Consider the following 57,671-nt stretch of genomic DNA (forward strand, 5'->3'; position numbering starts at 1 on the left):
ATGATTATTAATAAAGTTCCAAATGCAAGTCCAATATTGGACAAACTTCCAAAATCAGGACTCCCCTGCCCACCTGCAACATTGTTCATGGCTACAGGTATGAGTGTAATTCCAATAATCGTAACAACGCAGCCTGTCACAACTGGCGGGAAAAATTTCACCAATTTGCCAAATGATTTAGCTACGACAATAACAAACAAACCAGAAACAATTATGGCTCCGTAAATGGCTGAAATTCCATGCTGGGTTCCTATCGAAATAATAGGAGCTACTGCCGTAAATGTACATCCAAGCACAACCGGCAGACCGATTCCAAAAAATCGATTGCTCATCACTTGAAGCAAGGTTGCAATCCCGCACATAAAGATATCAATGGAAACCAAATAAGTTAATTGTTCCACCGTCAGTCCAATGGCCCCTCCAATAATTAATGGAACAACAACTGCGCCAGCATACATGGCCAATACATGTTGAATACCTAAAGAAGCTACCTTTAATGGATGCTGGTTCATTTCATTACCTCCGCTGTTTTATCCGAAACAAATGTAACTTTTCCTTCTTCTAAGGAAGCAACTCTAGCTAATGATACGACTTCAAATCCTTTATCACGCAGAAGCTGTCCGCCTTCTTGGAATGCTTTTTCAATCACAATTCCAATCCCCGCAATATTCGCTTTTGCCTGCTGTACGATATCAATTAACCCTATTGCCGCCTGCCCGTTGGCAAGGAAATCATCAATAATCAAAACTTGATCATTTTCTGTCAAATATTTATTTGAAACAGAAATTTCATTTGTTTCATTTTTTGTAAATGAATGAACTTTTGCTGTTAATAAATCATTAATAAGTGTCATTGATTTTCTTTTTCTTGCAAATATTACCGGCACATTCATCTGTAGTCCTGCCATGACTGCTGGAGCAATGCCAGATGATTCAATGGTTACAATCTTCGTTATTCCTTTATCTGCAAAACGCTGTGAAAATTCCTTTCCAATCTCCAGCATGAGCACCGGGTCAATTTGATGATTCAAAAAAGAATCTACTTTTAGGACCGTGTTAGATAATACAATCCCTTCCTGCTTAATTTTTTCCTTTAATAACTCCATTGTTCTGTATTCCTCCTCTATGATGAATGGCCTAATCATCTACAAGCACCGAAAAGTCAAAAAAACACAAAAAAGCCTGAAAATCATTGCGTCACATCTAATAAAAATGAGTGAGGCAATGTCTTCAAGCATCCTAAGCAATATTAAATAAGCCTAGCACTTTATGATGACCATTGCTCACCCATAGTCAGACTATTTACGGTAGTCCGGTAGAAACTTACAGGCCATATTCCTGTGATTATATGAGTGAATAATATGAAACTAGTAACCATTATAACATCAATTTGTCATATTTCAATATAAATGGCGAATTATTTAATGCTTTTCAATAATAACGTTCGTGTTTAATGACATGAGTAAAAAGAACTCATTAAAGAGTTCTTTTCTCGCGCAATACGCCTAAAGCTATTCTAATTGATAAACCTGACTATACTTTTCTGAAAGGTATTGAATTAAATCGTTTGCATTCAAACCTTCACCAGTGACATCATGTAAAATTTCAAGCGGTTCTTTCATCTTCCCAAATTGATGGATATTAGCAGTAAGCCAATTTTTAATAGGCAGTAGATTTCCCTCTTCTAATAATTGATCAAACTGCGGTAATTCCTTCAGCATTGCTTGTTTAAATTGGGCAGCATACATATAACCTAAAGCATAAGAAGGGAAGTAACCAAAGCTCCCGCCTGCCCAATGAACATCCTGGAGCACCCCTTCTCTATCATTTTTAGGGCTTATTCCTAAATATTCTTCGTATTTTTTATTCCAAATTTGCGGAAGATCTTTCACTTCTATTTCTTCACTAAATAATCCTTTTTCAATTTCATAACGAATCATAATATGCAGCGGATATGTCAGCTCATCCGATTCAATACGGATAAGTGACGGCTTTGACTCATTAATTGCCCGGTAAAAAGTTTGAACATCAACATCATTAAATTGCCCATTGCTATATTGTTGCAGGGATGGATAATTCTTTTTCCAAAATGAAAGATGGCGACCAACAAAATTTTCATAAAATAATGATTGTGATTCATGTATTCCCATAGATGTTCCTGTACAAAGAGGTGTCCCCATTAAATCTGATGAGATGCTTTGTTCATAAAGAGCGTGGCCTCCCTCATGAATCGTGCCAAAAACAGCCATTCGAAAATCAGATTCATCGTACCTAGTTGTAATTCTAACATCCCCTTTATTTAGACCTGTGGCAAAGGGATGCACGGTTTCATCAAGTCTTCCAGCATCAAAGTTATAGCCCATTTGTGATAATATATCGATACTAAAGAGACGCTGATTCTCTTTTGGAAATGGTTGAAATAAAAATTCCGTTTTAGGTTTGTGTTTAGAATTGGCAATCTTTTGAACAAGCGGAACAATCTTCTCTCTTAACTCAGAAAATACACGATCTAATACCTCCACTGTCATACCCGGTTCATATAAATCAAGGAGAGTATTGTATGGGTGATTTTTATATCCCCAATAACGAATAAATCGTTTATTTGTTTCAACGATTTTCTCAAGATAGGGTCGAAACAATTGAAAATCCGCTTTTTCCCTTGCTTCTTCCCAGATTGATTCCGCCTGAGATAATAGAATGACATATTTTTTATACTCACTAGCCGGAATTTTGCGCTTATGTTCATATTCTTTTTTGCATTCTTTTATTAATTTTTTTGTTTTTTCCGAAATGACTGCTTGCGCTGCTTCAGTAGATAAGTTTGTTATGTATGAGGCCATTTCTTCTGATACTGATAGCTGATAGACATCCGATGACAAAATACCAACTACTTCTGAACGCTGCTGTACCCCTTGTCTCGGAGCTCCTGTGCGTAAATCCCAATAAATGAGACCAAGTGCTTCATTATAGGCATTGATTTTTTTTACATATTCGATAAACTTCTTTTCTTCTTCTAAAAACGTTTGATTCATAAATAGCCCTCCCTTTCATCCTCACATTGTATCATATTCCAATTAATAGACAGTTAATCCTATTGAACAAAAAATGACAACAGCTTAAGTCTGTTGTCATAGATAGTATTAACGATTCCATTCCCTTTGTTCAGTTGATATTTTTACCGGTAAAATAGAAAGTACAGCTTCAATCACCTGTCTATCCTCTTCTTTATTTATCAGGATGTGAACAATCCCTTTATCTTCATGCGTTCGAATCAATCGCCCGATTCCCTGACGCAAACGAAGCAGCATATAGGGTAAATCCACTTCAAAAAACGGATTTGAAACAGCATTGCGTTTTGCAGTGAACACAGGATCGTTTGGAGGAAACGGTAAAGAAAAGATAATGACATTTTCCAATGACTGTCCAGGTATGTCAAGTCCTTCCCATAAATGCAGCGAGCAAAGCACGGAATCCACTTCATTTTGAAATTGTGAAACAAGCGTGCTAATCTCCGCATCTCCCTCATAATAAATCGGAAAGGACAGCTCCTTCTCCTGACAAAACAATTTAAATGCAGTTAATTCTGTTGGTGTGGAAAATAATACAAGTGCTCGTCCATCTGTTCGCCTTATCTGTTCAAGTGTATAGAGACATTTTTCTGACAATGCACCGTGAGCAAACGCCGGCATTTTGATCATCATATTTTCTTCATAATCAAATGGTGATGCTACCTGACAAGAAAGATAGTGTTCAATTCCTAAGGAATGAGCAATATAATCAAATGACTTATTTTCGGAAAGAGTAGCGGAAGAGAAAATATATGGCTTTCTAATAGAAAATACTTCTTCCTTCATAATCTCTTGTACAAGCCGAGGCATGATGACTAATGTTCTTTCTCCTTCATAGTCTTCAAGCCAGGTAATGCCAGTCAGCTCTTTTAAAAATAATGATAAAGAATAGGATATTTGTTCAAGATATTCCTCAACAATCTTTAATTCGTACTCATTAATTGTATACATTTCACTTTCGAAAACAAGCTCCTCTTCAAGAGTGTTTATAAGTGAATGCAATTGTTTTCCATTTGCAATGACAGCAGCATTTTTTTCAATAGTAAGCTTATCAGACCCTTCATTAAAATAAGCAGACTGTTTCAACTCATAAAAGAATTGCTCATTTTGTATAAGCAGGTCCTCAATGGTGTAAAGTGTGTTTTCCCTTACATCATTTGCCATCAGCTTTGTTAAAAGTATTTCAAGAATCCGTTCGCTAAACCGGTATGTTAATGCCTTTTGACTAGCAAACTCCAATAAATGTCCTTCGTCAAACACAACACATGAATGTTCAGGCAAGAGCGGTAATTGTCCTTCCCGTTTTCGTGATTCCTTTGTCCAAATATGCTCCATGTAAAAATCATGTGAGCATATAATTAAATCCTTCGAATGTCGGTACCAATCCCGATGTAAAGTTTGCCCGCATCGATGTCTGTTTTCACAAGTAAAGCAGTCTTCAAGTGAATCCCAGCCAATTTTCGCCCACTGTTCATCTGTTAATTCAGGATAATCCTTTCGATCACCATATTTTTCAAAGGTTTGTAAGGATTGGCTTCCATGTATAAATTCAGGAAGACGATCATGGATGATATGAAAAGCTTCTTCATCGCTGCTAGTGATAAGTTTGTCGAGTTTATTCAGACATAGGTATTGATCTCTCGATTTAGCTAGTCTTACGTCTATATGTAAAGATAAGGCCTTTTCAATTTTGGCAATATCTCCTTCTTTTTTCACAAGCTGCTCTATTAATGTTTCATCTGCGCATGCAATAATAGCGGGCTGATTTGTGTACCTTGCATAGCAGATGGCATATAAAAGATAGACAATGGTTTTTCCTGTTCCAACTCCTGCTTCGGCAAACATAACTGTTTTTTCTTTAAACGCCTTTTCGAGTTGAAATGCCATATAAATTTGTTCATCTCTTAATTCAAAACCTGCTTCGGGAAGCCTATCATAAAAAACATCCCCAATCCATTCGCCTAATTTCTCAAAAAATGATTCCGTTTTTGATAGTTCAAAAGGTATCCGATTCTGCAACGTCATTCCTCCAAATTATAATAGCGAAAGCGCCTTTCGATGAAAGACGCTTTTTCACAACTGTCTTATTATAACAAACAGTTAACATGAAATACATTTTTTTCTGGTTATGTTAACGAATAATGTTGTTAAGTCAGATTTTTGACTCATCCGTGAGAAATGTCCATTTCTCACGCCTTTCAGCTATGCTGAAAGGTTGCTATATGGTTAGGAAGTGACAGGAGAAAATGAATTTTCTCCTGTCACTTCCTAACCATATAGCTTTAGATGAGTCAAAAATCAACAATGTTAGTAAACAAAACTTTTTCTTAAAACAAACTGCCTTTACATTTTATTACTTTGCTTATCGTAATCATGTCCATTACGGAGATTTTTACCGCCGCTATATAGGCCGGAAGCTGACAATCCTACCATAAGACCAACAATAATGCCTTCTTTTAACGTATCTAAATAGAAGATACCGAAGAACAAACCAATTGCTACAGCTACTATTGGTGAAAATTGCACAGGTAAACCTGCTTTTTTTATGATTTCAACCATTCCAATGATAAGCGGGATAACAACTAAATGTAAAAATTCATACATATGATTCCCTCCATTCTACCATTTCTAGTAATACTCATAGTACATATTACTCGGCTTGGACAAGAATGGAACGGCATCTATACAATCTTTTCATCTATTATTTAGTATGCAGCCGCTTTATATTTCTCAATTTTCACGCGGAGGTCTTTTGCCCCAGTATTGATAATAATCCGTTCGGATAAATCCGTTAAAGAGCTTCCGTTTTTTTGTTGTCTTTTTACCGAAATAAGTTTCAAATTCTTCTTCAGATGTCAGCATATAAATGGACCAAGTATCTAAATTAGAAAAAGCCTGACCCATTTCTCTATACATTTGATGTACTGCCGCTTTCTCTCCTAATCGTTCTCCATATGGTGGATTTCCTACCAAAACTCCATACTCTTTTTGCGTCGTGAAATCCTGTACGCGCATTTGTTTATAAGTGATAAGATCCCCAAGACCAGCTTCAAAGGCATTTTCTTTAGCAATATTGACAAGACGGTGATCAATATCAGATCCGGTAATATCTAATGGCTGATTATACTTAGCAAGGTCCTCCACCTCAACTCTAGCATCATCCCAAACCTTTTGATCAATCCAATTCCAGCTTTCCGAAACAAATTCACGATTAAAGCCTGGAGCAATATTCTGTCCGATTAACGCTGCTTCAATCGGAATCGTGCCAGAGCCGCAAAACGGGTCGACAAACGGACGGTCTGGTGTCCAATTTGTTAGGAGTACTAAGGCCGCAGCCAAAGTTTCCTTTAATGGGGCTTCCCCTTGCCCAACTCTATAGCCTCTTTTATGGAGACCACTTCCACTTGTATCAATTGTTAATAAAGCTATATCCTTATGTAAAGCAACTTCAATTTTAAACAGCGGACCATTTTCTTCGAACCATCCGTTTTTTTTATAATGATGCTTCATTCGTTCAACAATTGCTTTTTTTACAATAGCCTGGCAATCAGAGACACTAAAAAGCTTTGATTTAACCGATTTACCTGAGACAGGGAATTCTGCATTTTCCGGAAGAAACTTCTCCCAAGGTAAAGCCTTTGTTTTCTCAAATAACTCATCAAAGCTTGTAGCCTTAAACTCCCCAATCTTTAGCTTCACCCGGTCTGCTGTTCGTAACCAAAGATTGCTTTTCGCAATGGCTCTTTCATCACCTTGAAACGTAATCCGGCTGTTTTCAACTTGACATTCATATCCTAATTCCCGTACTTCCTTTGCAACAATGGCTTCAAGACCCATTGCAGAAGTAGCTATCAATTCATAATTCGCCATGTTTTCACCCTTACCAATCGCTTAATTGTATAACAGTATCTATGTATTCTTATTTTCCGCTATATTTATTTAGTGTAGCCCAAAAACACTGTTCAAAAAACGAATTTGAGCATCTTCTATTATTAAGAAAAGCTCTCCTTCTCGGGAGAGCTTGTGAATATTGTATCAGACATTAATAACGTTCTATAAGCCATGTTTTGTTCCTTTGTACTGCAAGCGACCCTAAGTCTTGTACTCAGGTGGTAATCATCTATCTACAGATGATACATCATCCGTCCTTCTCTTCGTTCATTTCCTCTGAGAAAGTGCCCCTACCATAATTTGGGTTTCTCGCTCGCGGGGTTTACCTCGTTCCACCCTTTTCATTTCTGAAAAGGCTACGTCACTGTGGCACCTTCAAGGTATTCATACCATATCTAGTTAGACTTAGGTATTTTCCCTGCCGTCAGCCTGCAAGCAAGCTGCCCTGGCTTATGAATTCGCCAGGCACGAACACTACAGACATCTCAGTCTGTGCGAGCATGGACTTTCCTCTGCACGATTAAACCGTACAGCGATTACCCGAACGCTATTAATGATCACAAAATACATTATAATAAAACTTCATATTAATAACAATAGCAATAATAGTTATTCGTACAATTTACTTCCAAAAACATGCTTTTCCAGATTCGATAACCGTTTCAAAATATCAAAGTTAGTTGTACCGGCAGTTTGCGTTGTCGGCCGCTTCGCAGCATCTTCTACTTGTTTTCTCAAACGCATATTTTCCTGCTGCAATTCTTCGATTTCCTGATGAAAGGTTTCATAATCCTTTATGATAAGATCAAGAAACTTATCTACATCTTCTGGTTTATAACCTCTCATGGCTGTTTTAAATTCTTTCTCCAATATATCCTTTGCCGTCAATTTCACTTTATCAGCAAGCATCATTCTCACCTCAACCATAGCCCATGTAATGTATATTTTTTCAAAAATATGTGTATTTGTCAATTTTTCTTTAATAACAGGCTATTTCATAGCTAGTTATTGACCTAACAGCCTTTTAATTAAAAGCCATCTTGATCCCATTGTTCTTCTTCTGCCAAGAGTTGCAGATCTAAAAATTGTATGATGCGAATCTCATATTCATGACTTTCCTGATAGCGTTTTGCCATATTGTAGATAAATTGAGGGCTGCCTATTTTTTCAAGATCATAAAAAAGCAGCATTATATCACTTTTTTCAATATGAAATTGGTTTTTCATACGAAATTGCCATGGTTTTTCATATGGCCGATGGGAAACTGAATCGACAAAATCGGCTTCCATTAGAATCGATTCATACCATTCTTTATTAGACTCACTCCAGGATGCCTCTTGCTCAAGAAAAGGTGTAATGATAGCCAGCTTTAAATCAGGATATTCTGTTTCCCTCAGTTCATACACCACTTCTGCTGCCCAAAGTTCTGTTCCAAGCTGTCCTGAAATTAACACCCATTCAAGTCCTTCCTCAAGCATACCCTTTAAGCAATTGTGAATCGCCTTTTTTATGTATGGAACGGCTGGATGATTATTCTTAAAAATACCGAGTTCGAAGGGTTTATACCCTGAAACTGCTGCAACCTTTACCAATTCCCTCCCACCTATTCTCCTTAAAATATAGCTAACTAATTTCATGTCATTTTCTCTTACTGTTTCATGACAATACAGCTTAGATGAGTCAAAAATCAACCATGTTAATAAACAAATCTTAAAGAAAAAACAAGGGCTGCTAGCGGCCCTTGTTTTCATTACTATCTAAAAAATCCAGGTCTTGGTCTAAAACCAGGAGGCCGATAGCCAGGAAATCCTGTTGGGCCAAAGCCAGTTGTCGGTGCAGGCGGCGGACCCGGTACAGGACCGATGTCTGTTTTTGTCACCTCATTCACAAAAGATTGAGTATGAGGAAAATGATGCTGATATTGATAGTTTGTATGGTGAACATTCGTTGTATGTGAAGGATGAACAACTGGAACGATGATATTTTCATTACTATGATTTACACAACATTTTGTCGGACAAACAATTGCTGGTAAAACTTTTGTCGGTCTGCAATACATATTATTTTCTCCTTTCATCATGAGTTTATCTTACATTAATAACCTATGATAATCGGAGATATCTTGTACTAATGAATACACCTAAATTTGTGTACTCATTGTTTATTAAATCATTTTCCCAATTTTACCCATCCTAAAATATTGCATAAAAGTTATCTTTAAAGCTTGTAAAAATAATGGCAGTTAAACCAATAACAACAAAAAAGAGATACAAAATAGCTTTATACATTGTTTCCCGCCTCACTCATTTATATCTTATAAATCCAACAATTTATTATTTTACTCTCTAGCGGGACGACAAACAACTGTAAATTAACCTATATGGCAGAAAAAAATAATCATGACACCTTTTAGACAAAACAATTTGCTTTCATTGTCGTTTTCTCTTCAATCGATTCAATCTTTTCAGTAGTTCTTCATATAACCGATCATTTTGATTGCTGTAAATCTCTAATGCCTTTTCTGTAAAATATATAGCTCTATCCACATTTTTGCAGCGATGCTCGAATATTTTGGCTAATTCAATACAAGCATCCATTTGAATACTTGTATTACCCTGATCTGCGACATCTTCCCAGATACGGACAGCCTCCTGCCAATTTTGTTTCTTTTTGGCTTGAAAGGCAAGGGCGTGCTTCGCCTTTACCGCTTCTGCCTCATTTCCTTCTGACAGCTTTGAAAATACTTTTTCTGCGGCATCTGTTTCTCCAAGATAGGAATACCATCGGCCCACTTCAAAGCTTTCCTTTTTTGTCTGCATTTGATCAATACCTAAAAGCTGAAAGGATAGGTGAGTATATAGTGTTATTAATGATAAAATATCCTTTTCATTATGTTGAAGAATGCCAATCAAACCTTCTGGATGTTGTCTTTCGACAAAGTCAAAATAAATCATTGGCGCTAAAAAACCAGGTACGTCATCAACTCTTTCAAATGCTAATACTTCTTTTTCAACAATTGAAAGTTTAACACTCTCCAGCCGATGTTTCCATATTCTTCTAGAGGCATGATATAGATCAAAATGTCCAAATGGCGGCAGCTTCGGGACATGCTCCCTTATCAGCGTATGTCTTGTTTTAACCTGCGGCCAATCAAAGGCCTTTCCATTGTAGGTAACCATTTTTGCATAATCTATATTCTCTAAAAAACTTAAATACAGCGGTACTTCAGAACCAGGCTGGGGTAAAATATGCTGCTTCAAGACAATTTCCTTACCGTTAAAGCTTGCATGTCCAAGTAGAAAAATAGTATTTCCCGCCCCGCCGCCGAGTCCTGTTGTTTCCGTATCGAAAAAAAATAATTCATCAGGTTGATGACCTTTAGCAGACAACGGATGCGTGAGACTGCGGTCGTTCCATGCATCTACCGCAAGCAAATAATCAGCAAAACGGTATTTACCATGCTGTGTCTCAAGCGGATACGTTACTTCTCTGATTAAACAATAATCAGAATCTGTATAATAAGGATATACCCCGGCCTGCTTCCAAATATCAAGAAACGGAATGTCCTCCCTTTTTGTAATCAATGAAGAAGGAGGTGTTTCTATTCTTTGCGTATTTGTCTTCGTTGTCATATGCGATTTTAAGCGATTCAATTTATTTTTAATAGACATGATTTATTCACCTAGGATAAAGTTGAATTTTGAAATAAAGCTAACAGCTTTATAGTATCATGTTTTGCCGACTCTGTTTGTGCATCCATTCCAATACAAGAAGGACAACCTTGGTCACAAGGACAGCTCTCCACCATTTTTTTTGCTTCAAATATAATGGTTTCAATCCCTTGATAGATTTTATCACTTAACCCAATTCCGCCCGGATAACGGTCATAGAAAAAAATGGTCGGTTTCTCGTTATGAGCTGCCTTCACTTGGGGTACAACATGGATATCCTGGGAATCACACATAACAAAAAGCGGCGCAATATGTTTTAGAGAATGAGCCATGCCAATTAAACCTTGATCAAGCCTTTCCTCACTGAGGCCGCTCATATCTTTATTTAAGGATATCCAGGCAGAACTCGTATGCAGTTCTGCCTCTGGAAGTGAAATCGGACCAGAACCAATATTTTCATGTGTCTCAAATTTAATCTTTTTAAAAATCGTTGCCATTGCCAGAACACTTACATCACCATAGCCGACTTCCAAATAATCGTTTTGTCTAAGCTTATCCATTTCAAGCACCTTTAGTTCAACCGCCAGATTTGCATCTGTATAGTAATCCACCGCCACTTCGCGGACAAATGCCTTTTTTTCCTCCCAATCAAGTGTTTCAACCTGGTATTGAACTCCTTGATGCAGGTAAATCGCTTCTTCATGAAGAAGCGTCATAGCTGAAAAACGATCCATTTCACCGATGACCCGTGCATTAGCAGTTTCGGAAATGTCAATAATCACAACATTTTCCTGTGAAGCAGATCGCAGGGAAATATTATGGGCAGGGAAAGAATCATTCATCCAATACCATTTCTCACCATTTTTAAATAAAATTCGTTCCTCCCCTAAATATTCAAGTATTTCATCCGTTTGAACCTGCCCAAAGTCTTCCCCTTCCTTAAATGGAAGCTCATACGCCGCACATTTCATATGATCAACTAAAATGATCAAATTGTCCGGATTGATTCTGGCACTTTCCGGGCTGCGATTGAAAAAATATTCCGGATGCCCGATGATGTATTGATCTAACGGACTAGAGCTGGCTACCATGATGACCAATGATTCACCGTGTCTTCTGCCAGCCCTCCCTGCCTGCTGCCAAGCACTCGCAATGGTCCCCGGATAACCTGTCATAATGCATACCTGCAACTGACCGATATCTACTCCGAGCTCTAAGGCATTCGTACTCACAACACCATATATATCTCCTGAACGCAAACCATTTTCAATCTCACGACGTTCAGTCGGTAGATAACCTCCTCGGTAACCTCTAATAGCTTTAGGTCCAAGCTGATACTTCACGAGCTCCTTTAAATACGTTAGGAGGATTTCTACTCTGACTCTGCTGCGGGCAAATATAATCGTTTGTATCCTATTCTTCAGCAGTTCAGCAGCCAGTTTTCGTACCTCAAGTGTGGCACTCCTTCGAATATTAAGCGGTTTATTGACAATTGGGGGATTATAGAATAAAAAATGTTTTACCCCGCTCGGTGCCCCATTATTATTTATGAGAACCATTGTTTTTTCTGTTAATGTTTCGGCTAGCTCGAGCGGGTTTGCAATGGTTGCAGACGTACAAATAAATATCGGATTACTTCCGTAATACTGACAAATTCTTTTTAAACGTCTGATAACATTGGCTACATGACTCCCAAAAACACCTCGATAGATATGGAGCTCATCAATAATGACATATTTTAAATTCTCAAATAGTGATACCCATTTCGTATGGTGAGGCAAAATCGCAGAATGGAGCATATCTGGATTCGTGATGACAATATGCCCTGCCTTTCTTACCTTTTGCCGAATACTTGCAGGTGTATCACCATCATATGTATAGCTGTTAATTGAAAGGCCTGCTTCCTGAATCAATTCATTTATCTCACTCTTTTGATCCTGGGCAAGCGCCTTTGTTGGAAACATGTAGAGCGCCCTTGCATTCGGGTTGCGAATAATTGTTTCCAGAACAGGAAGGTTGTAACATAATGTCTTCCCTGAAGCAGTTGGGGTCACAGCCACAATACTTTTATTGTCCATTACCGATTCATACGCTTCTCTTTGATGAGTATATAATGTCTGAATCCCCCGGCCCTGTAATGCAGATTTAAGTGAAGGATGTATTGCGGTTGGAAAATCAACTGTTTTCGCTTCCTTGGCCTCCATTGTCTGCCAATGAACGATATTTTCTTTATAATCATCTGTAAGTTTCAGTTGATTCATTATTTCTTGCATACTTTTTCGAAGATTCATTCCATTTCACCTCATAAACACTATTTTACCAAATGGCTATGTTAAGGAATAATACTGATACGTCAGATTTTTGACTCATCCGTGAGAACTGGACATTTCTCACGTCTTTCAGCATAGCTGAAAGACGGCTGTATGGTTAGAAAGTAACAGGAGAAAATGAGTCAAAAGCCAACAATGTTAATAAACAAAGATTATCGAATAAACGTTCTTTATAATAGAGTTATCAAGGCTATTATATATTTTTCAATCTTAAATAAGTAAATAAGACGTTTTTTGTCTTTTTTGTTACAATAGATGTAAGAAATATAATTGAGGTGTCGGCATGAACAAAGAGCAAATTGAAAAGGTTTTATCTGATTTTAACCTGTTCCGTGATTTAGACAAACAAGAAATAGATAAAATTGTAGAAATTTCTATTTCAAGAGAGTGGAATAAAGGTAGTCATGTTTTTTTGCAGGATGAACCTCTTGAAAATGTTTATTTTATATATGACGGCAAGGTAAAAATATACAAAACAGATGTAAATGGCAAAGAACAAATTGTTTCTATTTTAAAAAAGGGAGATATGTTTCCACATGTCGGTTTTTTTCGAAAAGGCGGCTATCCGGCCTTTTCGGAAGTGCTAGAAAACGCGACCCTGGTCGTAGTACCGATTACTCAATTTGAAAGAGTTTTAATTGATAATCCGGAGCTATGTATTAAGGTTTTTAAAGTATTAGGGGAAAAAATTGTTGATTTGCAGGAACGTTTGGAATCACAAATTCTAAATAATACCTATCAGCAAATTATTAAGCTCCTTCTAAGGCTTGGAAAGGAACATGGACAACAATTAGACGATGGTCGAACCCTTCTAAAAGGTGAATTTACCAACCGTGATTTGGCTAATATGATTGGGACAACAAGAGAAACCGTCAGCCGTACATTAACAAAGCTTAAGAAAGATAAGCTGATTGAAACCGATTCAGACAGCGCTTTACTATTTGACGCTGAACTTTTAGATGAGGAGTTATTTTCTTAATAGACTGCAAAAGAAGAGAGTGCATGAATACACTCTCTTCTTTTTATATTAATTTAATTGAAGCATTTCTTTCATATCTTCTTCAGCAGTTCCGATTAATTTTAAATTAAATGTCTCTTGTAATACATTCATTACTCCCTCTGAAATAAATTCAGGCGGTTTAGGTCCAATGCGGATGTCCTGAATGCCAAGGCTGAATAAACCTAGTAAAATAGCAACCGCTTTTTGTTCAAACCAGGAGAGTACGATGCTTACAGGCAGTTCATTAATTTCACATTCAAAAGCATCTGCCAAAGCCTTTGCAATTTTTATTGTAGAACCAGAGTTATTACATTGCCCTAGATCAATATAACGCGGAATATCAGTACCTGGAACTGTTCCATAATCAACATCATTAAAACGGAATTTTCCGCAAGATGTAGTTAAAATCACTGTTTCAGGAGGTAGTGAAGTGGCTAATTCACGGTAATATTCTCCGCCTTTTCCTGGAGCGTCACATCCAGCTATTACGAAGAAGCGCTTGATTTTCCCTTCCTTAACAGCAGCAATAACTTCCGGTGCCAAACCAAGAACGGTTTCATGATGGAAACCTGTAATTAATGTTTCATCAGACTCAATATTTGCTTCAGGAAGCTCTAACGCACGATTAATCAATGGGCTGAAATCTTCATTCACAATCTTTTGAACATTTTCAAGACCTGCCACTTCATAAGAGAACATACGATCAGCGTAAGTACCTTTTATCGGCATAACACAGTTTGTTGTTGCCAAAATAGCACCAGGAAATCTCTCGAATAATCGGCGTTGATCATACCATGCTTTTCCGATATTTCCTTTTAAATGGGAGTATTTCTTTAATTGTGGATATCCATGGGCCGGAAGCATTTCTGAATGTGTATAAATATTAATTCCTTTTCCTTCCGTTTGCTTTAATAGCTGCTCTAGGGCAAATAAATTATGACCTGTAACAACAATACTTTTACCTTCAATTTTGTTTTGTGAAACACGAACAGGCTTAGGAATACCTAATAATTTTGTATGCGCTTCATCAAGTACTTCCATAATACGGACAGCAGATTTCCCGACCTTCATAGCCATTTCAATATGCTCTTGAACATTAAAGTTTGAGTTTGTTAATGTCATATATAATGCTTCATGAGTTGTAGCATCAACAAATGAATCTGTATATCCTAATTGGTTAGCGTGTGTCCTATAGGCAGCAATACCTTTTAAACCAAAAATAATCGTATCCTGCAGACTGGCAATGGTTTCATCTTTTCCACAAACACCAATAACTTTACATCCCCCTGTAGGTGTTTGTTCACATTGGTAACAAAACATTTTACAAATCCCCTCTCTCACTCGAATTCTTAACCAGTTTACCTTCTGAAAATTTATTCACCTGTGATTCAAGTCACACCTTTATTGATTGTCATAAAATCTTCACTATTTATACGATAGTTTTTGAACAAGTTGTGACAATACGTGATTAAAGTCCTGGTAATATAAATACCTAAGTATGTAAAAAACAACATAAAAAACGGCCTAATAAACAGACCGTTTCATTTATTACTATTCCGCTCTTTACTTTAAGCTTTAAACATTCCTCCAAATCCTTTTACAACTGACGATACTTGACTAACGGCATTAATCATTTGTCCTGCTGTGTCAACCATTTTATTAATGTCTAATGATCCATCCTGGGATTTAAACGAATTTAACACCGACTTCATGCCTGATGGAGGCGTTGCAAGAAAAGACCCCTTTGGATAAGGATTCATATAGGGATAACCATTGGCTTGCATTGGCTGCTGCATCTGAACATACGATTCATCTTTATCCTGAAGCGGGTTATGAAAAACATTTTGCGAAAAGGACGATTGTTGGTTATACCCTGCAGCCCCCTGGGCAGGTGGATAGTAATAGGGGTTTCCTTGAATCAAATAGGGATTTATAGGTGGATGATCAATTGCTTGCTGAATCCCATTCATTCCCTGCATGATAGGGTATGGATGCTGTCTCATCTCAAGATTGATGAATTTATTTGCTGAATACGGCATAGAATGATATCCAATGTAATGACCATATCTCAACCTTGGACCATACATGGGCAGTCCCCCTCCTTTAGTTTCGTTCTGATATAAATCATATGATAGGAGTGCCCAGGTGGTGACAGTGTATATGGTTACATATCTTTTTTATCGGATTACGTCGGCTCTTGGGTTTTTTTGTCTTAAGTCTAAATATTTTAAAAATAATAACTTTTCTTAAATTATGTTAAAATAAGGTAACAAAGAAAGGAGGAATACACATGACTATTCACGAACTAAAATTAAAATTCTTACAAATACGTGATTATTTTCCTGATGATGTAAATGAATTATTAGACTTTACGAAGAAAGAATATGTGCAAAATAAAATATCAATCATTGAATACCGAAATCTTGTTCGTGAACTAGAAAAATTAGGAGCAAAATTTCCTGATATATTCATCGATAATTCTCTTATCCATTAACACCTCAAACATAGATTAACCTTCAAAATAAACATCCCATATAATTATCTATTATTGTATTCACCACATGCTACCAAAGTTTACAAACGCATTAATACTTGAGAAAAGGAAGTTTTCGCACGACGAATCCTTCCTTTTCTTTTTGCCTAACATTTATACATAATCATCCTTTAATTCCTTTAGGACTGCTTTTAACACAAACTCTGCCGATTGGACTGTATTGTAAAAACGAGTTTTACTTGTTAATGGAAAAAAGGCCTGTACCGTAATGGTTTCAAGCTGCTCTTTTACCGACTCCATTTGTTCCACGTGTAAGTGAGGAGGCCGGACAGAAGTAATCCAGTCCTTAACTGCAGGATACCAGATATCTAGTTCTATTTTCACTTTATTAGTAAAAGGTACCACTTCTTGATGAAAATCACCTTCTATATTTGTTTCTTTTGTTTTTTCAAAAATATCCATAGCCGTGCGGCAATACTCTAATAGGACTTCAGTTTTCTTTAATAAATCTTGAATCAAAATTACTCTCATCTCCAATGATATTTTTCTTGAAATAAAATAGAGAAGCCCTAATAGCTTCCCTGCTTATTAATATAATTAATAACTTAGTGTCAATTGTAAAGGATTTTTTTTAGACTGTTCCTGGCGTTCTTTTACGGAGGTCATTTTCATTTCAATTGATTCCAACTGTTTGCCACATAAATCAAATCGTTTTTCCAGTCGGCTTTGCCATTCGGACTGTTCTTGTGACATATTGGTCTTTATAGAGTTCTCCAATTGCTCCAGCTGATTATGGATATTTTCAAACATGTCAATGAGTTCTTCTTTTCCAATAACAGTTGTTTTCATGATTTATCTGCCTCCCTTTGAACTTTTGTATAATAGTAATTCTCCATTTCTTTTTACCTTCCTTCCTGCTTGACAAAACTAGTTAGCATTCGGCAAAGATAGAATATTTTTTTCTTTTTCGACATTATTTCGACATAATAAAAAGAATGAAACCTATCTCATTGAACAAACTAGTAGTGGAGGTGTAATTATGGGGCAAAAAGAAAAGCAAAATAAAGTTCAACCTAAAAAACTAAACGAAACGAAACCAGGCTATGGCGACAAAAAACTTGAAGGTCCAGATCGGCCTTCAACATAAAGTGAACCTTCCATCAGTGGGGGTTAGCTAAATCCATCGGACCTTTACAGGCAGTTGAATCTCCCACCTATCTTCTTTATATCCCCAGAATTCTAAGGTGGGAGTCTTACTGCCCTTTAAGAGTGGGATAAAAAAGCAAGGACTGCTCCTTGCTTTTTTCAATTAGTCAATTACTTGTTTTAATAATGCCATCTGTTCAATCTTCCTTTGCTTTTGGAAAAACCATTCGTTTAACAAAATCGGATGACGATGTGTCGGTTTTTTATACCATAATTTCTTTATTTTTGTTTCAGTTGACCAGTCTTCATACTCTTCCATATAGTGTTTCACAGGCTCAATAATAGGAAAAACCGTTCGTAAAAATGGGGTATCTCTTTTTTTTCCTTTCATAAAATAGCATTCGTAGTCATATCTTGAGCCTGTATGAACCGTTTTAGAAGCAAACTTATAAAAAGAAGGATACAGAGATTCATCAAACAGGATGGAAGCAATCCGTTTACCAAGATCAATTCGTCTATGCACACTTTTAAAGCCATTCACACTTGCTCCATATATATTTCCTGAGCAGGTTGGCAATAAAATGGAGCTAAAATGAAACCAATCTTGAAATAAAAAAATAAATGTCCGAAATACTTTTTTTTGAAAATACGGGTGACAAATAACTGGTTTATGAATGACATGCTGTTCATTTATAATTAATGAAATCAGTAACCTTTGATAGTCTCTATACTCCCAGAAATAATACCATTCACCTTCCATAAATGAAGAAACATGAAAATATTTTAATAAATGAAACTTTGCTTTGTTCATTTTCTTCGAATAATGGTAGAGCAGTAGCTGTGGAAAAGCATCTTGAAAGATCAACCAATTTGCCTTTTCATAGGTACTATAAAGCCTTTTTCTCGTTTCTTCTTGTAAAAGCTGCTGGAACCATATTCCTTCAAGATCACACATATTCCATCCAGCATTCCGTGAAACCATGGAAGCTAATAAAGCCCAATGAATGTCCGGATGCTGGTTATAAAATCGAAAATAAGCATCTGTCCGACAAATATTGTCGATGTTAAAAAGGTCTGTTTCTTTTTTTATCGTTTCCACCAAAAGTTGTTCGTTCACCGATAATGTTTGTAACACCGATTTTGATTTCATAAACTTTTCACTACCTCATACTTCAAATGTCAACAGCAGCAGTTTAGAGTTCCCGCCATTCATGTACTCATATCGTTTGTTAAATGGTTCTTTTTATTCAACATGAACGCGCAGATATTTGTTATTATAAGTAGTAGCATGTGAGGTGAATGTAATGACTTTCCATTATCCGAATGGCAAGCGCTATGTAGCTGCAGCTGTAGACACAGCGGCTAGCAAATCTAAGGACAAAAAATGGTCGTACGGAAAAAGGGGAATGACATTAGAGGAGGATATAAATGAAACAAATCAATATTATTTAGATCAAGGGCTTGCTGTCATACATAAAAAGCCTACACCCGTTCAAATTGTCGATGTAAACTATCCAAAGAGAAGTGCCGCAGTTATAAAAGAAGCCTATTTTAAACAAGCATCAACAACAGATTACAATGGTGTATACAAAGGAAGATATATTGATTTTGAGGCAAAGGAAACAAAGCTTGAGACTTCTTTTCCTCTTAAAAATTTCCATGTACATCAGATTGAACATATGAAACAAGTGGTAAGACACGGAGCGATATGCTTTGTATTATTGCGGTTTTCATTAGCCGATGAAGTGTATTATCTTGAGGCAAAACATCTCCTCGCATTTTGGCAGCGGATGCTGGACGGCGGAAGAAAATCGATTACAAAAACAGAAGTTGAAAACCTTGGATGCTTGATACCTCTTGGTTTTCAGCCAAGAATTAATTATATTAAAGTCATCAATAATCTTTATCATTTATAAATAACATGGATGTCATGTATTCACGTTGGTTTATTAGAAAGGAAGGAATGAGTATGACTGAAAAATATCAATCGAGGGAGGAGCGTCGAAAACAGCGGGAAGCTGTCAAAAGCAAGCAAAAAGGCAAGAAAAAATCTACAGGCTCTCTATTTAAACGAATTTTTCTTATTCTAGCAGCCCTCGGTATTATTGGTATTATTAGCGGGGCAGCTACATTTGCTTTTATGGTTAAGGACGCACCTAAGCTTGATGCAGATACATTAAGAGCAGCAATACCTTCAGAAATTTACGATGCAAACGGAGAATTGATTACCGAAATTGGGACACAGCGGCTTGAATATGTTGAATATGAGCATATTCCCGAGCTTGTCAGAGATGCCGTTATCGCTACAGAAGACTCCCGTTTTTTCAAACACCATGGGGTGGATCCGATACGTTTGGGAGGAGCAGTTATAGCGAACTTTACAAATGGATTTGGTTCAGAGGGTGCCAGCACTATTACGCAACAGGTAGTAAAGAACTACTTTTTAACTGCTGACAAAACTTTATCTCGAAAAGCTCAGGAAGCATGGTTATCTATCCAGTTAGAACGTAAATATACGAAAGAAGAAATTTTTGAATTATATATAAATAAAGTTTTTATGTCCGAAAGAACAACTGGGATTGCCACTGCCTCACAGGTCTATTTCGACAAAGACTTAAATGAATTAACTTTACCGGAAGCAGCTTTGCTGGCTGGAATGCCTCAAAGCCCAAATAATTACAACCCGTTTAAACATCCGGATAAGGCCGAAAAACGAAGGAATATCGTTCTTTCCCTCATGCACCAGCATGGTTATATTTCTGAAAGTGAAATGAAAGAAGCACAAGCCGCATCTCTTACGGATTCACTTGTTAAAGAAGAAGAGCGGGCACAGCAAGATGATGTCCCATATGATGCCTTTATTGGGCAAGCGATTAAAGAAATTGAGGACAAATATCCTGAATTGAATGTATACACAGATGGACTAAAAATTTATACAACACTTGATAAGTCGGCCCAGGATTATGTCGATAAAATCATGTATGAAAACGAAATTGTTCCATTCCCTGATGATAAATTTCAGGCTGGAATTACACTATTAGATACGAAAACAGGCGAAATTCGCGCACTTGGCGGAAATCGTAATAAAGATATTGATTTTGGCTTAAATTATGCAACTTCTGTTCCCCGTCAGCCTGGGTCAACGATTAAACCAGTACTTGATTACGCCCCAGCTATCGAATATTTAAAATGGGGAACCTATGAAACTATTGTTGATGAACCCTATAAATATTCCACAGGTCAAACGATTAATAACTGGGATCATAAACATTTAGGTGCTTTATCCATGAGAGAGGCTCTGGCAAGATCAAGAAATGTCCCTGCTTTAAAGGCCTTACAGGAAGTAGGTTTAGAGCGGGCACATGAATTTGCAAATGACCTTGGACTTAACCTTGAGGAAATGGTTGAATCAAATTCAATCGGCGGATTAAAAAATGGTGTCACTTCCCTGCAGATGGCCGGAGCGTATAGTGCATTCGGAAATAACGGCAACTATACAGAGCCTCATTCAGTGAAGGAAATTGAATTCCGTGATGGGACGAAAATTAATATGGCGCCAAAAACTGAAGTCGTTATGAATGATTATACAGCCTTTATGATTAGTGATATGCTGAAAAGCGTCATAACAGCTCCATATGGTACTGGTCAACGAGCAAATGTGCCGGGACTGCCTGTTGCCGGGAAAACAGGGACCACAAACTATTCAAATGATGAAATGAAGAGATTCGGTATTACTTCGAGTGGTGCAGTACCTGATGCATGGTTTGTCGGCTATACAACTAATTATACGGCTGCCATTTGGACCGGCTATGAAGAAAGAAAAAATGCAATACTTCCAGGAAAAGATCAACGAATAGCAATGGAAGTATTCAGTAAATTAATGAAACATGTATCTCAAGACACAAATACAGCAGATTTTACTGTACCAAAAACAGTTCAAAAGGTAAGAGTCGAGAAAGGCTCCAGACCTGCTAAGCTTGCCAGTGAATACACTCCTGACAGTCATGTAATTTATGAATATGCTGTTAAAGGCAATGCACCAAGTGCTGTTTCAACAAAATACAAAAAAATGGCAGGTCCTTCTGGTGTTTCTGCTGTATATAATCAAGAAACAAATGAAATCATCCTATCTTGGTCAGGCGGTCAAGGAGATACATTTAAGGTTTCTGTCTCACTGAATGGCGGTGCTGAACAGGCTTTAAGTACTACTTCCGAAACTGGATTACGGATGTCAAACCCAGAGCCTGGCGGAACCTATACCTTCAAAGTCATTACGGTAAGGGATAATCAGCAAAGTAATCCAGCTACAACAAGTGTGACCATTCCTGGTACAGATGAGTCTGAAGAATATCAAGATGAAGAAATGGATGACGAAAACAATAATGGCAATAATCCAGGAAACAATAACGGAAATCCTGGCAATAATAATGGAAATAACAACGGAAACAATAATGGCAATAATCCAGGAAACAATAACGGAAATCCTGGTAATAACAATGGAAACAATAACGGTACCGGCAGTGGAAACAATCAAACCAATCCGGGTCAAACACCAGAACCGTCAGAAGATGATGCTGAAGATGTGAATATTCCAATTGAGCAGCCTCTGCCCGAAGGTCAAACAAACACTCCAACTGCCCCGGCCCAATAAAGAATGAATATGAAAAAAAGCGTCTTAAGCTGCAGTCAGCTTTTAGACGCTTTTTTCATATTCATAACCGTTTGCTGTTTTACAAATATCTTTTCTATTTCTGAAATCAGTTCTGTCAGTTGAATAAAAGAATGATATTTTTTCGGATAATCAAGGATAAACTCAAGTCTTTCTTCCCAATTTACAGGCTTGTTACTCAGCAGTACATCTCCGTTTTTCTTCCACAAAACAGGTTGGCCATTGCTCCAATAGAGAATCTCAAGAAACAGTCCAATCCCTATTTTCATCGGATATAGGGTAGAAGCTTGGTCGCGGATTGAAAATTTCTCATATAATACAGCTTTCATGTTCTCCCATTTACCAAGCACTGCCGGTACCGTATGAATAGTCACTTCCCACGGTCTCAAGGTTTCAATTCCATTATAATAGGCTGCATCATACAGTAATGGGATATCACTTAAAAATTCTCGATTATATACTTCTTGCCAACTAATTTCTTTCTCAGTCGAAAACTTCGACCATTCTTCTGGAAAGAAAACATGCTGATTCATCATGAAGCCTTTCCCTTCATTCTTTTTTTCCCTTCACGACACAACTCCAATAAAGGACATGAAGGACACCCTGGATTTTGTGCTTTGCAATGATATCTCCCAAAGAAAATCATGCGATGATGTGTTAATGACCACTCCTCCTGAGGAACTTTTTTCATTAGTGTTTTTTCTACCTCTAATACCGAGTCTTTATAACGGCAAAAACCAAGCCGTTTACTTACTCGTTCAACATGTGTATCAACTGCAATTGCCGGAATTCCAAACGCAACAGAGACAACAACATTCGCAGTTTTCCTGCCAACGCCGGGAAAATTAATTAATTCATCTCGGTTTCTCGGAATCTCGCCTTGATAATCCTCAATCAGCATTTTACACAGCTTTTGAATATTCTTTGCTTTGTTGCGATATAGACCGATGGAACGAATATCTTGTTCAAGTTCCTCAAGAGGGACATTAATATAGTCCTGTGGAGTTTTATATTTTTCAAACAGCCCTTTTGTTACTTTATTAACCAATACATCCGTACACTGGGCAGACAAAGCGACGGCAATGACTAGCTCAAATGGGTTGGAATGATTTAATTCGCAATGAGCGTCTGGAAACATTTCCCCCATTTTATCTAAACAAACTCTAATTTGATTCTTATTTAACATTTTTTTACCCTTTCTATTCTTCAGTTCAATTTACATGTTTTCTATATTATTTCGAAAAAGCCATAAAGCATCAATTTTCAAGCCAATTGTAGAATGGAAGTGAAGCGGTATTTTTTGCAGGTTCTTTTGGTTTATTTTTGTTTTGAAATTGTCTGAATTTTTGAGCATGTTTTTTTGCCTGATCCATGGTTTTAATCCCATTTTTCTTCCATTCAAAAAGGATCCGATCGATATAACGAAAATTTAGTTTGCCGGAAATAACAGCTTCTCTTAATGCTGATTGAATGATAACAGCATCATGATGATCATCATCAAGCCACATAGCAAGCGTCTCACATTCAAAGGGTGACAACGGACGTCCAAATTCCTGTTCAAAACAAGAATATAAATCAATTTCTTCACGTTGTATAGCATTCGCTTCTTCTCGTTTTTGTTGTAAAATAAAATGTTCGACACATTTTTCCCATAATAGCTCAATTGAATATTTTTCATAACGAATTCCATCACTTGTAAATCCATCTTTTATTTCAATAAATCCTTTTTGGATTAATTTACGCAATATATCTGAACATTCTGAATTAGATATAGTCATAGACGATGAGAGTTCTGCCGGAGTTGGAAATTCATTCCCTTTTTCTATAAAAGCAATCATTTGCAGTAATAGGACAAGCTCATATTCGTTTAATTTCATTGCTTTGTATTCTCTTAACAGGACGGTTGGTATGACTACCTGACCTTCCTTCAACCAATTTAACAAATTCATTTTACTCATTTTTTGAACACCTCCTTATTAGTATAACATGAAGCTTTTATGTAAGTAAGGTGAATCCAAGGCAGCCTATCCAAAATAAGAAAGGTATATATAAATAAAAACCCGCAATTATTTTGCGGATTTTTATTTCATTATTCCATTTACATTATGGGTATAGACGGTTTAATAGACGCGGGAATGGTATCGTCTCACGGACATGTTCAACACCACTTATCCACGCAACAGTTCTTTCCAGGCCAAGACCAAAACCTGAGTGCGGTACCGAACCATATTGACGGAGTTCTAAATACCATTTATAAGCATCTAAATTCAACTGATGCTCTTCTAAGCGCTTTTTCAACAACTCTGTATCATGAACACGCTGGGAGCCCCCAATGATTTCCCCATATCCTTCTGGTGCAATCAAATCTGCACAAAGTACAACCTCTGCCCGATTTGGATCAGGCTGCATATAAAATGGTTTTAAAGATGTTGGATAGTGTGTGATAAAAACAGGCTTCTCAAAGCTCTCGGCAATAGCCGTTTCGTGCGGAGCTCCAAAATCATCCCCCCACTGTATATCATCAAAGCCTTTTTCATGCAACAGAGTAATAGCATCATCGTACGTGATTCGCGGAAATGGAGCAGTTATTTGCTCAAGCTTACTTGTATCCCTGCCAAGTGTTATAAGTTCAAGATGGCAATTTTTCAATACAGACTGAACAATAAATGAAACATAGTTTTCCTGAACCATTAAATTTTCATCAAATTCGCAAAAAGCCATTTCAGGCTCGATCATCCAAAACTCAATTAAATGGCGGCGTGTTTTTGATTTTTCAGCTCTAAATGTCGGACCAAATGAAAATACTTTGCCTAACGCCATGGCTGCCGCTTCCATATACAATTGTCCACTTTGAGATAAATAAGCATCTTCATCAAAGTATTTGGTAGCAAACAGCTCTGTTGTCCCTTCTGGTGCACTTCCAGTTAAAATAGGCGGATCGACTTTAACAAAACCATTTTGGTTAAAAAATTCATAAGTTGCTCGGATGATTTCATTACGAATTTTCATCACAGCATGCTGTCTTTTTGAGCGGAGCCATAAATGGCGATGATCCATTAAAAACTCTGTTCCATGCTCCTTTGGTGTTATTGGATAATCTATAGAGTGATGAATCACTTCAATTTCCTTCACATGCAGTTCATAGCCAAATGGAGAACGTTCATCCTTATGTACAACCCCTGTCACATATAATGAGGATTCCTGTGTAATCGACTTGGCTGTTTGGAACACCTCTTCAGGTACTTCCGCCTTTGTAATAACCCCTTGAATAAAACCTGTGCCGTCACGCAGCTGCAAGAAGGCAATTTTGCCGCTTGACCGTTTGTTTGCTACCCAAACGCCAATTCTCACTTCCTGCTCTACATATTTATAAACTTGAGCAATTGTTGTTTTAATCACGTAATTGTTCCCTCCAGAAACGATAAAAATCTACTATGTATCTTATTTAATTATACCTTTCCAATAGATGACAAGCAAATCGATAAGCCGTTTTGAATAAAACTAGAAAAACACGAAAAGGCGATAAACTCGAGGTTTTATCGCCTTTTGAACAAAGATTATCTTACTGTTATTTTGAATTCTTTTCAACAAATTCCTTTATACGGGAAACTGCCTGCTCTAATAAATCAAGTGAAGTTGCATAGGATAAACGAATATTTTCCGGTGCACCAAATCCGGAACCTGGCACAACTGCCACCTTTGCTTCCTCAAGCAATGCAGCTGAGAATTCATCAACATGATTAAAGCCGGTAAGTTCAGCTGCCTTTTGTGCATTTGGGAATAGATAAAAAGCGCCTTGAGGTTTGATGCATGTAATCCCAGGTATTTGTACTAATTGATCATAAATGGTATTTAATCTTTCTTCAAATGCTTTACGCATCATCTCAACATCATCTTGCGGACCACTGTAGGCCGCAATCGCACCATATTGAGCTGTTGTTGTAGGATTTGATGTGCTGTGACTGGCAAGGTTTGTCATCGCGTTTATGATTTCTTTATTTCCTGCAGCATAGCCAATTCTCCATCCTGTCATGGAATGAGATTTGGAAACCCCATTAATTATAATGGTTTGTTCTTTTAATGCTGGTGAAATTTGGGCAATCGAGATATGTTTATTACCGTCATAAATTAATTTTTCATAAATTTCGTCGGAAACAATCAAAACATCTTTGGATAAACATAGTTCACCTAGTGCTGACAGCTCTTCTTTTGTATAAATCATACCTGTTGGGTTGCTTGGCGAATTGATAATAACTGCTTTTGTCTTATCCGTGATTGCCGCAGCAAGCTGCTCAGGTGTTATTTTAAATTGATTGCTCTCATAGCCTTCCACATAAACAGGTACACCGCCAGCGAGTTTTACTTGCTCTGGATAGCTCACCCAGTATGGTGTCGGAATAATAACCTCATCACCATCATCAAGAAGTACTTGGAATAATGTATAAAGTGCATGTTTGGCACCAGTTGCGACCATAATTTCAGATACATCATAATCTATCCCTTGATCGCTTTTAAACTTTTTAGCAATTTCTGCTTTTAAGGCAGGTAGGCCTGCAGATGGAGTGTATTTTGTGTGCCCTTCATTCATTGATCTTACTGCCGCATCAATAATATGCTGTGGCGTATTAAAATCAGGTTCACCAGCGCCAAGACCAATTACATCATGACCCGCGGCTTTTAGTTCTTTTGCTTTTGCTGTTATCGCTAGTGTTGTTGATGGAGTTAATGATTTTACTCTTCCTGCCAGTTTCGCTTCCATTTTGTTTCCTTCTCCTTCTATCATGAATATATATGATCTGCTATGATAACAGATTTTCCCTTATAGATTTTCAATTTTTTTCAACCATTCTCCTGTTTCAAAAACAATCGAATGATAATTCAAAAGGCTTTCTTTCGTTCGTGAATGAATTTCCCAAAGTGGAATTCCATTTTCCATGCCTAACCTGACAGAAATAATTTCTGCGGAACTAATTTCAGCTAATACTTTATTTACTGCTTCTTCACGGGAAAGACCATTAGATGATTTTTCAACTATTACTTTTCCTTTTTTTTCTGGAATCCAAGCAATGAGTTTGGTCCCTTTTTTATTTTCACCTTGTATAATAAAATAGGTTTCCTCACCGTGGTATAAGCTAAATTCATTTACTTTAGTTATATCCGTTTCTTTCCTTGCTATTTGAACAGCTGTTTCCTCTGCTTGCTTAACAGGTTCTACAGCATTTAAATAAATAATGGCAGCTGATGATGCTGCAATCACAATTACTAAGCTTACTATTATCAACCACTTTTTCATGTTATCCTCTTTATCTAACGAAAATGCCGACTGATTTTCACTACAGACGTTATTCTTTCTTATTATGTACGTTATATCGTAAATAAGTTGGAAATACCACCTCAATCTCGACATAATTTTCTACTTATACCGTTACGTTAAGAAGGCTAAAATAATGTAACAGGATAGTCTTATGAATTATTATAACAGCTTACATCTAAATTAGTTCAATTTTTCATTAAATTTATTCTAGTTCAACCCGTCCTTTTAGGCTGCCAAACCGCAGCCTTTTTTTATTAAATCATTAAAACACCAAGTCTACTAATCGATTACAGCCATTCATAAATGAAATTGACCGTTTTATTAATATCCATTTTTGTGGCTTTTACTTCTGGTAACGAATCAAGAAAGACCTTTCCATATTGTGTTGAAAGGATACGGTGATCAAATACAATCATAATGCCTTTATCATTTTTTGTACGAATGAGACGACCAAAGCCTTGCTTAAAACGCAGCACAGCTTCCGGTAAGGAGTAATCATAGAAAGGATTCCCTCCACTCTTTTTTATATTGTCGCATTTTGCCTCTATCATCGGTTCATCTGGTGGAGAGAAAGGTAATCTAACCATAACAAGACAAGAAAGGTCTTCACCCGGAATATCTATTCCTTCCCAAAAACTGCTCGTTCCAAGAAGAATCGCTTTATCAAAGCGCTGAAAATTTTTTGTAAGCCTTGTTCTACTTCCTCCTGAAATCCCTTGTGCAAGTAGTGTATAATCCTGTAAAAAACCACTTTCCTTAATAAGCTCATATGTTTTACGAAGCATGTCATATGAGGTAAACAAGATTAACATACGGCCTTTTGTTGCTTCTGCAATTGATATTATATGAGCCGCTATCTGTGAAACGTAATCCTGAAGCGGAACAGAGTTTACTTCCGGAAGATCATTCGAGATGATGAGCCTCACCTGATTTCTATAATCAAATGGCGAAGGAATTTGCTCATAATGACATGGTTCAGTGATTAAACCGAGTGCATTTGCCGTATATTTAAACGAGCCATTCACAGACAAAGTTGCTGAGGTTACAATTACACTCCTCTTTTTATGGAATAAAATATCTCTCAGCTGATTTGAGACAGAGATTGGCTGTAAATACAACGTCGTTCTATTTTGCCAAGAACGGGTATCCGCTTCTATCCATGAAACTTCTTCAGAAAGATTTTGTTGGATGGTCTTTCTGATACAAATCTTCAATTTCTCACTATCATCTAGCCATGCAGCTGTTTCATGCACAACCATTTTGTGCATCGACCCCTTCTTATTCACTTTCTTCAGCCGTTCAAGACGAGCGTTTATTTCTTTCGCATAATCCGTTAACAGAAATATAAAATGTTCCGCCTTGGCTATAAACGCCTTGGCTTCTCTTGTCATTTCTAATGGAAAAGGACAGCTAAGCCTCCCTTGGACCTTAGGTTTCATACTTTTTTTTGCAATCATGGCAAGAATGGAGAACAGCTCATCCATCGTAAAAAGTAATTCTGACATCATTTTATTTAGTTCAAACGAATGAAGCAACCCCTCTTGACTTGCTTTGTCGCCTTGTAAGATTGTCTCAATTTTATGGGCAAGCATGTTCTGCTCAGAGACCCCCATTTGCTGAAGAAGAAAACGGGTTGAAGCATAATCAATTTTACTGCCAAAATATTTACCTGCCACTTTTTCAAAATGATGCCCTTCATCAATAATGGTATAATTAGACTGCGGAAGCAGCGGTTTATCGGCTGTAAGACTTGAGAGCAACAGGCTGTGATTTGTAATAATGATATCTGCTCTCTTCGCTTTTTCACGCATTCTCAAGTAAAAATCCCGTGTTTCTATAGGTTGATTTCGTAAAGAGAAACTGTCATCATGCTTAACCTTCTGCCAAAACAACCTTCCTCCACTAGATAAATTCAGCTCATCATAATCACCTGTTTCGGTTTCTGTCAGCCAAACAAGTATTTGCATTTTTGTTAAAGTTGTATCGTAATTATCTTCCTCTTCCCGCAAGAGTTTAGCAAACTTTTCAATACTAATATAATGACTTTTCCCTTTCATTAGTACTGTATGAAAAGGAAATTCAACAGCTTTCTCCAATAAAGGAATATCCTTTTGCAGTAGCTGTTCCTGAAGCTGAGTCGTATAGGTGCTGATAATGACAGGCTCTTTATCACTTACGGCCGTATATAGCGCAGGTAATAAATAAGCCAATGACTTTCCGACACCAGTTCCGGCTTCAATCATCGCATGCCGTTCATGCTGAAAGGAATGATAAACAATATCCATCATTTGATACTGACCTTGTCTTGACTCGAAGGCTGAAAAAGCCTTTTTTAATAAGAGTTCTTTATCCGATTCATCTAAAGGATAATAAACTTCATTTCGATTTTGTTCTTCCTTCACATGAGGAGATTTTTTTATACAAATCCCTCGAAATTCTTCCAGGCCGTTCGGGATATAATCAATCTGCTTTTCTTTTTCCATTATGAATTCTTCCAATATATCAATTAAATCGCTTTTCAATCCGCCTGAAAGTTGATGCAACTGCTTCATCGTCTGTACTGGAAGCCCCCGCAAACGCTCAAATAAAATAAGTAAAAGTTCGCTTGTTACAAGCGCATCACTATCAGCTTGATGGGGTCTATCATGATGTAAACCCTCTTGAACAGCTAAGTCAGATAATTTATAACTGTCACTTGATGGAAAAAGGATTCGAGCCATTTCAACCGTATCAAGAACAGGACCATAAAAACCTTCATAGCCAGCCATAATTAATTCTTCCTGTAAAAAGGATAAATCAAATAACACATTATGGGCGACAAAAAAAGCGCCATTCAACATTTCCATTATCTTAGGAGCAATTTCCGTAAATTCTGGTGCATCCTTTACCATCTCATCAGTCAATCCGGTTAATTCTTCGATGAAAACAGGAATAGTCTGCCTAGGATTCAAAAGTGATGAAAATTGATCTACTATTGTATCATTCTCAATCACAACTGCCGCAAATTGGATAATTCTATCTCCTTTTTTCACTGAATTCCCCGTTGTTTCCAGATCAATCACTACATATTTATTACTCATCTAATTAACACCTCAGGCCACTTCTATTCCCTTATTAAACTAGAATGTGGTCAATATCTTTAATATGTTAAACCCTATCATATTTTTACAAAAAGAAAAAGAGTTCCATGCAACTGCATTCTCCCCTTCCTAATTGACAGCTTACTTATATTTTACCCAGTTTACACAAAAAGCTGACTCATATAGAGTCAGCTCACAAATTTACATAACTGTCATTTCAGGTTCAGCATGGATTAATTCTTTAATCTGGTTTCCCTCACCCATGATTGCTACTTTTGGAGTATGAGCGGCTAGCTTATCTTCATGTACTAGAGCATAGGAGATAATAATAACGGTATCTCCTGGCTGCACTAACCGCGCTGCAGCTCCATTTATGCATATCGTACCTGTGCCTCTTTGACCAGGTATAATATAAGTTTCAAAGCGTGCACCGTTATTGTTATTAACGATTTGTACCTTTTCATTTGCAACCATTCCAACTGCATCGATAATATCTGAATCGATTGTAATACTTCCAACGTAATTTAAATTAGCTTCTGTAACAGTTGCACGATGGATTTTCCCGTTCATCATGGTGCGAAACATATTGCTTCCTCCTATTCTTCTATTAAAATAATATTATCAATTAAACGTGCTTTTGAGAATTTAACGGCCAAAGCAATAATATAATTGCCCTTGATTACTTCCATTTTTTCAAGACCTGGATAAGTTAATATACTTATATAATCAATTTGTCCTGACGTTTCCGTTTGAATCCTATCCATGATAGAATGAACAATTCTTTCAGGATTCACTTCACCCGCTTTTATCCTATCAGCAGCCATTCTAAGACTGCTATATAAAACAGGTGCTTCAGCACGTTCTTTTTCCGTTAAATAGACATTTCGCGAGCTTTTCGCCAATCCATCCGATTCTCTAACCGTCTCAACAGGAACAATTTCCAAAGGAAAATTGAAATCGTCTACAAGCCCTTGAATGACAGCAAGCTGCTGTGCATCCTTCTTTCCAAAATAAGCTCTATCCGGCTGTACAAGATGAAAAAGTTTCGTTACTACGGCTGCAACCCCATCGAAATGACCCGGACGAGATTCACCACATAAAACATCCGTTCTTTTTCTAACCTTCATGGAAACGGAAAGCTCATTAGGGTACATTTCAGCAACAGAAGGATGAAACATGATATCTACATTTTCTTCCTCTGCTGTTTTCTGATCCTGTTCAAAATCTCTTGGATAGGTCTCTAAATCTTCATTCGGACCAAATTGTAAAGGATTCACGAAAACACTTAGAACAACAAATTGATTTTCCTGACGGGCTTTCTTCAATAAAGCCCGATGTCCTTCATGCAGATAGCCCATTGTTGGTACAAATCCGATTGTTTTTTGTTGTGATTTTTCAGCCTTAATGACTGCCTTTAATTCAGCAATTGTTGAAATGACTCTCATTATTTTCCTCCATATAGAGTCTGTAACTCTTCCTCTGCCATTGTATAACTATGCTTTTCTCCAGGAAATTCGCGTGATTTTACTTCTTTAACATACTCCTTTAAACCATCCACAGCGATATCGTCTATTGAGCAGTACTGCTTCACAAATTTTGCCACTCGTTCCACACCATAACCAGCCACATCGTGATAAACCAAGACTTGTCCATCAGTGCCGTCTCCTGCACCAATTCCAATGGTCGGAATTGATAGCAGACTGCTTATTTTCGTTGCTAATTGTTTTGGCACGCATTCAAGTACAATCATAAACGCTCCTGCTTCTTCACACTTCTTAGCATCCTCTATTAACTTTTTTGCTGCTTCTGCATTTTTCCCTTGAACTTTATAACCGCCTAAAACACCCACCGATTGCGGTGTTAAACCGAGATGAGAACAAACCGGTATTCCAGCTTGTGTCAAGGCTTTTATATGTTCAAGCACACCATCTGCACCTTCAAGCTTTACTGCATTTGCAAAGCTTTCCTGCATCATTCTTGTACTTGTCATAATGGTGTCTCTAATTGTTAAATGATAGCTAGCAAACGGAAGATCAACAATCGTGAACGTGTCCTTTGCCCCTCTTTTCACTGCTTTTGTGTGGTGGATCATATCCTCTACAGTAACAGGAATCGTTGAATCATAACCAAGCACAACCATCCCTAAAGAATCACCAACAAGAATGACATCAGCTTCTGCCTGCTCCGCATGCTTTGCTGACGGATAATCATAAGCAGTAATCATCGCAATTGCTTCACCATTTTTCTTCATTTTTAAAAAATCAGTTGTTTGCTTCATTCCATTTCCTCCTGTTAGGAAGAGGCATAACACGTTTAATATAATAAAAACTTTTCAGAAGCTGATGGGATAAAAATCGATATCCATCGAGATTCTGATTAGTCAAAAAAATCCTTCTACGCCGCAGAAGGATTTAAAATGTTAATGACGTGTTTTATCCCTCTGTCCCGGTCCAATTTTTTCGGATCTAGGCAGATATTATTATTAATTCAGTACTTCTACATTGGTGCAGTTCACAACAATGATACCGCCCATAAGAGATTATAACAGATAAAAATAATTTTTGGCTATAATATTATAAAATTTTCGCAATAATTTGTCATTGTTTGTCATTATATCTCAATATCTGCAGAATAAACCAAATGGACTTTTCCTAATTCATCCTCCATCATTAATGCACCATCATCCGTTATCCCCAGCGCTTTTCCATATAAATTGCCCTGAAGCATTCTAGCCGTAATCATTTTCCCAATGCTTACAGCGTAGCTTTCCCATAATAATTTAATTGGATAGAAGCCTTCTTGTAAATACACATCATAAAGATGTTCAATCTTGGCTAATACTAATTTAATTAATTCAGCGCGGTTAATTGTTTTTCCGGTTTCAATTCTTAAGGATGTAGCAATGGATTGGAGTTCTTCCGGATATACCTCTAATTCCTGATTAGCATTTATTCCAATGCCAATAATAACAGAATTAATTCGATCACTTTCCGCCTGCAGTTCGGTTAAAATTCCGGTCATCTTTTTGCCATCAATCAGAATGTCATTTGGCCATTTAATTTGCGGCTTAATTGAAACTAATTCCTCAATTGCCTGAACAACTGCCACAGCCGTTACCAATGTTAATTGTGGTGCCTTGTGTGGTAAAAGTTGGGGACGAAGAATTACACTCATCCAAATACCTGTATATTTTGGAGAAAACCAAGTACGGGCCATTCTGCCCCGCCCATTTGTCTGCTCCTCCGCAATCACAACCGTACCTTCCGGAGCGCCGTCAAGGCTTAGCTGCAGAGCTATTTTTTGCGTAGAATCTACACTTTCCTCATAATGTATATGTTGACCGAGCCGTTTTGTCATCAGGCCAAGCCGAACTTCATTCTCAGTTATTTTTTCTGGCACCTTTACAATACGGTATCCTTTCCTTCTTACTGCCTCTAACTCAAAGCCTTCCTTTCGAAGCTCTTCAATATGCTTCCAAACAGCCGTTCTAGTACATCCAATTAAGTCTGCTAAATACTGACCGGACAAGAAATCATCACCGCTATTGGTAAAAGCATCAAGCAATCGTTTTCTCAATTCTGATTGCAATTTAACAGCCACTCCCTTATGGATTCTCTTTTATTATCAACCTCACCGTGTAACACGGCTTTCTCAATCAAATCAAGTTTTCCTTTGACCCAAGGTCCACCCTTTTGACCGCTCCACTCTATTAAATCATGCCCGCTCACTGCAAGTTCCTGACGATTTTTAATCATAAGCCCTTCATAACGCTCTTTGACATCAGAAATAGATGTACATAATGGCTGATGATGACAAATATTAAACAGCCTTTCAACAGACAAAATAATCTCACGGCCTGCTTTATAGAGACTATCATTATCCCATGGTGAATGATGCCGAAACTGCAGCCAGTCGACAATGGATTTAGCTAGTTTCATTTTTTTGACCGGCAACTTCCATTTTCTTAAAAACAGCTCGGTTTCCGTAGGAGAAATGTCTATTAAAAACAACAGAAGAGACCACATCTCAATATTTGATAATTCCTTGAGATTATACTGCAGCAGTTGCGTTAATGATTTTTCATGATTACTCATTCCTGGTAAATATTGAAACAAACCTGTATCAAGCAAAAGCTGCAACGCTGCCTTTCGGTTTTCACCTTGGAGTAATTTTTCAAATTCTACTGTTTTTCTCTCCGTTGCAATATTTTCTAACAAAATGGCATATTTTCTTAAGGCTTGAAGGGTTTCTATTTCAATCGAAAAGGATAATTGGCTGACAAAGCGTACGGCTCTCATCATCCTTAATGCATCTTCATGGAAACGCTCAGTTGCTGAACCAACCGTTTTAATTATTCTTTGCTTAATTGCTTCTTGACCATGGAACGGATCAATTAAATGACCTTCCTTGTCCATGGCAATGCTATTCATCGTAAAATCGCGGCGTTTTAAATCCTCTTCAAGATTTCGAATAAAGGTGACATCACTAGGTCTGCGAAAATCTATATATTCTCCATCCGTACGGAAAGTTGTAAGCTCATATGTATCTTTATCCCATAAAACGACAACGGTTCCATGTTCAATGCCGACATCAATTGTTCTTGGAAAAACCTTTTTTACTTCCTGCGGCGTAGCGGAAGTGGCAATATCAACATCAGCAATTTCTTTACCAAGTATGTAATCACGAACACAGCCGCCTACAAAATAGGCTTCAAAACCAGCCTGTTCAATTCTCTCAAAAAGGGGGATGGCTTTTTTAAAAATCGGCATCATCCCACTTCACCACTTTTCAATAATTGATAATAAATTTGTTCATATTGTTCAACAATCTTTTCCGCACGAAAATGTTCGTTTACAATGTTAATGGAGTTCTGCGAAAACTGCCTATGCATGACTTCGTCCATTAAGAGATGAACGGCTTTCTCTGCTACATGCTCAACATCTCCAAGTTCACATAAATAACCATTAACTCCATCTCGAATCACTTCAGGAATGCCGCCAATATTTGTCCCAATACATGGCACTCCGCAAGCCATTGCCTCAAGAGCTACCAGTCCAAAGCTTTCTTTTTCTGATAAAAGAAGCATTAAATCACTAATAGAGTAGAGTTCCTCGAGATTGTCCTGTTTACCAAGAAATAAAACATGATCCTGTATATTTAATTTCTCGACAAGCTGACTAACAATTGAAAATTCCGGTCCATCCCCGACCAATAACAACTTTGCAGGTAATTGAGACACAATTTTTGCAAATGCCCTTACAACATCAGGAACACGCTTAACGTTTCGAAAATTAGAAACATGGATAACAACCTTCTCATCGCTGCTTATTTTATATTCTTCTTTCAGGTGACAAGTGGATATTTTGTGATAGACCCGTTCATCAATAAAGTTATAGACTGGCAGGATATTCTTTTTCGGTTTCAAAAGATCATAAGTTTCAGCAATTAATGAGTGAGAAACAGCCGTAACCGCATCAGACTTTTCAATTCCAAACCGAATAGCATCTGTTAAGGATGCATCATAACCAAGGACCGTAATATCTGTGCCATGCAAAGTTGTGACAATTTTTATATCTTTCCCTGACATTTGTTTTGCCAAAATCGCACAAACAGCATGAGGAATAGCATAATGCACATGAAGTAAATCTAGTTTTTCTCTTTTAATTACTTCTGCCATTTTACTTGCAAGTGCAATATCATAGGGAGGGTATTGAAATACGGAATATTGATTAACCTCCACCTGATGATAGTAAATATTATGATACATTTTCTTCAATCTAAATGGCAGACTGGATGAAATAAAATGAATACTATGACCTCTTTCCGCCAGCATCTTGCCAAGTTCTGTTGCAACAACTCCTGAACCACCAACAGTTGGGTAACAGGTAATACCGATTTTGAGTTTTGTTTTCATCTACCTTTTCTCCTCATTAATTCTTCATTCACTGTCGGCTTTTTCAGTAAAGATTTTAATTATTTATGTACAAAGGGATAGTAAGTCATCCCTTATATAACGATTACACAGATTCACTTACAGGTGCTTGTCCTCTGACAATATTACGCCAAGAAAGATCCTCTCTCTCTAACCCTCTGACTAATACTTCTCCAGTTCCCATATTGGTAGCAAGCGGTACAGCGTATACGTCACAAAGACGAATTAAAGCCGTTACATCCGGTTCATGAGGCTGAGCGGTTAACGGGTCGCGAAAGAAAAAGACCATATCCATTTTATTATTTGCAATCAGAGCCCCTATTTCCTGGTCCCCTCCAAATGGTCCAGATTGAAAACGATGGACAGAAAGCCCTGTTGCATCCATTATTTTTTGTCCCGTTGTACCTGTTGCATATAGTGTATGTTCCTTTAGGATAGACTGATAAGCTGTAGTGAAACGAATCATATCATCCTTTTTCTTATCATGGGCAATTAATGCAATATTCATAATGGTTCCCTCGCTTTATTCAATAATATTTTCTAAACCGTACACAAGCGTATTAAGATTCATAACTGTGTCAACCGCTAATTTCACTCCAGACATAAATGAAAATCGGTCAAAAGAATCATGACGAATCGTCAAGGTTTGTCCTTCTGCTCCAAACATAACCTGTTGATGAGCAATTAATCCGGGTAAGCGGACAGAGTGAATATGCATCCCTGAAAAATCAGCCCCTCTTGCACCTGGAAGTGTTTCTTTTTCATCTGGATGTCCCTGTGATTTCTCTTGTCTAACTTCAGCAATCATTTCAGCCGTTTTTACTGCTGTTCCAGAAGGAGCATCCAACTTTTTATCATGATGCAATTCAATAATCTCCACATCCTGGAAATACCTCCCGGCCATTTGCGAGAATTTCATCATCAATACTGCACCTAATGCAAAGTTAGGCGCAATAATACAGCCTGTTTCTTTTTGTTGGCAAAGTTCTTCTAGTTCCGCTAGATTTTCGTTTGTAAACCCGGTTGTTCCCACTACCGGACGAACACCAAACTCCAATGCTGTTTTCGTATGATGCATTCCTACTTCAGGCGTTGTTAAATCAATAAGAACATCTGCCTTTATTTCTGATAAACAATCATTAATATTAGCAAAAACAGGTACAGGCAATGTTGATACACCTTCTACTTCATTTAACCTTTTGCCTCCATGCTTATGGTCAATGACTGCGACTAATTCAAAATGCTCTGTTCTTTCAACTAATTTAACTGCTTCAGATCCCATTCGCCCTCTCGGACCTGCAATGATAATTTTTGTTGTTTCCATATTAATCTCCTCTTTCTTTATCATCAATTTTTGTCCAACGGTCTTTGTCTCTTGTATTAAATTTATGCATCACCCGATTATGGGCTTCTTCAAGGTCTATATGTAAGGAATTTGCAAAGCAAATGAGGACAAATAATAAATCACCAAGTTCTTCTTCAACCGTATTTTTCTCTTCAGAAACTTTTTTTGGTTTTTCTCCATAGTAGTGGTTAATCTCTCGGGCTAATTCGCCTAATTCTTCCGTCAGTCTAGCTGTCATAGCCAGTGGACTAAAGTAGCCTTCTTTAAATTGACTAATGTAAGCGTCTACTTCCTTTTGAAGTTCTTTCATCGTTTTATCATTTGACAACCATATCACCCCTAAGATGCATAGTATAAATTCACTCTTCTATCATGTTAGCTAAACTGAGCGATTTTGACAAATGTTTTTCTTGTTTTCAAAACCTTTGTGTATTTGTTTACCTAATATTTTTCCTATATAATAATAATCGTTTTAAGGTCTACTTTGGAAGCGGAGGAAAAAATATGGTTTTTGATATAAAAATAAAAAATACTCTCTTTATTCTCTTGGGCTCCTGCATTTACTCTTTTGGAATTGTTCATTTTAATATGCAAAATAATTTAGCAGAGGGAGGGTTTACCGGAATAACATTGCTTCTCTATTTTCTATTTCATTGGGATCCCTCCTATGTTAATTTAATTCTAAATATCCCTTTATTTTTCATTGGATGGAAAATTCTGGGACGTAATTCTTTAATCTATACAATTATTGGGACAGTAGCCGTATCTGTATTTCTATGGATTTTTCAAAGATATCAAATTAATATGCCGCTAAAAGAAGATATGACCTTGGCTGCTTTATTTGCAGGAGTTTCGATTGGTGTCGGCTTAGGAATTATATTTCGGTTTGGCGGCACAACTGGCGGAGTCGATATCATTGCTCGTCTCGTCTATAAATATATCGGCTGGAGCATGGGAAAAACAATGTTTATCTTTGATGCTGTAGTCATCACCTTATCACTAATCTTTTATTTAGACTATCACGAAGCCATGTACACCCTTGTTTTGGTCTTTATCTCTGCAAGAGTCATTGATTTTATGCAGGAAGGTGCTTATTCTGCAAGAGGAGCTATGATTATCTCCGAGAATAATGATGAAATAGCGAGTAAAATATTGCAAGAAATGGGCAGAGGTGTCACAGTTTTGAAAGGCTATGGTTCCTATACAAAACAGGACCGCGAAGTTTTATACTGCGTAGTCGCGAAAAATGAAATTGTTCGTTTAAAAAGTGTTATCATGGAAGTTGATCCCCATGCATTCGTATCAGTCAGTATCGTCCATGACGTCATTGGTGAAGGCTTCACGCTAGATGAAAACAAAAAACCAATTCAAGTGTAAAAAAAAGGATTTAGACAAATGTCTAAATCCTTTTTTTAATCGTCACTTTGCATTCCAGTATAAACGAGAATTAAGCGGACTAATTCTAATACAGCAATGGCAGCGGCCGCTACGTACGTTAAAGCAGCTGCACTTAACACTTTTCTTGTTTCACGTTCTTCATCATTACGAATCACACCAAGCGCTACACATTGATCCATAGCACGGCTTGACGCGTTAAATTCAACAGGAAGCGTTACAAGCTGAAATAAAACAGCTGCAGCCATAAAAACAATTCCAAGTAATACAAAGTTACTCATACCTAGAAGCATTCCAATAATAATTAATATCCAAGAAAAATTAGAGCCAATATTGGCAACTGGAACTAAAGTATGTCGTAAACGCAAGAAACTGTATGCTTCTTTATCCTGAATTGCATGACCGACTTCGTGGGCAGCAACTGCTGCAGCCGCAATTGAATGTCCGTGATAGTTATCTGATGACAGTCGAACAGTTTTTGTTCTAGGGTCATAATGATCTGACAGAACACCCCGGACTTCTTCAATATTTACATTGTAGAGTCCATTTTCATCAAGAATTTTTCTTGCTACTTCTGCACCTCTCAAATGTGAGGACGAAGCGACATTTGAGTATTTAGAATAAGTTTTTTTCACCCGAATCTGCGCCCATATCGGAATGATAATAATAATCGCAAAATAGATTAAAAACAAAGCTTTATTCCTCCATTCAACATACTATTATCTATTATTGTAAGAGTAATTATAATACCATGTCAAACGATAAGCTTTTACAAGAAATGAATGGGGAATTAGATTTCTTAATCTATATCGAACGATTTTTCCTTCTTTCCTTTTCACCTACATATTTTCTCCATCCCACATAGGATAATGTAACAATAATAATACTTCCAGTTGAGATAATGACCCACCATAATGAAGGTTCAGTCTCGTCAGCTTCTAAATCGTCAAAGATACTTTGTAAATCATTTTCAAGAATAAGCAACTCCTTCATCGAATTCTGCTTTGATAACACGTCCTGCCTGTAATGATTAATATAGTTAATTCTTGTATCAAGTTTTTGAAACCGCTCTGTTGAAACATCGAGCTTCATACTCGGATTTATCACTTCATATAATGATAAAAAAGAATTAAGACTCGTATAGAAAGCATCTTGATTACCATTAAATGCAGCTTCCTTAACTTCGTCAAAAACGGCTAGTATCGGTTCCTCCATTTTCGTCCAAAGAGGGTGCTTTGTTGTGGAAATGGCATCAATAACTAGACGGAATTTCGTTACCCGATTAATTCTTTCATCAGGATTCATTGAAACATTCGTCGTCGCTTCAATCGCTTCATTATGAGCAATGGTGACGATTCGCAATTCATCCATTGTAAAAGTATTTTCTTTTACTGTTACGGACGAGAATTTATCAGAGAAAGCCTCTAAAATTTTTTTAGCATCCCCATATCTCTTCGATTTGGTTAATTGCAGTGCCTCATCAGATAGAGCGTTAAGCTGATCAATTGGCGACGTTTCTTCGTTAGCTGATGCAATTGGAGATAATAAAAGCAAACCTAATATTATTACAATCCATAACTTGGATTTCATGCTTGTCCCCCCTCATTAGTAACAATGTATGAGAAACAGGACAAGGATAGACCTATATATCATTTAGATCTTTCATTCATATCGATTTCTTTTCACTCCTGCATAGTAAGCAGCCATCAAACAAAAGATACTGAGCCAAAAAGTAAAATAACCAATTTGTGGTATATATTGATCAAGCATGCTATAGCGGGGAAGCATAAAAAATACGTAATCGATTACATCGTTATGCAGAGTCCAGATTCCTGTTACAATTAAATGCCAGGTTTTAATTCGATAGTAAGGGGCATATAATAGACCTTGAACTGCCATACCTGCGTGGGATAAAATAAGCATCCAAGCTGTAAAATTTAGCTCCCCTCCTGCAAAATAAACAAGAAAATTCATTACAACAGCCCAGATTCCGTATTTTAATAACGTAACGACTGCCAATGCCTCAAATAACGGCCAGTTTTTTCCCATTAAAAACGCTATAAGCACAAAAACAAAAAACAAACTAGCTGTCGGGCTGTCTGGGACAAATAACAAAAATTTGGCCGGTGTGTCTGCTAATTGCCAGCCATACCAATAATATCCATACACAGTGCCTAGAATATTCACTACTAGCAGAAGCCACAAAAAGTTACGGTCCCTTAAAATTGGATAGATCCACTTCATCTTTTTCCCCTCATCTCTTTCCAAATATTACACTTATTTATCTTAACATAGGCCTATACTGTGGATTAAATAATAAATCGTGAAAAAGCCGGCGAATATTCGCCGGCTTTTTCACGATTTATTATTTACTTTTCACACTAGAAATAAACTCTGCTAATTTCGCTAATTCCTCATCAGTACCTTTAAATAAGCCCGGAGGCATTTTTCCACTTTCAGAACCGTTTTTAGCAATCTCAGCAACTTCCTCAGGAGTTAGGCCTGTATCAATTAAAGCAGGTGCAGCTGCTCCGCCTTCAAGCTGATTACCGTGACAGCTTATACAACCATTTGCTTCAAAAATCTTATATCCTTCTGCTGAAGTATCAATATCTGCTTCTGCAACAATCTTTCCTTGTTCTGCGGCTGCCTCCCAGTCATGAGTAGCGACCGATTCCCAAGTTAAATACGTTATACCTGCAATGGCTAAAAGCATAAAACCTGTTGCTAAAGGACGTTTAGCTGGACGTCTTTCAGGTCCGCGATCAATAAACGGTGCTAGTAATAAAGCGCCAAATGCCAAGCCCGGAATAACTAAGGCCCCAATTACGTTATAAGGCCCAGATGCATAGCTATATTTTAATAATTGATATAAGAATAAGAAGTACCAATCTGGCATTGGAATATATGCAGTATCACTAGGATCAGCAATTTTTTCTAACGGAGACGGATGCGCAACTGTTAAACATAAGAAGCCGATAAGAAAAACCGCACCAACCATCCATTCTTTTAATAAAAAGTTTGGCCAGAAAGCTTCTGTTTTGCCTGGGTATTCCGAATAATCTTTTGGAATATTCGGTTTTCTATGTTCAGCCGCAGGCACGCGTGAATCGCCTACGAACTTCATACCTTTTCCACGATGCATGAATAGTCTCCCTCCTTTTAAGAGAATAATAAAACAAAAATTATGATTACAACGGACCAGAAATACCTTGTTTACGTATCATCATAAAGTGAGCTGCCATTAAACCAAACAAGGCTGCCGGCAGGAAGAATACGTGAATCGCAAAGAAACGAGTAATCGTTTGGGCACCAACAATATCAGAACTGCCTGCTAATAAGATTTTTAAATATTCTCCAATAAATGGAACTGACTCAACAATTTGAATGGTTACCTTTGTCGCAAATAGCGCTTTCATATCCCATGGCAATAAATAACCAGTTAATCCAAGACCAAGCATAACAAAGAATATTAACACACCAACAACCCAGTTTAATTCACGTGGTTTTTTGTATGCACCTTGGAAGAAAACACGCAATGTATGTAAAAACATCATGACAATAACCAAGCTCGCGCCCCAATGATGCATCCCTCTAACAATTTGTCCAAAAGCAACTTCATTTTGTAAGTAATAAACTGATTCCCAAGCATTTTTTATATCTGGAACATAATACATCGTTAGAAACATCCCAGATAAAATCTGAATAACGGTGATAAAAAATGTAAGCCCGCCAAAACAATAAACAAAAGCTGAAAAATGATGTGCTGGATTTACATGCTCCGGAACTTCATGATCAGCAATATCCCGCCACAAAGGCGTAATGTCTAAACGCTCATCTACCCAATCATAAATTTTGTTTAACACTGATTACGCCTCCTTTCGCGGTTCGGCTTTTCCTAAATATAAATAGCCGTCTTTTTCTTGAAATGGGTATACATCCAATGGTGCAATCGGCGGTGTGCCTGGAATGTTCGTACCATCTTTGGAATACAGCCCCCCATGACAAGGACAGTAAAAATGATCAGGATTAGCCTTGTCCGCATTCCAGTCAACCGTACAGCCTAAATGTTTACATACTGGAGAAAGGGCAATAATCTCGCCTTTATCGTCTTTAAATACCCAAGCTGAATTGGTTACCTCTGACTCATACCAAGCATCCTGCTGTGTGAAAGTGAAGTCGACTCGTGTAGGAACATTAGTAATATCACTAACTTTCTGTGGTGTGGCAATAAAATCGCTTCCGCCAGTATGCTTTAATACTGGATCTACAGCAAATCTTACCATTGGCATTAGCATACCCGCCGCCATAAATCCACCCACACCTGTTAATGTATAATTTAGGAACTGACGTCTAGACACATGATTTTTGCTCATATTTCTCCCCCCCTTTGGAACAATTTTAAATTAACACAATTTTCATACTAGGACATACCAATAATATATCAATATTTCAGTAAGGTCAATATAATCAGAAAATATAAAATTCATTTTTCTTTCATTTATTCTTGTTTTTCCCATTTTTGTACAAACAAAGTAATGAGCTGTTGCAATTGATCTTTCAAGATAGTATTCCGGTATTGTTGATCCATTTGCTGCAGCGGAATCGTTGGCAGCCATAGCAGAGAACCAGTCATTTTAGCTTCTATAAGTTTCCAGTCACTGTCAGACGTCAAATAAATAATATGCTTAAAACCTTTACTTAAAAATTCCTTCTCCCATTTTAATAGGTCCTCTAGCACATCTTCTCCATTCGCTGATTTTAAATAGTTAAATCCTGGAAGCATGATTAATCTTCCTCTAAATTGCCTTTCTAATTGAACTGTCAGCAAATGTATAAACTCAGTCATCTCAACTGTTTTTTTAATCCGGTCATCAAGTGCAATTGGGTACAAGGGCAAAACGATTGTGTCAACATATTCCTTTGCCTTCAAATACATGTCCATATCTTCGCTGGTCCATTTCATCTTTCCCACTCCATATCTTCCCATTTTCTTCTATTCTAACATGTTGCAAAAAAAAGTCTAGAAGACTACTCCATCAAGCAATATTTAGCTTTTGGACAAAAATAAAAGACCTGTTTCATACAGGTCCTAACTTTTTATACATTAAACTTTTTTAACTGATCAGTTAACTCCTTAAAAGCAACTTCATCATTATTATCCAAGGCCTCATCAATCTGTTGAAATAGCTTTTCTTTCTGAAATCTTCTTATACTTGAGGTCAGGAAGTCTTCTGCCATTAAACGTTCTTTTTCACTAATTTGCAAATTCTTTGGCATATAAGGATTTTCTTCTAAAACAGCTGCAAATTGTGGAGCTTGAAAGGAAGCATGAAAATTGAGTTGGATAAAAATATCCTCCTCTCGATTTAAGCGAATATCATGAAATGATTTTTCCGCATCTGTTGTCATTACATTTTCCTTATAGAAACGGAATGGTACATCATCTACACAATGAGTTGACATAACGATTCCCCGCGGGCAAAATTGAGCTTGTTCTACAAAATGCACTTTTTCCATGAGCTGGTCATGACTCATTAAATAGTTCAGAATCCAGACACATTCACGTCTCTTTAATTGATAATGATTGAGAAACCAACGAATAAATTCTTTTTTCTCATTGACAGATACAGGGGCGTTCATGTGTGGTTCCCTCCTCTGCTTTCAGCAAATTTTATCAAATTATCCAACGTCATCTGTTAGTCTTTGCCATACATCTTGATATTCTTCATTGCTCGGATCACTTTTTACTAACTTATTAAAAATTTCGACGGCCCGCTCTCTTTCTCCTTCTTCAATTAAAAAATATCCATAATCAACTAAAAAGTCGATTGTGTCTTTATAGAAATTATATGCGTTTTCATAGCTATTTAATGCCTGTGAATATTTTTCTAAATTTTGGTGAGCGAGAGCTGCATCCCAGAAAAATCGTGGCTCGATTTCATCTCCCTCTTCCATCATATGGACGATTTCAAGGACATCCTCCCACCTTTCCTGATGAAGCAAAAGTTTATTTAATGTTAAAGCTGCTTCGGTCAACTCTGGGTCAAGCGCAAGCGCCTCTCTGAACATGTGCTCAGCTTCTTCTTCTTTTCCTGTCTTTAATGCCAATTTACCTGCATAGTTATATAAATCTTTATTAAACTCATCATACTGAATTCCTTCTTTTAATATCTGATAGCCTTTTTCGGAATCCTCTTCTCTTTCATAGGCACGAGCTAAATTACTATATAAAGAATAATATTCTGGATCAAGCTCTTTTAATTCTAAAAATTTCTCGATTGCTTTCCCATTATAACCTGCTTGTAAAGCAGTAAAGCCATAGTTAAAGAGTGTATTAATCTCTAATTTATTTTCTAAGGCCTTTTCATAATAGGGCAGTGCATCTTCAAAGGCTCCTCCCGCACTAATGGCATCAGCCATTCTTTGATTGACATTGACACCGCCTATTTCATGCTCTGTTTCTAAAACACGTTCATAACACTTGATTGCTTGAACAAATTTTCCTTCTTCTGTGTAAAGCTCTCCAAGAGCAAAATCAATAACTACTTCATCCGGCAGCAATGCCTTAGCTTTAAGCAGCTTTTGCTCACTTACCTCATAAAGACCTTCAAGCTGATATAAGTCAGCCAATAAAACAAGAGACTCTGGGAAACTTGGATCATTCTCATTTATTTTTTCCAGCTCCAAAATCGCTTCCTCTTCTTTACCAAGCTCAATGAGTGTTTCTGCCAGCAATACGAGAATCTCACCTTCCTCCGGATAATATTCGAGCAGATGTTGGAATAAACTCTTTGCTTCCTCAAGAAACCCGTATTGAACTAGTTCTTCCCCTAATAAAAACCTCTCTTCATTTGATCCGTGCTTTAATATCCGTTCATACCCTTTTAAGGCCTCTTCATGTTGACCGTTTTCTAATTGAGAAATTATTTTATTTACTGATTCCATCCTTTAGACCCTTTCCATAAAAAAATGCAATGTACGCTTGTTTAGTAAATTGATTGCAGTCATTTTCCTTACCTTACATTTTCAATGATAAGGCTTGTCCGGTCAAGTTGTCCATTTATTAACCTATTTGCAATTTCAATGATATTCTTCATCTGCTCGCCTCTCTAGCAGTCATATGACCAAGTTATTCAGATAAGCTAGGAAATATGCATCGTAACCGATAACAAAGTGAATAAAATTTCTAACGAAAAAAAGAATTAAAAATAAAAAACTGCATATATATGCAGTTTTTTACCCTTTGAGTTACATTAATTTTTCTAAATCTGCAAAGAATTGAGGATAAGAAACGGAGATTGCCTCTTTTTGTTCTAAACTAACTTCATCATTACAGATTAATGCAGCTACCGCTAACATCATGCCAATGCGATGATCTCCATGGCTGGAAACAATACCGCCACTTAACTTATTTTTTCCTTGAATAATCATTCCGTCATCTGTTGCTGTAATGTCAGCACCCAGTTTTGACAGCTCATTTACCACTGTATCAATTCGATTGGTTTCCTTTACTTTTAATTCATGAGCGTCACGAATAATGGTTTCACCCTCTGCTTGTGTAGCAAGCAAAGCGATGATTGGAAGCTCATCAATTAAGCGTGGAATTAAATCTCCGCCGATAGTCGTACCTTTTAAATGAGACGTTTTGATGTGTATGTTTCCGACCGGCTCCATCTGTTCCCCATCTATCTCTTCAATTGTAAGATCGGCTCCCATCTCCCTCATTACATCAATAATCCCTGTTCTAGTCGGGTTTAATCCGACATTCTTCAAAGTGATAGAGCTATCAGGGACAATTGCACCTGCAACCAGGAAAAAAGCTGCAGAAGAAATATCACCAGGTACCTTAATATGGGTTCCCTTCAACGTCTGCCCACCGCGGACCGATACAAACAGTCCATCTTCTTCTACTGTACCGCCAAACTGTCTAATCATCCGCTCTGTGTGATCTCTCGATTTTTCAGGTTCAATAACTGTTGTTTTCCCGTCTGCCTGAAGACCAGCAAGTAAAATGGACGACTTTACCTGCGCACTAGCTACTGGTGCACGATACTCAATACCAGAAATACCACCGCCGCGAATTGATAACGGCGTATATTCACCTGATTGTCTTCCGTCAATTCTTGCCCCCATTTGACTGAGAGGCTTTGTCACTCTCGTCATCGGTCTTTTTCCAATCGATTCATCACCAATAAGGGTGGTATGAAAATCTCTGCCTGCTAAAATCCCCATCATCAGACGGATGGTTGTCCCTGAATTTCCGACATTCAACACCTCTTTAGGCTCTTTCAGCCCGTCCCAACCTTTACCGTGAATAACCATTTGGTCAGCATGTTCTTCAATTTCTACCCCAAGCTGTCTGAAACAAGAAACAGTACTTAGACAATCTTCACCCATTAAAAAACCTGTAACAGTCGTAACTCCTTCTGCCACAGCACCAAACATAACGGACCGATGGGAAATAGATTTATCACCAGGAACAAGAATGTCCCCCTGCAATGAAGTAATATTTGTTTTTAATGTATGTTTACCCATCTTTTCCCCCTCTTTGTCTTCATTTATCATTATGGAGCAATTGAAGTCTCAAAGCTTGTATAGTACTCAATACATTCTTTCGCGCGAAGGCGATCGTGTTCTGTTTGAAAGCTTATAACAAGGACTCCAATTATATCTTCCCGAGTCTCTCTAATTTGAATATTCGTGATGCTGATTTCTTCTTTTGCCAAGTACCCTGTTATCTCAGATACAACCCCTGGATAATCAGGCACATCAACGAATAAATCGTAAAAGGCAGGAATAGCTCCCATTTGTTTCTGAGGCAGTTCATCCCTAAATTTCTTCGCCTTTTCAAAATATTGGTAGATTCTCTCACCATCCTGCTCTTTTAGCATCGCAGCAACTTCTTTCATTTCCTGCTGCCAATCTGATAGAAGCTGAAGTAAAATCTCTTTATTTTGAAGGAGAATGTCTCTCCACATAGTTGGACTGCTTGAAGCAATCCTCGTAATATCACGGAATCCCCCCGCTGCCAGACGGGTAACTAAGCTTTGGTCATGACTTGTTTTTTCAGCTTGATGGACTAAAGAAGCCGCGATAATATGCGGAAAATGACTAATAACACCTGTTAAATAATCATGTTCTTCCGGTGTTGTCACAATGAACTTTGCTTTCGTTCCTTTCAGCCACTCTTTCAATAAATTAATTTTTTCTTCTGCAATATGTTTCTCCGGGGTTAAAAGGTAAAAAGCATTTTCAAACAGCAGCTGCCTTGCTGCAGAGACTCCGCTTTTATGAGAACCTGCCATCGGATGGCCTCCGATAAACGTAATGCCCTTTGCAGTTAATTTCTCAGCATGCTTAACAATCTCGGCTTTTGTACTCCCTGCATCACTGACAAGCACTGTTTCCTTTAATGGTATGACCGCAAGGAGATTTAAAATTCTCTCCGTCACTTGTACAGGTGTCGTAATGAGTATTAAATCTGCATCCATTGCTCCTTCTTCGATGCTGCTTGCCACACAATCTACAACACCAAGCATTTTTGCTAATTTACCTTGTTCATCATTGATATCATACCCTATAATATAACAATCCTTATGCTGCCCCTTCATACACAATGCGAGAGAACCGCCAATAAGGCCTAAGCCAATCACAAATACACGGCCTTTCAAACCGGATCATCCCCTTATCTTGCATTGTTCAAATTATCTAATTGACCAGCTATCTACTATTAATTCGTTAATGATGCCTTTTCTTGTAAATATTGCTTCATAGCCTCAATAACACCACTGTTTTCCTCATTAGACCCTACTGTTACTCGAACGGATGAAGCATAACCCAATGCATTGCCGGAACGGACAATATAGCCTTTTTGGAGCAAATATTGGAATACCTCATCTCCATTAGTACCAAAATCGATTAATATGAAGTTAGCCTGTGATGGGAAATAGTGGAGTTGATGTTCTTCACAGAATTCTTCAAACTGCTTCATTCCTTCACGATTTTTCCGTCTGCACTCATTTACATAATCTTGATCACTTAGTGCTGCAACGGCTGCAATTTGACCTAATGTATTGACATTAAAAGGCTCTCTAGCCGGCTCCAACACGCGAATAATATCTTGATGTGCCACACCATAGCCCACACGAAGACTTGCAATTCCATATATTTTTGAGAATGTTCTTAATACGATTAAATTTTTATATTGATTAACAAATTCAACAGCATCATAAAAATCGTCCGCTACAACATAGTCGTGGTAGGCGTCATCAATAACAACCAGTGTTTCTTCCGGAACCTTTTTAAGAAATGACGTCATTTTTTCCCTGGAAATATGAATACCTGTTGGATTATTTGGACTGCATACCCAAATAACAGCTGTGTTCTCATCAATTGCCTGAAGCATTGCATCCAGGTCATGTTCTCCATCAATTAATGGAATTTCCCTGATTTCAGCTCCGTCTATAATGGCATTATGCTTATATTGTGAAAATGAAGGATTCGCCATAACGGTATTTTTCCCAGGCGACAGGAAAGCACGAGAAATAATCTGGATTAAATTATCTGCACCATTCCCAAAAATAAGCTGTTCTTCATCTACTTTTAAAAACTCAGAAACGGCAGAACGCAAATTTGCTGCATATCCATCAGGATAAATGGCAAACGATGATAGAACTGATTGTAGAGCAGCAACAACCTTTTGAGAGGTACCAAACGGATTCTCATTTGATGCCAGTTTCACAACTTGATCAAGACCAAACTCTTTTTTTACTGATTCTATCGGTCTGCCTGGCTTATAAGGTTCTAACGACAACAATTGTTCTTTCCATTTCATAACAACATACACCTCGTTCACTGAAAATTTATTACTTACTCGCTAAATCTGGCCTTAAAACAACAGCGTCTTCTAAATATACATGATTAATTTCCTGCTGGCTTTTTGCTGTATTTACATGCATCATCACTCGAATACACTTTTCTAGAGCATTAGAAACCGAGATTTCCTTCATGCACATAACCGGTACATAGCTCCAGCCTTCTAGGGAACGTAATACTTTAGCGGGAAATGCATCTGTAATATCATCTGTCACAGAAATAAATACAGATGCAACATACTCAGGCATAATTTGATTTTCATCAATCATTTTATGTAGTAACCGATCTGTTGCCTGTATAATTTCTTTTTCCGAATTTTCTTGGATTGTAATTGCTCCTCTGACACCGCGAATCACCGATATTCCCCCTTCTATCTATATTAAAATTGATTTAATTCTCTCATTATCTCTTCGTCTGAAAATGTATAAAGTATTGGCGATCCTATTTCATTCAGGAGGACCATTTTAATCTGTTGTCCAACTGATTTCTTATCGCCCTTCATTCGTTCAATTAACCTATCATAGGATAAATCTCCGGGCACTTCTGTTTGATAACCGAGCTTCTGAACCCATTCTAATAAGCCGTTTATATCAAATTCAAGACCGGCATATTTTTCACTTAGCTGGAGAGCAAATAGCATTCCTATTAACACAGCCTCACCGTGGGTCATTTTTCCATAACCCATTTCAGCTTCAATGGCATGCCCAAGCGTATGTCCGAAATTCAAGTAAGCTCTTATTCCGGCTTCCCTCTCATCCTCTGCTACAATCGCGCTTTTAATTTCAATTCCTCTTGTCAAAAAATCTACCATTTCATCATTCCTGATAGTATCTAATGAGGATATATGATTCTTTAGCCACTGATAAAAAGATAAATCCTCAATCAAACTATGTTTAATGACTTCAGCAAAGCCTGAACGTCTCTCATGCAAAGGCAGGCTATTCAAAAAATTTGTATCATAAATGACTGCTTCTGGCTGATAAAAGGCCCCAATCATATTTTTCCCTTCAGGATGATTAATGGCTACTTTTCCCCCAACAGCACTGTCGTGAGCTAAAATCGTCGTTGGGATTTGAATAAAAGGAATCCCTCTCATAAAAGTGGCTGCAACGAAACCAGATAAGTCACCGACTGCACCGCCTCCAAGTGCGAGAATGAGTGAATGTCGATCTAATTTACTCTGTAAAGCAAAAGTCAAACAATCATAGTAGATTTCAAACGTTTTTGCCTTCTCCCCACTCGGCACTTTCATTATTTCAACATGAAAATTCGAAAGCAACGGAAGAATAGCTGAGAGGTAAAGCTCCCCTACTGTCTCGTCTGTAATAATGAGGATTTTGGTAACAGACGCCCGCTTTTCTTTAATAAAAACGGGCAACTGCTGGATTACACCTTCACCAATATAGACTGGATACGATTTTAAGGATGTCTTCACTATATGTTCATTCATTAAAATTCCCTCGCATGTTTACGATGCTCTGCAATATTTTCTTTTAATGCATCAAAGCGGTCACTATAGAATTGGTCTACAATTGCTTGAGCCAGTTCCCATGCTACTACGTTTTCTGCCACTACTGAAGCGGCCGGTACTGCACAGCTGTCAGAGCGCTCTACACTCGCAGAAAATGGCTCTTTTGTATCAATATCAACACTTTGTAACGGTTTATAAAGGGTTGGAATTGGCTTCATAACCCCCCTTATGACAAGAGGCATACCTGTTGTCATCCCGCCTTCTAGTCCGCCAAGACGGTTTGTTTTCCGATAATAGCCTTTATCCTGATCCCAGGCGATTTCATCATGGACTTCACTGCCTGGTTTATGAGCTGCTTCAAATCCAATTCCAAACTCAACGCCTTTAAAAGCATTGATACTGCAGATAGCTGCTGCAAGCTTTGCATCTAGCTTACGATCATATTGAACATAGCTGCCTACACCCGAAGGCATGCCTTCTACAATAACCTCAACAATACCGCCAATCGAATCGCCATTTTGCTTAGCCGTATCAATCGCGTTCATCATTTCCTTTTCTGCGTCCGGATCTAGACAGCGAACAGGTGAACTTTCTGTAATCTCTCGTAAGCTTTGGATGGACTCATAGGTTGAAACAGATGATTTTACACCGCCAATTTCCACCACATGTGAAGCAACTTCAATACCAAGTAGGGAAAGCAGCTTTTTCGCCACTGCACCTGCAGCAACTCTTACAGTTGTTTCTCTTGCAGATGAACGTTCCAATACATTTCGCATATCACGATGTCCATATTTTATAGCACCATTTAAATCTGCATGTCCAGGACGAGGTCGCGTTACTTTTCTTTTTACTTCCTCCGCGTTTTCATCCATCGGTTCTGCACCCATAATTTTGGTCCAATGCTTCCAGTCATTGTTTTCAACTACAAGCGCTACTGGTGATCCAAGGGTTAACCCATGCCTAACCCCGCTTGTTATTCGCGCTGTATCCTTTTCAATTTGCATTCTTCGCCCACGGCCATATCCTTTTTGCCTTCTAGCCAGTTGCTCATTAATATCCTCTTGCAATAGCGGCATTCCCGCAGGTAAACCTTCAATAATTGTCGTTAATTGGGGTCCATGTGATTCCCCAGCTGTTAAATGTCTCATATCCTCTTTCTCCCTTCAACTCGTTAAAGGATTATGTATCAATATAACATACCAATAAAAATTAGAATAGTAAGTTTTTAAAAATTGATCTGATAAATTGCTCCTTTAACTGATTTCCTCAAATATTTTTGCTATATTATTATTATTTTATTAAAGGCACTTTTTATAAAAAAAAGTATCCTCTGCTTCAAAACCATATTGACCCGCATTAAAAATTTGTTCTGTGCTTCCTACAAAAAGAATGCCTCCAGGATTTAAGCATTGGGAAAATTTATGATAGATAAGATCCTTCGCTTCCTCCGTAAAATAAATCAATACATTTCGACAGACAATTAAATCATACGGTCCGCCATAAGGGTCAGATAATAAATTGTGTTTTTTAAACGATACTGCCCTCTTAACCTCTTCTGACACTTTATAAAAACTGCCATCTTTAGTAAAAAATTTCTTTTTCATATCTTCTGGGGCTTCCTGAAGCGACCGCTCTGGATAAATCCCCAGTTTTGCTCTGGCCAGTATATTTTCATCAATATCCGTTGCTAAAATTCTCACATCAGTGAGCGGCATAAAATTAGACATAATCATGGCCAAAGTATATGGCTCCTCGCCCGAAGAACAAGCTGCACTCCATAATTTGGGCCTTTTGGTCCTTTGTAAAATTTTAGGTAATATGTTTTTCTCCAATACTTCCCATCTCTTATTATTACGGTAAAATTCCGAGACATTGATTGTGATACGATCCAGAAATTCGTTAAATAGTTCTTGATCTCTATTAATAGTTGAAAAATATTCCTCAAAAGAGTTGTACCCTTTCTTTTCATATAATGAAGTCAATCTTCGTTTCATTTGTGCTTCTTTATAGAGAGCAAGGTCAATTCCTGATTTTATTTTTATTTTATAAATAAATTGTTCGTAATCGCCAGACATAGACATACTCCTCTTCTAGGATAACCTTAGTATAGCGGAAAAAGCTGAAATTGGAGACTATTTTATTTAAATTGTCTAAAAAAGTTATACAAGTAATTGAATTAGGAAATAAAACAATAATAATATTTGGACACGGTTACAAAAAAAAACACTTGCATAGGCAAGTGCTTCTTAATTAATTAATCCATTCATTCATTAATTTCTTATATTCAACAAGTTCATTCTCGTTAAAGAAAATACCAATTTCACGAACTGCACTTTCTGGAGAATCAGAACCATGAATAATATTTTTACCGACTGTCACACCGAAATCCCCACGAATGGTACCAGGTGCAGCATCTTTCGGGTTTGTTGAACCCATCATTTGACGTGCTGTTGCGATTACATTTTCGCCTTCCCATACCATTGCAAATACAGGACCTGAAGTAATAAAATCAACTAACTCTCCAAAGAAAGGACGCTCTTTATGTTCACCATAATGCTCCTCTGCTAATTCTCTAGAAATGACCATTAGTTTACCGCCAACAAGTTGAAAACCTTTCTTTTCAAAACGAGAAACAATTTCTCCAATCAGATTGCGTTGTACCCCATCAGGTTTTACCATTAAAAATGTTTTTTCCATGAACTCAACCCCTATTACATATGTATAGTAGATACCCTTTCGAGTGTTTCTCAAATAAGATAATCCATGGAAATAATATCATTTTTTGAAAATATTCGCAACTTCTTAATATTTTCGTTTTCCAATATACTTTGCAATATTCTTCAACGCTGTTTTAGCTTGATTTTGCGGGAATTCCTCAACCAATTCCAACGCCTTTTCCAGATAACGGTTGCTAATATTTCTCGATTTATCAATTGCACCGGAACGAATAATCATTTTAATAATCTGATCCATTTCTTTTCGCGGCATTTTTTCATGAACTTTTACAATTTCTTTACGAATGGAAACATCCTCCATTGCAAATAATACAGGAAGTGTAATATTTCCTTGCAGCAAGTCACTGCCTGAAGGCTTTCCTAATTCTTTTTCTGTACTAGTGAAATCAAGAATATCATCAATAATTTGATAAGACATTCCAACATAATACCCAAATCGAGCCAATTTTGTTTGCAAATTCTTTTCTACATCGGCACATATAGCTCCAAGCTCACAGCTGGTAGAAATCAGAAGTGCGGTTTTCCTTTTTATCCTTCGTAAATAATCCTTTACATTTTGATCAAAACGGTATTTATCCTTTATTTGTTCTATTTCTCCGATAACCAATTCAACCATTGTATCAGATAAAATAATATGCGCATCTGCCTTTTCAATTTCTGTCATTAATTCAAGAGAGCGGGCAAATATATAATCACCTGTATACATGGCAATTCGATTATCCCATTTGGCTTTAACAGTCAGTTTCCCTCTGCGAATCTCAGCGTCATCAATAACATCATCATGGATTAAAGAAGCAGCATGAATTAATTCAAGAGCAACTGCTGCCTTTTTGATTGTATGAATATCATACGAACCAAACTTTGCTGCAAGTAACACAAATAGGGGTCGAATCCGTTTCCCCCCAGCCTGTAATAAATGTAGAGAAGCTTCTTGAAGTAATGCTGAATCTGCGTAAACAGCTTCCTCTAACGCTTCTTCAACGATATCAATATCAGAATTTAAAAATGAATACATCATTTTAAATTTCATATCCGTATCCACCTTGCTGTAACCCTGTCTGATAATAAGTAGCAGAAGGGGTCTGTCCCTTTATATTTATGATAAAACAAACACCCACAGCTAATTTATTTTGACAAACAGAAACACACTTTTTATTTTGATTTTTTTCCAATATGGACAGCAGCAACCCCGCCAGTGTACGGCTTATAGGTAACCTCTACTAGTCCAGCCTTACCAAACATGTTCGCTAGCTCTTTCATCCCGGGAAAACTTCGGGCAGATTCTTGAAGCCATGAATATTCCTGATAACTTTTTGCAAAAAGCTTTCCAAATAAAGGCATAATAAAACGAAAGTAAAAGAAATATAATTGCTTAAAACCGAATAATGTAGGCTGTGATGTTTCGAGACATACAACCATTCCTCCAGGTTTCACCACCCGGTGCATCTCCTTTAACACCTGCATGACATCGGGAACATTTCGGAGTCCAAATCCAATTGTTACATAATCAAAGGAATTATCAGGAAAAGGCAGCTCCATTGCATTCCCATGGACTAGTTCAACCTGTGGCAAATGGCGAACCTTCTCTTTGCCGACTTTGAGCATATTTTGACTAAAGTCCAGTCCAACAACTTCTCCATCAGGGCCGACCGCTTCAGCAAGAGCTATTGTCCAATCTGCTGTTCCACAACAAACATCAAGCGCCTTTGACCCTTTTTGCACATTCATAATTTTCATGGTGTCTGAGCGCCATTTAACATGTTGTTTAAAGCTTATAACCGAATTCATTTTATCATAATGATTAGAAATCTTCTCGAAAACGTTATGAACCTTTTGTTCTTTTGTTTGTTGCATGATCTTACCCTTCTTCCACAAATGATTTTTCTCTCGGAGAATAATCCTTGATTATTTTCATCATTCGTTCCTCATATAAAGTATTGAAAGGTTGAATTTTATTCATTCCTTTTGTCATTAATTGTATCGAATAATCTATATAGCTGTCGTATATTTGCATGACATCTTGTTTTTGCTCAGCATTTTTTTTCTTTTGATTATTAGAAAAGGAGCGCTCTAACGCTTCAAATACAACAGATGAACCTGTTTTTTCAAGTTGTTTTTTTTCTTTTATCAACCGTTTCACTAGCAGCCAATTCGATGCACTATCATACCATTCCGGTACTCCATAATAGGTTATTAATTTCTCTATTAATGAAAACTCAATCATTTTTACGCTATTCATGATTGTATGAAAATCATCTTGATTTTTATGGTAGATGAACACTTTATGTTCATTTATATTTTTTACACCTTCAGATAGAGCTTTTATGACTTGTACATCCTCAAGACTTGCCAAGAATTTATAGTACAAACCACTATAGTAATCACCTGCAAGCACTGTTAACTGCCTAACCTTCATATTTTTTTCATCCACAGGGGTATTTGTTACTTGATCATGTGTATCTAAAGCAACATGCATCAGCATAATTGACAAGACATAAATATCTTTTTCATGTGGGGAAAGTACGAGTTGGTCTACGATTGAAATGAGTATAAGCAGTTTATCCTCATCAATCACTGGCGGAATCATATATTCACGTAAATAAGGATGGAAAACATATTTCTCTATCCTATCCTTTGCATAAGTTAATTTTTCTACCATTTCACGCAATACTATCACCCTTATTTCCCCAACTTAGTTTCTAGGTTGTCTGGCAACTTTTTTAATTAAGCGAAAATTATTTGAATTCTGCTTCTTTACATAACCAAAAAAGCAATAAGCAGGCATTATTATATCATAAATGTAAAAATATTGGCATACCTACCTTGTCATTTATGTATAAGAATTTATACTCCCGTCTTATCATGGCAGCCTATTATTTATCTATATGACTGTTCTTTCTTTCACTTTCAATATCACCGTATGCAGTTTTTATGAGGGCTTCACCACGTACTTTGATTGCAGAAGTATGCTCGGTAAACTGCGCAATCATAACTTCACCTTTATCTAATTTCTCGGAATGATGAAATCTAGTATCGGAGCCTCTTGTCAATCCAATAACATTCACACCATCCTGCTTTGCTTTTATGATAACATATTCGTTGGCAGAAGCTTTCTTCTCTTCCATCGGTTTTCACGCCTCTCCAAAAGTTTATATTCATAAGTTTAAACTATTCCAATTCCAGTTAATTATACAATCAAATACCTATTCTCTACTCTTTTATTAGCGAAAGTACTTCTGCTCTTGACGCAGCA

General features: G+C 37.3%; 59 protein-coding genes, 1 other RNA gene and 1 riboswitch (2 of these 61 running past the window's edge). Of the genes, 5 read left to right on the forward strand and 55 right to left on the reverse strand.

Going from position 1 to position 57,671, the window contains the following annotated elements; all coding sequences use genetic code 11:
• The 12 genes from F4V44_RS09360 to F4V44_RS09415 all read right to left on the reverse strand — a co-directional run.
• A protein-coding gene (locus tag F4V44_RS09360; protein WP_150439727.1) for a nucleobase:cation symporter-2 family protein crosses the window boundary here: on the reverse strand, positions 1-512 show its start. The gene continues 814 nt to the left of window position 1, outside the view; 512 of the gene's 1,326 nt are visible here — the first part of the coding sequence; it begins with the start codon at positions 510-512; its stop codon lies off the left edge, out of view.
• Positions 509-1,105 carry a xanthine phosphoribosyltransferase gene (locus tag F4V44_RS09365; RefSeq protein ID WP_150439728.1) on the reverse strand — a complete coding sequence of 199 codons (597 nt, stop codon included), beginning with the start codon at positions 1,103-1,105 and terminating at the stop codon, positions 509-511. The genes F4V44_RS09360 and F4V44_RS09365 overlap by 4 nt, the downstream gene beginning before the upstream one ends.
• 164 nt (positions 1,106-1,269) lie before the next feature.
• A riboswitch (purine riboswitch) is annotated at positions 1,270-1,371 on the reverse strand.
• Positions 1,372-1,510: 139 nt separating this feature from the next.
• The gene (locus tag F4V44_RS09370) at positions 1,511-3,031 is read right to left on the reverse strand and encodes a carboxypeptidase M32 (RefSeq protein ID WP_150439729.1); all 1,521 of its coding nucleotides are present in this window, start codon (positions 3,029-3,031) and stop codon (positions 1,511-1,513) included.
• Between the two features lie 108 nt (positions 3,032-3,139).
• Positions 3,140-5,092 (reverse strand): ATP-dependent DNA helicase, encoded by a 1,953-nt coding sequence (locus tag F4V44_RS09375; RefSeq protein WP_191090614.1) that lies wholly within the window; start codon positions 5,090-5,092, stop codon positions 3,140-3,142.
• A gap of 318 nt (positions 5,093-5,410) precedes the next feature.
• Positions 5,411-5,671 (reverse strand): hypothetical protein, encoded by a 261-nt coding sequence (locus tag F4V44_RS09380; RefSeq protein WP_150439731.1) that lies wholly within the window; start codon positions 5,669-5,671, stop codon positions 5,411-5,413.
• 126 nt (positions 5,672-5,797) lie between these two features.
• Entirely contained in the window at positions 5,798-6,937 is a 1,140-nt protein-coding gene (locus tag F4V44_RS09385; protein WP_150439732.1) for a THUMP domain-containing class I SAM-dependent RNA methyltransferase, read from the reverse strand.
• A gap of 181 nt (positions 6,938-7,118) precedes the next feature.
• Positions 7,119-7,506, reverse strand: an RNA gene (gene rnpB / locus F4V44_RS09390) — RNase P RNA component class B.
• Between the two features lie 61 nt (positions 7,507-7,567).
• The gene (gene gpsB / locus F4V44_RS09395) at positions 7,568-7,867 is read right to left on the reverse strand and encodes a cell division regulator GpsB (RefSeq protein WP_150440106.1); all 300 of its coding nucleotides are present in this window, start codon (positions 7,865-7,867) and stop codon (positions 7,568-7,570) included.
• A 119-nt stretch (positions 7,868-7,986) separates the two neighbouring features.
• On the reverse strand, positions 7,987-8,550 hold the full coding sequence (locus tag F4V44_RS09400; protein ID WP_223881843.1) for a DUF1273 domain-containing protein: 564 nt from the start codon (positions 8,548-8,550) through the stop codon (positions 7,987-7,989).
• Positions 8,551-8,711: 161 nt separating this feature from the next.
• Complete coding sequence (locus F4V44_RS09405; protein ID WP_150439734.1) at positions 8,712-9,017, reverse strand: CotD family spore coat protein; 306 nt, start codon at positions 9,015-9,017, stop codon at positions 8,712-8,714.
• Positions 9,018-9,387: 370 nt separating this feature from the next.
• Positions 9,388-10,629, reverse strand: a complete 1,242-nt coding sequence (locus F4V44_RS09410; RefSeq protein ID WP_150439735.1) for a ribonuclease H-like domain-containing protein — start codon at positions 10,627-10,629, stop codon at positions 9,388-9,390.
• 11 nt (positions 10,630-10,640) lie between these two features.
• Positions 10,641-12,920 carry a DEAD/DEAH box helicase gene (locus F4V44_RS09415; protein ID WP_150439736.1) on the reverse strand — a complete coding sequence of 760 codons (2,280 nt, stop codon included), beginning with the start codon at positions 12,918-12,920 and terminating at the stop codon, positions 10,641-10,643.
• A gap of 322 nt (positions 12,921-13,242) precedes the next feature.
• On the opposite strand from F4V44_RS09415, the gene F4V44_RS09420 reads away from it, so the two are divergent.
• Positions 13,243-13,938 carry a Crp/Fnr family transcriptional regulator gene (locus tag F4V44_RS09420; RefSeq protein WP_150439737.1) on the forward strand — a complete coding sequence of 232 codons (696 nt, stop codon included), beginning with the start codon at positions 13,243-13,245 and terminating at the stop codon, positions 13,936-13,938.
• A gap of 48 nt (positions 13,939-13,986) precedes the next feature.
• Here the strand turns inward: F4V44_RS09420 and hcp are convergent, their stop codons facing one another.
• Positions 13,987-15,279: a hydroxylamine reductase gene (gene hcp / locus F4V44_RS09425; protein ID WP_150439738.1), complete on the reverse strand. Its 1,293-nt coding sequence runs from the start codon at positions 15,277-15,279 to the stop codon at positions 13,987-13,989.
• A 248-nt stretch (positions 15,280-15,527) separates the two neighbouring features.
• Positions 15,528-16,046, reverse strand: a complete 519-nt coding sequence (locus F4V44_RS09430; protein WP_223881844.1) for a YppG family protein — start codon at positions 16,044-16,046, stop codon at positions 15,528-15,530.
• A gap of 203 nt (positions 16,047-16,249) precedes the next feature.
• Here F4V44_RS09430 and F4V44_RS09435 point away from each other — a divergent pair, with 203 nt between their 5' ends.
• Positions 16,250-16,453 (forward strand): YppF family protein, encoded by a 204-nt coding sequence (locus F4V44_RS09435; RefSeq protein ID WP_150439739.1) that lies wholly within the window; start codon positions 16,250-16,252, stop codon positions 16,451-16,453.
• 153 nt (positions 16,454-16,606) lie between these two features.
• Here the strand turns inward: F4V44_RS09435 and F4V44_RS09440 are convergent, their stop codons facing one another.
• The 3 genes from F4V44_RS09440 to F4V44_RS09450 form a co-directional block, all read right to left on the reverse strand.
• Positions 16,607-16,972, reverse strand: coding sequence for a DUF1798 family protein (locus tag F4V44_RS09440; protein WP_191090615.1), 366 nt, complete (start codon positions 16,970-16,972; stop codon positions 16,607-16,609).
• A gap of 78 nt (positions 16,973-17,050) precedes the next feature.
• Complete coding sequence (locus F4V44_RS09445) at positions 17,051-17,302, reverse strand: hypothetical protein (protein WP_150439741.1); 252 nt, start codon at positions 17,300-17,302, stop codon at positions 17,051-17,053.
• A 460-nt stretch (positions 17,303-17,762) separates the two neighbouring features.
• Positions 17,763-18,749 carry a DUF2515 domain-containing protein gene (locus F4V44_RS09450; RefSeq protein WP_150439742.1) on the reverse strand — a complete coding sequence of 329 codons (987 nt, stop codon included), beginning with the start codon at positions 18,747-18,749 and terminating at the stop codon, positions 17,763-17,765.
• 154 nt (positions 18,750-18,903) lie between these two features.
• Between F4V44_RS09450 and recU the strand changes: the two genes are divergently transcribed.
• Entirely contained in the window at positions 18,904-19,515 is a 612-nt protein-coding gene (gene recU, locus F4V44_RS09455; RefSeq protein WP_150439743.1) for a Holliday junction resolvase RecU, read from the forward strand.
• Between the two features lie 53 nt (positions 19,516-19,568).
• A complete protein-coding gene (locus F4V44_RS09460; protein ID WP_150439744.1) occupies positions 19,569-22,250 on the forward strand; it encodes a penicillin-binding protein 1A in 2,682 nt (893 codons plus the stop codon).
• A 35-nt stretch (positions 22,251-22,285) separates the two neighbouring features.
• Here F4V44_RS09460 and F4V44_RS09465 read toward each other — a convergent pair whose 3' ends face one another.
• From F4V44_RS09465 to F4V44_RS09540, 16 genes are all read right to left on the reverse strand, one after another.
• Positions 22,286-22,804, reverse strand: coding sequence for a YpoC family protein (locus F4V44_RS09465; RefSeq protein WP_150439745.1), 519 nt, complete (start codon positions 22,802-22,804; stop codon positions 22,286-22,288).
• Positions 22,801-23,454, reverse strand: a complete 654-nt coding sequence (gene nth / locus F4V44_RS09470) for an endonuclease III (RefSeq protein WP_150439746.1) — start codon at positions 23,452-23,454, stop codon at positions 22,801-22,803. Before nth ends, F4V44_RS09465 begins: the two co-directional genes overlap by 4 nt.
• A gap of 70 nt (positions 23,455-23,524) precedes the next feature.
• Positions 23,525-24,226 (reverse strand): DnaD domain-containing protein, encoded by a 702-nt coding sequence (locus F4V44_RS09475; protein ID WP_150439747.1) that lies wholly within the window; start codon positions 24,224-24,226, stop codon positions 23,525-23,527.
• 145 nt (positions 24,227-24,371) lie between these two features.
• Positions 24,372-25,664 (reverse strand): asparagine--tRNA ligase, encoded by a 1,293-nt coding sequence (gene asnS / locus F4V44_RS09480; RefSeq protein WP_150440108.1) that lies wholly within the window; start codon positions 25,662-25,664, stop codon positions 24,372-24,374.
• A 172-nt stretch (positions 25,665-25,836) separates the two neighbouring features.
• On the reverse strand, positions 25,837-27,027 hold the full coding sequence (locus F4V44_RS09485) for a pyridoxal phosphate-dependent aminotransferase (RefSeq protein ID WP_150439748.1): 1,191 nt from the start codon (positions 27,025-27,027) through the stop codon (positions 25,837-25,839).
• Between the two features lie 60 nt (positions 27,028-27,087).
• Positions 27,088-27,561 (reverse strand): cell wall elongation regulator TseB-like domain-containing protein, encoded by a 474-nt coding sequence (locus F4V44_RS09490; protein WP_150439749.1) that lies wholly within the window; start codon positions 27,559-27,561, stop codon positions 27,088-27,090.
• Between the two features lie 308 nt (positions 27,562-27,869).
• Positions 27,870-30,662: an ATP-dependent DNA helicase DinG gene (dinG, locus tag F4V44_RS09495; RefSeq protein WP_150439750.1), complete on the reverse strand. Its 2,793-nt coding sequence runs from the start codon at positions 30,660-30,662 to the stop codon at positions 27,870-27,872.
• Positions 30,663-30,863: 201 nt separating this feature from the next.
• Positions 30,864-31,247, reverse strand: coding sequence for an aspartate 1-decarboxylase (gene panD / locus F4V44_RS09500; protein ID WP_150439751.1), 384 nt, complete (start codon positions 31,245-31,247; stop codon positions 30,864-30,866).
• An 11-nt stretch (positions 31,248-31,258) separates the two neighbouring features.
• Positions 31,259-32,107: a pantoate--beta-alanine ligase gene (gene panC, locus F4V44_RS09505; protein WP_150439752.1), complete on the reverse strand. Its 849-nt coding sequence runs from the start codon at positions 32,105-32,107 to the stop codon at positions 31,259-31,261.
• Complete coding sequence (gene panB, locus F4V44_RS09510) at positions 32,107-32,940, reverse strand: 3-methyl-2-oxobutanoate hydroxymethyltransferase (protein ID WP_150439753.1); 834 nt, start codon at positions 32,938-32,940, stop codon at positions 32,107-32,109. Before panB ends, panC begins: the two co-directional genes overlap by 1 nt.
• A gap of 332 nt (positions 32,941-33,272) precedes the next feature.
• Complete coding sequence (locus tag F4V44_RS09515; RefSeq protein ID WP_150439754.1) at positions 33,273-34,250, reverse strand: biotin--[acetyl-CoA-carboxylase] ligase; 978 nt, start codon at positions 34,248-34,250, stop codon at positions 33,273-33,275.
• The gene (locus tag F4V44_RS09520; protein ID WP_150439755.1) at positions 34,235-35,434 is read right to left on the reverse strand and encodes a CCA tRNA nucleotidyltransferase; all 1,200 of its coding nucleotides are present in this window, start codon (positions 35,432-35,434) and stop codon (positions 34,235-34,237) included. Before F4V44_RS09520 ends, F4V44_RS09515 begins: the two co-directional genes overlap by 16 nt.
• Positions 35,431-36,576 (reverse strand): N-acetyl-alpha-D-glucosaminyl L-malate synthase BshA, encoded by a 1,146-nt coding sequence (gene bshA / locus F4V44_RS09525; RefSeq protein WP_150439756.1) that lies wholly within the window; start codon positions 36,574-36,576, stop codon positions 35,431-35,433. Before bshA ends, F4V44_RS09520 begins: the two co-directional genes overlap by 4 nt.
• A 103-nt stretch (positions 36,577-36,679) precedes the next feature.
• Positions 36,680-37,102, reverse strand: coding sequence for a methylglyoxal synthase (gene mgsA / locus F4V44_RS09530; RefSeq protein ID WP_150439757.1), 423 nt, complete (start codon positions 37,100-37,102; stop codon positions 36,680-36,682).
• 15 nt (positions 37,103-37,117) lie between these two features.
• Positions 37,118-37,918 carry a 4-hydroxy-tetrahydrodipicolinate reductase gene (gene dapB, locus F4V44_RS09535; protein WP_150439758.1) on the reverse strand — a complete coding sequence of 267 codons (801 nt, stop codon included), beginning with the start codon at positions 37,916-37,918 and terminating at the stop codon, positions 37,118-37,120.
• A 1-nt stretch (position 37,919) separates the two neighbouring features.
• Positions 37,920-38,249 carry a nucleotide pyrophosphohydrolase gene (locus F4V44_RS09540; protein WP_150440109.1) on the reverse strand — a complete coding sequence of 110 codons (330 nt, stop codon included), beginning with the start codon at positions 38,247-38,249 and terminating at the stop codon, positions 37,920-37,922.
• 194 nt (positions 38,250-38,443) lie between these two features.
• Here F4V44_RS09540 and F4V44_RS09545 point away from each other — a divergent pair, with 194 nt between their 5' ends.
• The gene (locus tag F4V44_RS09545; RefSeq protein ID WP_150439759.1) at positions 38,444-39,316 is read left to right on the forward strand and encodes a YitT family protein; all 873 of its coding nucleotides are present in this window, start codon (positions 38,444-38,446) and stop codon (positions 39,314-39,316) included.
• A 35-nt stretch (positions 39,317-39,351) separates the two neighbouring features.
• Here F4V44_RS09545 and F4V44_RS09550 read toward each other — a convergent pair whose 3' ends face one another.
• The 22 genes from F4V44_RS09550 to folE form a co-directional block, all read right to left on the reverse strand.
• Positions 39,352-40,026 (reverse strand): zinc metallopeptidase, encoded by a 675-nt coding sequence (locus F4V44_RS09550; protein WP_150439760.1) that lies wholly within the window; start codon positions 40,024-40,026, stop codon positions 39,352-39,354.
• 112 nt (positions 40,027-40,138) lie between these two features.
• Positions 40,139-40,924 (reverse strand): sporulation protein YpjB, encoded by a 786-nt coding sequence (gene ypjB, locus F4V44_RS09555; protein ID WP_150439761.1) that lies wholly within the window; start codon positions 40,922-40,924, stop codon positions 40,139-40,141.
• A gap of 72 nt (positions 40,925-40,996) precedes the next feature.
• Complete coding sequence (locus F4V44_RS09560) at positions 40,997-41,578, reverse strand: DUF1405 domain-containing protein (protein WP_150439762.1); 582 nt, start codon at positions 41,576-41,578, stop codon at positions 40,997-40,999.
• Positions 41,579-41,699: 121 nt separating this feature from the next.
• Positions 41,700-42,479 carry a menaquinol-cytochrome c reductase cytochrome b/c subunit gene (locus F4V44_RS09565; RefSeq protein ID WP_150439763.1) on the reverse strand — a complete coding sequence of 260 codons (780 nt, stop codon included), beginning with the start codon at positions 42,477-42,479 and terminating at the stop codon, positions 41,700-41,702.
• 46 nt (positions 42,480-42,525) lie between these two features.
• Complete coding sequence (gene qcrB, locus F4V44_RS09570) at positions 42,526-43,200, reverse strand: menaquinol-cytochrome c reductase cytochrome b subunit (RefSeq protein WP_150439764.1); 675 nt, start codon at positions 43,198-43,200, stop codon at positions 42,526-42,528.
• 3 nt (positions 43,201-43,203) lie between these two features.
• Complete coding sequence (locus F4V44_RS09575; protein WP_150439765.1) at positions 43,204-43,710, reverse strand: ubiquinol-cytochrome c reductase iron-sulfur subunit; 507 nt, start codon at positions 43,708-43,710, stop codon at positions 43,204-43,206.
• Between the two features lie 125 nt (positions 43,711-43,835).
• Positions 43,836-44,300: a YpiF family protein gene (locus F4V44_RS09580; RefSeq protein ID WP_150439766.1), complete on the reverse strand. Its 465-nt coding sequence runs from the start codon at positions 44,298-44,300 to the stop codon at positions 43,836-43,838.
• A 134-nt stretch (positions 44,301-44,434) separates the two neighbouring features.
• Entirely contained in the window at positions 44,435-44,977 is a 543-nt protein-coding gene (locus F4V44_RS09585; RefSeq protein ID WP_150439767.1) for a ReoY family proteolytic degradation factor, read from the reverse strand.
• A gap of 39 nt (positions 44,978-45,016) precedes the next feature.
• Positions 45,017-46,282 (reverse strand): tetratricopeptide repeat protein, encoded by a 1,266-nt coding sequence (locus tag F4V44_RS09590; protein ID WP_150439768.1) that lies wholly within the window; start codon positions 46,280-46,282, stop codon positions 45,017-45,019.
• Positions 46,283-46,585: 303 nt separating this feature from the next.
• A complete protein-coding gene (aroA, locus tag F4V44_RS09595; RefSeq protein WP_150439769.1) occupies positions 46,586-47,872 on the reverse strand; it encodes a 3-phosphoshikimate 1-carboxyvinyltransferase in 1,287 nt (428 codons plus the stop codon).
• Positions 47,873-47,901: 29 nt separating this feature from the next.
• Positions 47,902-49,008 carry a prephenate dehydrogenase gene (locus F4V44_RS09600; RefSeq protein ID WP_150439770.1) on the reverse strand — a complete coding sequence of 369 codons (1,107 nt, stop codon included), beginning with the start codon at positions 49,006-49,008 and terminating at the stop codon, positions 47,902-47,904.
• A 59-nt stretch (positions 49,009-49,067) separates the two neighbouring features.
• Positions 49,068-50,171 (reverse strand): histidinol-phosphate transaminase, encoded by a 1,104-nt coding sequence (gene hisC, locus F4V44_RS09605; RefSeq protein ID WP_150439771.1) that lies wholly within the window; start codon positions 50,169-50,171, stop codon positions 49,068-49,070.
• A gap of 31 nt (positions 50,172-50,202) precedes the next feature.
• Positions 50,203-50,568, reverse strand: coding sequence for a chorismate mutase (gene aroH / locus F4V44_RS09610; protein WP_150439772.1), 366 nt, complete (start codon positions 50,566-50,568; stop codon positions 50,203-50,205).
• A gap of 23 nt (positions 50,569-50,591) precedes the next feature.
• The gene (aroB, locus tag F4V44_RS09615; RefSeq protein WP_150439773.1) at positions 50,592-51,662 is read right to left on the reverse strand and encodes a 3-dehydroquinate synthase; all 1,071 of its coding nucleotides are present in this window, start codon (positions 51,660-51,662) and stop codon (positions 50,592-50,594) included.
• Positions 51,662-52,831 (reverse strand): chorismate synthase, encoded by a 1,170-nt coding sequence (gene aroC / locus F4V44_RS09620; protein WP_150439774.1) that lies wholly within the window; start codon positions 52,829-52,831, stop codon positions 51,662-51,664. The genes aroB and aroC overlap by 1 nt, the downstream gene beginning before the upstream one ends.
• 150 nt (positions 52,832-52,981) lie before the next feature.
• A complete protein-coding gene (locus F4V44_RS09625) occupies positions 52,982-53,758 on the reverse strand; it encodes a CheR family methyltransferase (RefSeq protein ID WP_150439775.1) in 777 nt (258 codons plus the stop codon).
• 175 nt (positions 53,759-53,933) lie between these two features.
• Positions 53,934-54,380 (reverse strand): nucleoside-diphosphate kinase, encoded by a 447-nt coding sequence (gene ndk, locus F4V44_RS09630; protein WP_150439776.1) that lies wholly within the window; start codon positions 54,378-54,380, stop codon positions 53,934-53,936.
• A 105-nt stretch (positions 54,381-54,485) separates the two neighbouring features.
• Positions 54,486-55,448, reverse strand: a complete 963-nt coding sequence (hepT, locus tag F4V44_RS09635; protein ID WP_150439777.1) for a heptaprenyl diphosphate synthase component II — start codon at positions 55,446-55,448, stop codon at positions 54,486-54,488.
• A 122-nt stretch (positions 55,449-55,570) separates the two neighbouring features.
• A complete protein-coding gene (locus F4V44_RS09640; RefSeq protein ID WP_150439778.1) occupies positions 55,571-56,272 on the reverse strand; it encodes a demethylmenaquinone methyltransferase in 702 nt (233 codons plus the stop codon).
• A gap of 4 nt (positions 56,273-56,276) precedes the next feature.
• Entirely contained in the window at positions 56,277-57,095 is an 819-nt protein-coding gene (locus F4V44_RS09645; RefSeq protein WP_150439779.1) for a heptaprenyl diphosphate synthase component 1, read from the reverse strand.
• Positions 57,096-57,291: 196 nt separating this feature from the next.
• On the reverse strand, positions 57,292-57,543 hold the full coding sequence (gene mtrB / locus F4V44_RS09650; RefSeq protein WP_150439780.1) for a trp RNA-binding attenuation protein MtrB: 252 nt from the start codon (positions 57,541-57,543) through the stop codon (positions 57,292-57,294).
• Between the two features lie 85 nt (positions 57,544-57,628).
• A protein-coding gene (gene folE, locus F4V44_RS09655; protein ID WP_150439781.1) for a GTP cyclohydrolase I FolE crosses the window boundary here: on the reverse strand, positions 57,629-57,671 show its end. Its footprint extends 524 nt past the window's final position; only the last 43 of its 567 coding nucleotides appear in the window; the start codon falls outside the window, past its right edge; it ends in the stop codon at positions 57,629-57,631.

Source organism: Niallia endozanthoxylica (assembly GCF_008710145.1).
Lineage (GTDB): Bacteria > Bacillota > Bacilli > Bacillales > Cytobacillaceae > Bacillus_BD > Bacillus_BD endozanthoxylica.

Coding starts and splice junctions, on each gene's coding strand:
- F4V44_RS09365 (WP_150439728.1), bottom strand. CDS start 1,105: ATGGAGTTATTAAAGGAAAAAATTAAGCAGGAAGGGATTGTATTATCT.
- F4V44_RS09370 (WP_150439729.1), bottom strand. CDS start 3,031: ATGAATCAAACGTTTTTAGAAGAAGAAAAGAAGTTTATCGAATATGTA.
- F4V44_RS09375 (WP_191090614.1), bottom strand. CDS start 5,092: ATGACGTTGCAGAATCGGATACCTTTTGAACTATCAAAAACGGAATCA.
- F4V44_RS09380 (WP_150439731.1), bottom strand. CDS start 5,671: ATGTATGAATTTTTACATTTAGTTGTTATCCCGCTTATCATTGGAATG.
- F4V44_RS09385 (WP_150439732.1), bottom strand. CDS start 6,937: ATGGCGAATTATGAATTGATAGCTACTTCTGCAATGGGTCTTGAAGCC.
- gpsB (WP_150440106.1), bottom strand. CDS start 7,867: ATGCTTGCTGATAAAGTGAAATTGACGGCAAAGGATATATTGGAGAAA.
- F4V44_RS09405 (WP_150439734.1), bottom strand. CDS start 9,017: ATGTATTGCAGACCGACAAAAGTTTTACCAGCAATTGTTTGTCCGACA.
- F4V44_RS09410 (WP_150439735.1), bottom strand. CDS start 10,629: ATGTCTATTAAAAATAAATTGAATCGCTTAAAATCGCATATGACAACG.
- F4V44_RS09415 (WP_150439736.1), bottom strand. CDS start 12,920: ATGAATCTTCGAAAAAGTATGCAAGAAATAATGAATCAACTGAAACTT.
- F4V44_RS09420 (WP_150439737.1), top strand. CDS start 13,243: ATGAACAAAGAGCAAATTGAAAAGGTTTTATCTGATTTTAACCTGTTC.
- hcp (WP_150439738.1), bottom strand. CDS start 15,279: ATGTTTTGTTACCAATGTGAACAAACACCTACAGGGGGATGTAAAGTT.
- F4V44_RS09430 (WP_223881844.1), bottom strand. CDS start 16,046: ATGTATGGTCCAAGGTTGAGATATGGTCATTACATTGGATATCATTCT.
- F4V44_RS09435 (WP_150439739.1), top strand. CDS start 16,250: ATGACTATTCACGAACTAAAATTAAAATTCTTACAAATACGTGATTAT.
- F4V44_RS09445 (WP_150439741.1), bottom strand. CDS start 17,302: ATGAAAACAACTGTTATTGGAAAAGAAGAACTCATTGACATGTTTGAA.
- F4V44_RS09450 (WP_150439742.1), bottom strand. CDS start 18,749: ATGAAATCAAAATCGGTGTTACAAACATTATCGGTGAACGAACAACTT.
- recU (WP_150439743.1), top strand. CDS start 18,904: ATGACTTTCCATTATCCGAATGGCAAGCGCTATGTAGCTGCAGCTGTA.
- F4V44_RS09460 (WP_150439744.1), top strand. CDS start 19,569: ATGACTGAAAAATATCAATCGAGGGAGGAGCGTCGAAAACAGCGGGAA.
- F4V44_RS09465 (WP_150439745.1), bottom strand. CDS start 22,804: ATGATGAATCAGCATGTTTTCTTTCCAGAAGAATGGTCGAAGTTTTCG.
- nth (WP_150439746.1), bottom strand. CDS start 23,454: ATGTTAAATAAGAATCAAATTAGAGTTTGTTTAGATAAAATGGGGGAA.
- F4V44_RS09475 (WP_150439747.1), bottom strand. CDS start 24,226: ATGAGTAAAATGAATTTGTTAAATTGGTTGAAGGAAGGTCAGGTAGTC.
- F4V44_RS09485 (WP_150439748.1), bottom strand. CDS start 27,027: ATGGAAGCGAAACTGGCAGGAAGAGTAAAATCATTAACTCCATCAACA.
- F4V44_RS09490 (WP_150439749.1), bottom strand. CDS start 27,561: ATGAAAAAGTGGTTGATAATAGTAAGCTTAGTAATTGTGATTGCAGCA.
- dinG (WP_150439750.1), bottom strand. CDS start 30,662: ATGAGTAATAAATATGTAGTGATTGATCTGGAAACAACGGGGAATTCA.
- panD (WP_150439751.1), bottom strand. CDS start 31,247: ATGTTTCGCACCATGATGAACGGGAAAATCCATCGTGCAACTGTTACA.
- panC (WP_150439752.1), bottom strand. CDS start 32,107: ATGAGAGTCATTTCAACAATTGCTGAATTAAAGGCAGTCATTAAGGCT.
- panB (WP_150439753.1), bottom strand. CDS start 32,940: ATGAAGCAAACAACTGATTTTTTAAAAATGAAGAAAAATGGTGAAGCA.
- F4V44_RS09520 (WP_150439755.1), bottom strand. CDS start 35,434: ATGATGCCGATTTTTAAAAAAGCCATCCCCCTTTTTGAGAGAATTGAA.
- bshA (WP_150439756.1), bottom strand. CDS start 36,576: ATGAAAACAAAACTCAAAATCGGTATTACCTGTTACCCAACTGTTGGT.
- mgsA (WP_150439757.1), bottom strand. CDS start 37,102: ATGAATATTGCATTAATTGCCCATGATAAGAAAAAGGATGATATGATT.
- dapB (WP_150439758.1), bottom strand. CDS start 37,918: ATGGAAACAACAAAAATTATCATTGCAGGTCCGAGAGGGCGAATGGGA.
- F4V44_RS09540 (WP_150440109.1), bottom strand. CDS start 38,249: ATGAAAGAACTTCAAAAGGAAGTAGACGCTTACATTAGTCAATTTAAA.
- F4V44_RS09545 (WP_150439759.1), top strand. CDS start 38,444: ATGGTTTTTGATATAAAAATAAAAAATACTCTCTTTATTCTCTTGGGC.
- ypjB (WP_150439761.1), bottom strand. CDS start 40,924: ATGAAATCCAAGTTATGGATTGTAATAATATTAGGTTTGCTTTTATTA.
- F4V44_RS09560 (WP_150439762.1), bottom strand. CDS start 41,578: ATGAAGTGGATCTATCCAATTTTAAGGGACCGTAACTTTTTGTGGCTT.
- F4V44_RS09565 (WP_150439763.1), bottom strand. CDS start 42,479: ATGCATCGTGGAAAAGGTATGAAGTTCGTAGGCGATTCACGCGTGCCT.
- F4V44_RS09575 (WP_150439765.1), bottom strand. CDS start 43,710: ATGAGCAAAAATCATGTGTCTAGACGTCAGTTCCTAAATTATACATTA.
- F4V44_RS09580 (WP_150439766.1), bottom strand. CDS start 44,300: ATGAAATGGACCAGCGAAGATATGGACATGTATTTGAAGGCAAAGGAA.
- F4V44_RS09585 (WP_150439767.1), bottom strand. CDS start 44,977: ATGAACGCCCCTGTATCTGTCAATGAGAAAAAAGAATTTATTCGTTGG.
- F4V44_RS09590 (WP_150439768.1), bottom strand. CDS start 46,282: ATGGAATCAGTAAATAAAATAATTTCTCAATTAGAAAACGGTCAACAT.
- aroA (WP_150439769.1), bottom strand. CDS start 47,872: ATGGGTAAACATACATTAAAAACAAATATTACTTCATTGCAGGGGGAC.
- hisC (WP_150439771.1), bottom strand. CDS start 50,171: ATGAAATGGAAAGAACAATTGTTGTCGTTAGAACCTTATAAGCCAGGC.
- aroB (WP_150439773.1), bottom strand. CDS start 51,662: ATGAATGAACATATAGTGAAGACATCCTTAAAATCGTATCCAGTCTAT.
- aroC (WP_150439774.1), bottom strand. CDS start 52,831: ATGAGACATTTAACAGCTGGGGAATCACATGGACCCCAATTAACGACA.
- F4V44_RS09625 (WP_150439775.1), bottom strand. CDS start 53,758: ATGTCTGGCGATTACGAACAATTTATTTATAAAATAAAAATAAAATCA.
- ndk (WP_150439776.1), bottom strand. CDS start 54,380: ATGGAAAAAACATTTTTAATGGTAAAACCTGATGGGGTACAACGCAAT.
- hepT (WP_150439777.1), bottom strand. CDS start 55,448: ATGAAATTTAAAATGATGTATTCATTTTTAAATTCTGATATTGATATC.
- F4V44_RS09640 (WP_150439778.1), bottom strand. CDS start 56,272: ATGCAACAAACAAAAGAACAAAAGGTTCATAACGTTTTCGAGAAGATT.
- mtrB (WP_150439780.1), bottom strand. CDS start 57,543: ATGGAAGAGAAGAAAGCTTCTGCCAACGAATATGTTATCATAAAAGCA.